This is a genomic window from Streptomyces sp. NPDC029296 (assembly GCF_055569255.1).
In genome coordinates this window covers 1-55,462 of record NZ_JBVHXT010000029.1, presented here as the reverse complement: position 1 = coordinate 55,462, position 55,462 = coordinate 1, and the positions used below count along the sequence as shown (strand labels likewise).

At 73.8% G+C, this 55,462-nt stretch carries 52 protein-coding genes (1 of these 52 cut by a window edge); 18 read left to right on the top strand and 34 right to left on the bottom strand.

The features are described 5' to 3' along the window. Positions 1 to 115, bottom strand: the beginning of a protein-coding gene (locus tag ACZ4W9_RS24680) for a TetR/AcrR family transcriptional regulator (protein ID WP_467939320.1). The gene continues 605 nt to the left of window position 1, outside the view; only the first 115 of its 720 coding nucleotides appear in the window; the start codon lies at positions 113 to 115; its stop codon lies off the left edge, out of view. A gap of 63 nt (positions 116 to 178) precedes the next feature. On the opposite strand from ACZ4W9_RS24680, the gene ACZ4W9_RS24675 reads away from it, so the two are divergent. From ACZ4W9_RS24675 to ACZ4W9_RS24665, 3 genes are read left to right on the top strand one after another with little or no spacing between them, the layout of a single operon-like run. Further along, positions 179 to 1,135, top strand: coding sequence for an ATP-binding cassette domain-containing protein (locus ACZ4W9_RS24675; RefSeq protein WP_467939318.1), 957 nt, complete (start codon positions 179 to 181; stop codon positions 1,133 to 1,135). Then, the gene (locus ACZ4W9_RS24670) at positions 1,132 to 1,911 is read left to right on the top strand and encodes an ABC transporter permease (protein WP_467939316.1); all 780 of its coding nucleotides are present in this window, start codon (positions 1,132 to 1,134) and stop codon (positions 1,909 to 1,911) included. The genes ACZ4W9_RS24675 and ACZ4W9_RS24670 overlap by 4 nt, the downstream gene beginning before the upstream one ends. Positions 1,912 to 1,958: 47 nt before the next feature. Beyond that, positions 1,959 to 3,155: a CaiB/BaiF CoA transferase family protein gene (locus tag ACZ4W9_RS24665; protein ID WP_467939314.1), complete on the top strand. Its 1,197-nt coding sequence runs from the start codon at positions 1,959 to 1,961 to the stop codon at positions 3,153 to 3,155. 41 nt (positions 3,156 to 3,196) lie between these two features. On the opposite strand, the gene ACZ4W9_RS24660 is transcribed toward ACZ4W9_RS24665, so the two are convergent. Beyond that, on the bottom strand, positions 3,197 to 3,466 hold the full coding sequence (locus tag ACZ4W9_RS24660; RefSeq protein WP_318204341.1) for a hypothetical protein: 270 nt from the start codon (positions 3,464 to 3,466) through the stop codon (positions 3,197 to 3,199). Positions 3,467 to 4,114: 648 nt separating this feature from the next. On the opposite strand from ACZ4W9_RS24660, the gene ACZ4W9_RS24655 reads away from it, so the two are divergent. Continuing rightward, the gene (locus ACZ4W9_RS24655; RefSeq protein WP_467939312.1) at positions 4,115 to 5,743 is read left to right on the top strand and encodes a serine/threonine-protein kinase; all 1,629 of its coding nucleotides are present in this window, start codon (positions 4,115 to 4,117) and stop codon (positions 5,741 to 5,743) included. A gap of 73 nt (positions 5,744 to 5,816) precedes the next feature. Here ACZ4W9_RS24655 and ACZ4W9_RS24650 read toward each other — a convergent pair whose 3' ends face one another. Beyond that, a complete protein-coding gene (locus ACZ4W9_RS24650) occupies positions 5,817 to 6,623 on the bottom strand; it encodes an SGNH/GDSL hydrolase family protein (RefSeq protein WP_467939310.1) in 807 nt (268 codons plus the stop codon). 294 nt (positions 6,624 to 6,917) lie between these two features. Here ACZ4W9_RS24650 and ACZ4W9_RS24645 point away from each other — a divergent pair, with 294 nt between their 5' ends. From ACZ4W9_RS24645 to ACZ4W9_RS24635, 3 genes are all read left to right on the top strand, one after another. Next, the gene (locus ACZ4W9_RS24645) at positions 6,918 to 7,349 is read left to right on the top strand and encodes a hypothetical protein (protein ID WP_467939308.1); all 432 of its coding nucleotides are present in this window, start codon (positions 6,918 to 6,920) and stop codon (positions 7,347 to 7,349) included. A gap of 141 nt (positions 7,350 to 7,490) precedes the next feature. Next, positions 7,491 to 8,585, top strand: coding sequence for a DUF5925 domain-containing protein (locus ACZ4W9_RS24640; RefSeq protein ID WP_467939306.1), 1,095 nt, complete (start codon positions 7,491 to 7,493; stop codon positions 8,583 to 8,585). A 46-nt stretch (positions 8,586 to 8,631) separates the two neighbouring features. Next, complete coding sequence (locus tag ACZ4W9_RS24635) at positions 8,632 to 9,402, top strand: DUF72 domain-containing protein (RefSeq protein WP_467939304.1); 771 nt, start codon at positions 8,632 to 8,634, stop codon at positions 9,400 to 9,402. A gap of 27 nt (positions 9,403 to 9,429) precedes the next feature. On the opposite strand, the gene ACZ4W9_RS24630 is transcribed toward ACZ4W9_RS24635, so the two are convergent. Further along, positions 9,430 to 9,798: a GntR family transcriptional regulator gene (locus ACZ4W9_RS24630; RefSeq protein WP_467939302.1), complete on the bottom strand. Its 369-nt coding sequence runs from the start codon at positions 9,796 to 9,798 to the stop codon at positions 9,430 to 9,432. A 72-nt stretch (positions 9,799 to 9,870) separates the two neighbouring features. Here ACZ4W9_RS24630 and ACZ4W9_RS24625 point away from each other — a divergent pair, with 72 nt between their 5' ends. The 3 genes from ACZ4W9_RS24625 (at position 9,871) to ACZ4W9_RS24615 (ending at position 11,758) form a co-directional block, all read left to right on the top strand. Then, on the top strand, positions 9,871 to 10,800 hold the full coding sequence (locus tag ACZ4W9_RS24625; protein ID WP_467939300.1) for a GNAT family N-acetyltransferase: 930 nt from the start codon (positions 9,871 to 9,873) through the stop codon (positions 10,798 to 10,800). Beyond that, positions 10,781 to 11,302 carry a ribonuclease FAU-1 family protein gene (locus tag ACZ4W9_RS24620; RefSeq protein WP_467939298.1) on the top strand — a complete coding sequence of 174 codons (522 nt, stop codon included), beginning with the start codon at positions 10,781 to 10,783 and terminating at the stop codon, positions 11,300 to 11,302. Before ACZ4W9_RS24625 ends, ACZ4W9_RS24620 begins: the two co-directional genes overlap by 20 nt. A gap of 318 nt (positions 11,303 to 11,620) precedes the next feature. After that, the gene (locus ACZ4W9_RS24615) at positions 11,621 to 11,758 is read left to right on the top strand and encodes a hypothetical protein (protein WP_467939296.1); all 138 of its coding nucleotides are present in this window, start codon (positions 11,621 to 11,623) and stop codon (positions 11,756 to 11,758) included. Positions 11,759 to 11,771: 13 nt separating this feature from the next. Here ACZ4W9_RS24615 and ACZ4W9_RS24610 read toward each other — a convergent pair whose 3' ends face one another. The 11 genes from ACZ4W9_RS24610 to ACZ4W9_RS24560 all read right to left on the bottom strand — a co-directional run bounded on the left by ACZ4W9_RS24610 (position 11,772) and on the right by ACZ4W9_RS24560 (position 26,058). Further along, positions 11,772 to 12,239 (bottom strand): GNAT family N-acetyltransferase, encoded by a 468-nt coding sequence (locus tag ACZ4W9_RS24610; protein ID WP_467939294.1) that lies wholly within the window; start codon positions 12,237 to 12,239, stop codon positions 11,772 to 11,774. Positions 12,240 to 12,427: 188 nt separating this feature from the next. Next, on the bottom strand, positions 12,428 to 13,294 hold the full coding sequence (locus ACZ4W9_RS24605) for an esterase/lipase family protein (RefSeq protein WP_467939292.1): 867 nt from the start codon (positions 13,292 to 13,294) through the stop codon (positions 12,428 to 12,430). 163 nt (positions 13,295 to 13,457) lie between these two features. After that, positions 13,458 to 14,426: a DNA polymerase Y family protein gene (locus ACZ4W9_RS24600; RefSeq protein ID WP_467939290.1), complete on the bottom strand. Its 969-nt coding sequence runs from the start codon at positions 14,424 to 14,426 to the stop codon at positions 13,458 to 13,460. Beyond that, positions 14,423 to 17,932 carry a DNA polymerase III subunit alpha gene (locus ACZ4W9_RS24595; RefSeq protein WP_467939288.1) on the bottom strand — a complete coding sequence of 1,170 codons (3,510 nt, stop codon included), beginning with the start codon at positions 17,930 to 17,932 and terminating at the stop codon, positions 14,423 to 14,425. Before ACZ4W9_RS24595 ends, ACZ4W9_RS24600 begins: the two co-directional genes overlap by 4 nt. Positions 17,933 to 18,133: 201 nt before the next feature. Then, positions 18,134 to 19,036 carry a S1 family peptidase gene (locus ACZ4W9_RS24590; protein WP_467939286.1) on the bottom strand — a complete coding sequence of 301 codons (903 nt, stop codon included), beginning with the start codon at positions 19,034 to 19,036 and terminating at the stop codon, positions 18,134 to 18,136. Positions 19,037 to 19,280: 244 nt separating this feature from the next. Further along, entirely contained in the window at positions 19,281 to 20,063 is a 783-nt protein-coding gene (locus ACZ4W9_RS24585; protein ID WP_467939284.1) for a DUF1684 domain-containing protein, read from the bottom strand. Between the two features lie 21 nt (positions 20,064 to 20,084). After that, a complete protein-coding gene (locus ACZ4W9_RS24580) occupies positions 20,085 to 21,368 on the bottom strand; it encodes an NtaA/DmoA family FMN-dependent monooxygenase (protein WP_467939282.1) in 1,284 nt (427 codons plus the stop codon). Further along, complete coding sequence (locus ACZ4W9_RS24575; RefSeq protein ID WP_467939280.1) at positions 21,365 to 22,486, bottom strand: LLM class flavin-dependent oxidoreductase; 1,122 nt, start codon at positions 22,484 to 22,486, stop codon at positions 21,365 to 21,367. The genes ACZ4W9_RS24580 and ACZ4W9_RS24575 overlap by 4 nt, the downstream gene beginning before the upstream one ends. A gap of 166 nt (positions 22,487 to 22,652) precedes the next feature. Continuing rightward, the gene (locus tag ACZ4W9_RS24570; protein ID WP_467939278.1) at positions 22,653 to 23,414 is read right to left on the bottom strand and encodes an amino acid ABC transporter ATP-binding protein; all 762 of its coding nucleotides are present in this window, start codon (positions 23,412 to 23,414) and stop codon (positions 22,653 to 22,655) included. Continuing rightward, a complete protein-coding gene (locus ACZ4W9_RS24565) occupies positions 23,411 to 25,204 on the bottom strand; it encodes an FAD/NAD(P)-binding protein (RefSeq protein ID WP_467939276.1) in 1,794 nt (597 codons plus the stop codon). Before ACZ4W9_RS24565 ends, ACZ4W9_RS24570 begins: the two co-directional genes overlap by 4 nt. After that, a complete protein-coding gene (locus ACZ4W9_RS24560; RefSeq protein WP_467939274.1) occupies positions 25,201 to 26,058 on the bottom strand; it encodes an amino acid ABC transporter permease in 858 nt (285 codons plus the stop codon). Before ACZ4W9_RS24560 ends, ACZ4W9_RS24565 begins: the two co-directional genes overlap by 4 nt. Before the next feature lie 409 nt (positions 26,059 to 26,467). On the opposite strand from ACZ4W9_RS24560, the gene ACZ4W9_RS24555 reads away from it, so the two are divergent. After that, complete coding sequence (locus tag ACZ4W9_RS24555) at positions 26,468 to 27,415, top strand: ABC transporter substrate-binding protein (protein WP_467939272.1); 948 nt, start codon at positions 26,468 to 26,470, stop codon at positions 27,413 to 27,415. Between the two features lie 287 nt (positions 27,416 to 27,702). Next, positions 27,703 to 28,140 carry a cell division protein SepF gene (locus tag ACZ4W9_RS24550; protein WP_467939270.1) on the top strand — a complete coding sequence of 146 codons (438 nt, stop codon included), beginning with the start codon at positions 27,703 to 27,705 and terminating at the stop codon, positions 28,138 to 28,140. Positions 28,141 to 28,176: 36 nt separating this feature from the next. Here the strand turns inward: ACZ4W9_RS24550 and ACZ4W9_RS24545 are convergent, their stop codons facing one another. Next, entirely contained in the window at positions 28,177 to 29,367 is a 1,191-nt protein-coding gene (locus ACZ4W9_RS24545) for an acyl-CoA dehydrogenase family protein (protein ID WP_467939268.1), read from the bottom strand. Between the two features lie 513 nt (positions 29,368 to 29,880). After that, positions 29,881 to 31,506, bottom strand: coding sequence for an MFS transporter (locus tag ACZ4W9_RS24540; protein ID WP_467939266.1), 1,626 nt, complete (start codon positions 31,504 to 31,506; stop codon positions 29,881 to 29,883). A 590-nt stretch (positions 31,507 to 32,096) separates the two neighbouring features. Between ACZ4W9_RS24540 and ACZ4W9_RS24535 the strand changes: the two genes are divergently transcribed. Next, positions 32,097 to 33,113 (top strand): phosphatase PAP2 family protein, encoded by a 1,017-nt coding sequence (locus ACZ4W9_RS24535; protein ID WP_467939264.1) that lies wholly within the window; start codon positions 32,097 to 32,099, stop codon positions 33,111 to 33,113. Between the two features lie 104 nt (positions 33,114 to 33,217). Here the strand turns inward: ACZ4W9_RS24535 and ACZ4W9_RS24530 are convergent, their stop codons facing one another. Next, complete coding sequence (locus ACZ4W9_RS24530; protein ID WP_467939262.1) at positions 33,218 to 33,433, bottom strand: I78 family peptidase inhibitor; 216 nt, start codon at positions 33,431 to 33,433, stop codon at positions 33,218 to 33,220. A 426-nt stretch (positions 33,434 to 33,859) separates the two neighbouring features. Here ACZ4W9_RS24530 and ctaD point away from each other — a divergent pair, with 426 nt between their 5' ends. Then, positions 33,860 to 35,545, top strand: coding sequence for an aa3-type cytochrome oxidase subunit I (gene ctaD / locus ACZ4W9_RS24525; RefSeq protein WP_467939260.1), 1,686 nt, complete (start codon positions 33,860 to 33,862; stop codon positions 35,543 to 35,545). Positions 35,546 to 35,632: 87 nt separating this feature from the next. Here ctaD and ACZ4W9_RS24520 read toward each other — a convergent pair whose 3' ends face one another. Beyond that, positions 35,633 to 36,316 (bottom strand): LysM peptidoglycan-binding domain-containing protein, encoded by a 684-nt coding sequence (locus ACZ4W9_RS24520; protein WP_467939258.1) that lies wholly within the window; start codon positions 36,314 to 36,316, stop codon positions 35,633 to 35,635. Between the two features lie 543 nt (positions 36,317 to 36,859). Between ACZ4W9_RS24520 and ACZ4W9_RS24515 the strand changes: the two genes are divergently transcribed. Beyond that, positions 36,860 to 37,651: a hypothetical protein gene (locus ACZ4W9_RS24515; protein ID WP_467939256.1), complete on the top strand. Its 792-nt coding sequence runs from the start codon at positions 36,860 to 36,862 to the stop codon at positions 37,649 to 37,651. Between the two features lie 77 nt (positions 37,652 to 37,728). Continuing rightward, positions 37,729 to 38,127: a hypothetical protein gene (locus tag ACZ4W9_RS24510; RefSeq protein WP_467939254.1), complete on the top strand. Its 399-nt coding sequence runs from the start codon at positions 37,729 to 37,731 to the stop codon at positions 38,125 to 38,127. 63 nt (positions 38,128 to 38,190) lie between these two features. On the opposite strand, the gene der is transcribed toward ACZ4W9_RS24510, so the two are convergent. From der to aroH, 5 genes are all read right to left on the bottom strand, one after another. Continuing rightward, positions 38,191 to 39,672: a ribosome biogenesis GTPase Der gene (gene der, locus ACZ4W9_RS24505; protein ID WP_467939252.1), complete on the bottom strand. Its 1,482-nt coding sequence runs from the start codon at positions 39,670 to 39,672 to the stop codon at positions 38,191 to 38,193. A gap of 77 nt (positions 39,673 to 39,749) precedes the next feature. Then, positions 39,750 to 40,442 carry a lysophospholipid acyltransferase family protein gene (locus ACZ4W9_RS24500; protein ID WP_467939250.1) on the bottom strand — a complete coding sequence of 231 codons (693 nt, stop codon included), beginning with the start codon at positions 40,440 to 40,442 and terminating at the stop codon, positions 39,750 to 39,752. Further along, on the bottom strand, positions 40,400 to 41,095 hold the full coding sequence (cmk, locus tag ACZ4W9_RS24495; RefSeq protein WP_467939248.1) for a (d)CMP kinase: 696 nt from the start codon (positions 41,093 to 41,095) through the stop codon (positions 40,400 to 40,402). Before cmk ends, ACZ4W9_RS24500 begins: the two co-directional genes overlap by 43 nt. A 140-nt stretch (positions 41,096 to 41,235) precedes the next feature. Continuing rightward, positions 41,236 to 42,321 (bottom strand): prephenate dehydrogenase, encoded by a 1,086-nt coding sequence (locus ACZ4W9_RS24490; protein ID WP_467939246.1) that lies wholly within the window; start codon positions 42,319 to 42,321, stop codon positions 41,236 to 41,238. Then, positions 42,318 to 42,680 (bottom strand): chorismate mutase, encoded by a 363-nt coding sequence (gene aroH / locus ACZ4W9_RS24485; RefSeq protein WP_467939244.1) that lies wholly within the window; start codon positions 42,678 to 42,680, stop codon positions 42,318 to 42,320. Before aroH ends, ACZ4W9_RS24490 begins: the two co-directional genes overlap by 4 nt. Before the next feature lie 147 nt (positions 42,681 to 42,827). Here aroH and ACZ4W9_RS24480 point away from each other — a divergent pair, with 147 nt between their 5' ends. Next, positions 42,828 to 43,310 (top strand): Rieske (2Fe-2S) protein, encoded by a 483-nt coding sequence (locus tag ACZ4W9_RS24480; protein ID WP_467939242.1) that lies wholly within the window; start codon positions 42,828 to 42,830, stop codon positions 43,308 to 43,310. Positions 43,311 to 43,332: 22 nt separating this feature from the next. Beyond that, the gene (locus tag ACZ4W9_RS24475; RefSeq protein ID WP_467939240.1) at positions 43,333 to 44,076 is read left to right on the top strand and encodes a nucleotidyltransferase domain-containing protein; all 744 of its coding nucleotides are present in this window, start codon (positions 43,333 to 43,335) and stop codon (positions 44,074 to 44,076) included. A gap of 302 nt (positions 44,077 to 44,378) precedes the next feature. Here ACZ4W9_RS24475 and ACZ4W9_RS24470 read toward each other — a convergent pair whose 3' ends face one another. The 10 genes from ACZ4W9_RS24470 to ACZ4W9_RS24425 all read right to left on the bottom strand — a co-directional run bounded on the left by ACZ4W9_RS24470 (position 44,379) and on the right by ACZ4W9_RS24425 (position 55,265). Beyond that, a complete protein-coding gene (locus ACZ4W9_RS24470; protein WP_467939238.1) occupies positions 44,379 to 45,128 on the bottom strand; it encodes a nucleotidyltransferase domain-containing protein in 750 nt (249 codons plus the stop codon). A 4-nt stretch (positions 45,129 to 45,132) separates the two neighbouring features. Further along, complete coding sequence (locus tag ACZ4W9_RS24465) at positions 45,133 to 46,140, bottom strand: ADP-ribosylglycohydrolase family protein (protein ID WP_467939236.1); 1,008 nt, start codon at positions 46,138 to 46,140, stop codon at positions 45,133 to 45,135. A gap of 80 nt (positions 46,141 to 46,220) precedes the next feature. Further along, the gene (locus ACZ4W9_RS24460) at positions 46,221 to 47,282 is read right to left on the bottom strand and encodes a pseudouridine synthase (protein ID WP_467939234.1); all 1,062 of its coding nucleotides are present in this window, start codon (positions 47,280 to 47,282) and stop codon (positions 46,221 to 46,223) included. A 13-nt stretch (positions 47,283 to 47,295) separates the two neighbouring features. Beyond that, positions 47,296 to 47,946 (bottom strand): SMC-Scp complex subunit ScpB, encoded by a 651-nt coding sequence (scpB, locus tag ACZ4W9_RS24455; RefSeq protein WP_467939232.1) that lies wholly within the window; start codon positions 47,944 to 47,946, stop codon positions 47,296 to 47,298. After that, positions 47,943 to 49,031, bottom strand: a complete 1,089-nt coding sequence (locus tag ACZ4W9_RS24450) for a segregation and condensation protein A (RefSeq protein ID WP_467939230.1) — start codon at positions 49,029 to 49,031, stop codon at positions 47,943 to 47,945. The genes scpB and ACZ4W9_RS24450 overlap by 4 nt, the downstream gene beginning before the upstream one ends. Positions 49,032 to 49,049: 18 nt before the next feature. Beyond that, complete coding sequence (locus ACZ4W9_RS24445) at positions 49,050 to 49,595, bottom strand: hypothetical protein (RefSeq protein ID WP_467939228.1); 546 nt, start codon at positions 49,593 to 49,595, stop codon at positions 49,050 to 49,052. Then, the gene (locus tag ACZ4W9_RS24440) at positions 49,580 to 50,713 is read right to left on the bottom strand and encodes a ParA family protein (RefSeq protein WP_467939226.1); all 1,134 of its coding nucleotides are present in this window, start codon (positions 50,711 to 50,713) and stop codon (positions 49,580 to 49,582) included. Before ACZ4W9_RS24440 ends, ACZ4W9_RS24445 begins: the two co-directional genes overlap by 16 nt. Positions 50,714 to 51,139: 426 nt before the next feature. After that, the gene (gene ald, locus ACZ4W9_RS24435; protein ID WP_467939224.1) at positions 51,140 to 52,264 is read right to left on the bottom strand and encodes an alanine dehydrogenase; all 1,125 of its coding nucleotides are present in this window, start codon (positions 52,262 to 52,264) and stop codon (positions 51,140 to 51,142) included. A 135-nt stretch (positions 52,265 to 52,399) separates the two neighbouring features. After that, positions 52,400 to 54,475 carry a tetratricopeptide repeat protein gene (locus ACZ4W9_RS24430; protein WP_467939222.1) on the bottom strand — a complete coding sequence of 692 codons (2,076 nt, stop codon included), beginning with the start codon at positions 54,473 to 54,475 and terminating at the stop codon, positions 52,400 to 52,402. Between the two features lie 163 nt (positions 54,476 to 54,638). Then, the gene (locus tag ACZ4W9_RS24425) at positions 54,639 to 55,265 is read right to left on the bottom strand and encodes an NUDIX domain-containing protein (protein ID WP_467939220.1); all 627 of its coding nucleotides are present in this window, start codon (positions 55,263 to 55,265) and stop codon (positions 54,639 to 54,641) included. Between the last annotated feature and the right edge of the window lie 197 nt (positions 55,266 to 55,462).

Sequence of the window (55,462 nt, the reverse complement as noted above, 5' to 3'; positions counted from 1 at the left end):
CGATCCGGACGGCGGCGGCGGCGATGTCCTCGCGCGTGTACGCCGGTTTCGGGCCCCGGCCGGCACGCTCGGGGCGCGACCAGATCACCTCGGGTACGGCCCGTCGGACTGCCATCGATCGATCACCTCGACACCATCCTAGTTACGTACGGCGTACGTAGTGCGATAGGGTCCCGGCATGAATACTACGTACGCCGTACTTAGTGAAGGTCTGGAGAAGCGCTTCGGCGCGGTGCCGGCCCTGCGCGGGCTGGACCTGGCCGTCGCCGAGGGCACGGTCTGCGGGCTGCTCGGCCCGAACGGGGCCGGCAAGACGACGGCGGTGCGGCTGCTGACCACGCTGCTGCGCCCGGACGGCGGCTCGGCCCGGATCGCCGGGCACGACCTGGTGCGGGAGGCGGCGGCCGTACGGCAACGGATCGGGGTCACCGGGCAGTACGCCTCGGTCGACGGCGACCTCACCGGACGGGAGAACCTGCGGCTGTTCGCCCGGCTGCACCGGGTGCGCGGGCCGGCCGCCCGCGCCGACGACCTGCTGGAGCGCTTCGGCCTGACCGAGGCTGCGGACCGGAAGGCATCCGCCTACTCCGGGGGCATGCGGCGCCGGCTGGACCTCGCCGCGAGCCTGGTCCGCCGTCCCGCCGTGCTCTTCCTGGACGAGCCCAGCACCGGGCTGGACCCGGCCAGCCGCGCCCGGATCTGGCAGGCCGTGCGCGAGCTGAAGGCGGACGGCACGACCGTGCTGCTGACCACGCAGTACCTGGAGGAGGCCGACCGGCTCGCCGACGACATCGCCCTGATGGACCGGGGCCGGGTCGCCCACACCGGCTCGCCCGCCGCACTGAAGGCGGTTGTCGGGTCGCACGCGGAGGCGGTGGTCGCCGATGCCGAGGCGCTCCCCCGGGCCGCGGCCGTGCTCGACCGGCTGACCGGCCGGGAGCCCGTGCTCGACCGGGAACGCAACGCGGTCGGCGCGGTCACCACCGACCCGACGCTGACCCTGCCCCGGCTGGTGCGCGCCCTGGACGCGGCCGGGGTGCCGTTGCTGGACGCGGGCATCCGGCCGCCCACCCTCGACGACGTCTTCCTGCGGCTCACCGGGGAGTCCGCCCGCGACGAGGAGGCCGCCGCGTGAGCGCGCTCGCGCACGACGGGCTGGCGATGGCGGGCCGGCAGCTGCGCCGGGTCCGCAACAACCCGGGGCTGGCGGTCCTGACCCAGCTGATGCCGGTCAACATGCTGCTGTTCTTCGGCTACGTGTTCGGCAGCGCCCTGGCCGTGCCCGGCCGGGAGTACCGCTCCTTCCTGGTGCCCGGGCTGCTCGCCGCGACCGCCGCCGGCGGGCTGATGACCGGCATGTTCCAGGCGGCCCAGGACACCCACCGGGGCGTGGCGGACCGGCTGCGCACGATGCCGGTGAGCCGGGCCGCCGTCCCCCTCGGGCAGGCGGTCGCCGACCTGGCCGTCACGACGCTCGGGACGGTGCCGCTGCTGCTGACCGGGCTCGCGGTGGGCTGGCGGATCGAGGGGTCGGCGGCCGGCGCGGCCGGCGCCGTGGGGCTGCTGCTGCTCTTCCGGTTCGCCTGCACCTGCGCCGGGATCCTGCTGGGCCTCATGACCCGCAGCGAGGAGGCGGCCGGCCAGCTCGGCGCGTCCTCCTTCGTGCTGCCGCTGCTGTCCGACGCGTACATCCCGACCGGCGGCCTGCCGCCCTGGCTGCGCACGCTCGCCGAGTGGAACCCGATCAGCGCGGTGACCACGGCCCTGCGGGACCTCTTCGGCAACGCGCCCGTCCCCGAGGGCGCCGCCTGGCCGGTGGCCCACCCGGTGGCCGGCTCGCTCGCCTGGTGCCTTCTCCTCACCGCCGTGTTCCTGCCGCTCGCCGTGGCCCGGTACGCGCGGACCGGGTGACTCCGCACTGCTGACAAAGCCGCCGGCCGGGGGAGATCATCCACCCCATGGATCAGCTCCCGCTGCCCCTTGAGGGCATCACCGTCGTCGCCGTCGAACAGGCCGTGTCGGCGCCCTTCGCGACCCGGCAGCTCGCCGACCTGGGCGCCCGGGTCATCAAGGTGGAGCGGATCGACGGCGGCGACTTCGCGCGCGGCTACGACACGGCGGCCGGCGGTCTCGCCTCGCACTTCGTGTGGTGCAACCGCGGCAAGGAGTCCATCGCGCTGGACCTGAAGGACCCGCGCGGCCTGGAGGTCGTCCGGCGGCTGGTCGCGGACGCGGACGTGTTCGTGCAGAACCTCGCGCACGGCGCGGCGGCCCGGCTCGGCCTGGACGCGGCCACGCTGTGCGCCGCCCACCCGCGCCTGATCGCCGTGGACATCTCCGGCTACGGCGGCTCGGGGCCGTACGCGGACAAGCGGGCCTACGACATGCTGGTGCAGTGCGAGGCGGGCCTGGTGTCGGTGACCGGGACGCCGGAGCGGCCGGTGAAGGCGGGCGTCCCGGCGGCGGACATCGCGGCGGCCATGTACGCGTTCTCCGGTGTGCTGGCCGCGCTGGTGCGGCGCGGCACGACCGGGCGGGGCGGGCCGGTGGAGGTGTCGATGCTGGAGGCGCTCGCCGAGTGGCTGGGGCATCCGCTGCACCACACGATGCACGGCGGCGAGCCGCCCGCCCGCACCGGGCTGGCGCACGCCGTGATCGCGCCGTACGACGCCTATCCGACGGCGGACGGCGGGCGGGTGCTGCTGTCGGTGCAGAACGACCGGGAGTGGCGGCGGCTGGCCGAACAGGTCCTCGGCCGCCCGGAACTGGGCACGGACCCGGCGTACGCGACGAACGCGGCCAGGGTGGCGCACCGGGAACGGACCGACGCGCTGGTGGCGGGGGCGCTGCGGGTGCTGGACGCCGGGGAGGCGCTGGCCCGGCTGGAGCGGGCGGGCATCGCCTGCGCCCGGCTGCGGGACGTGCGGGAACTGGCGGAGCATCCGCAGCTGGCGGCCCGGCGGCGGTGGCGTCGGGTGGGAACGCCGGCCGGGCCGCTGAAGGCGCTGCTGCCGCCCATCACACTGCCGGGCGGGGACGAGGCACGGATGGGTGACGTGCCCGCGCTCGGGCAGCACACCGGAGCGCTGCTGCGTGCCGTGGGGATGACGGACGACGAGGTCGCAGCGCTGCGCCGGGACGGTGTGGCGGCCTGAGCGCGGTGCCCCCGCACGAAGGCCGGGGCCCTGCGGTGCGGTCAGTGACCGCCGAACAGCGAACGGCGCAGCCGGCGCAGCGGCGCGAAGAGCGAGACGCGGCTGACCCGCGCGCCCCGGTCGCTGCGCGTGTGCACGGAGTCGCGTGCCGTCAGCTCACGCATCAGCGACGTCGCCTCGACCGTCTCCCGCTGCGGTATGGCGGGTCCCGCCAGCACCGACAGATGGCGGTCCAGGCGCGAACTGGTCGCGCTGCTCCCGCAGGTGATCGCAGGGACCCTCGCCCTGCTGCGCACTGTTATCTGTTCCATGTCACTCCCCACCCGTACGAGTCACCCGGCCCGGGCAGGCTAACCCTATCGCCCCACTGAGGCACCCGGGTATCTCGCCCACAGGATTCACCTTCCCCACAAGGGGGTTGACCATCCCTCGTTGACTACTCTCCGAATCCGACCGATTTCAGGGTGAGTTGGACAAGAGGGCGCCGGGTGGGGCGCCCTGATCGGCCGTCGGGCCCGGCGGTCACGGCGAGTGACACCGGGCGGGATCGAGTCTTCCGTGATCAAGGGCGTGTCGCCCGTCGGGAGCCCGGGGCGCGGGAGCCGGAGCCGGCGGACACGCGCGCCGAGGGTGACGGCGGCCTCCCGCGCGGAGGCGGAGGCGATCGCTCCGGTGCCGCGGCGCCGGCCGGCCGCGCCGGTCGCCGCGCGGGCGTCCGGGGCGGACGGAACGTGGGCGATCTCACGCGCCCGCACCGCGAAGAGGGGGCGATGAACAGGGCCGCGGCGGCGGCCGGCGGGAGCGGGAGCTCGTCCGCCTTCGGGGAGTCGCGGTGTTCACCCGGTATGCCCGGTGGTATCGGCGCCCAGGCCGGGAAGGGTGTGCCCGAGGGGGGCCGCACGCGTGGTCCGCCGGGCTACGTTGGTGGGAAGTCACGCGAGAGGCCGTGGGGGGCGCCCGTGTCCGCAGAGCCGGGACAGGAACGTGTGATCGCGGGCCGCTACCGCCTGCTGTCCACGCTGGGCGAGGGTGGCATGGGCACGGTGTGGCGGGCCCGGGACGAGGTGCTGCGCCGCGAGGTGGCCGTCAAGGAGGTGCGGGCGCCCGGGACGCTGCCCGGCCCCGACCTGGAGCGGATGTACGCGCGGCTGGAGCGCGAGGCGTGGGCGGCGGCCCGGGTCGCGCACCGGGGCGTGGTCACGGTGTACGACGTGGCGCTGGAGGGCGGCCGGCCGTGGATCGTGATGGAACTGGTGCGCGGGCTGTCCCTCGCCGACCGGCTGGCGGCGGACGGTCCGCTGCCGCCGCGGGAGGCCGCGCGCGTCGGCGCCGAGCTGCTGTCGGCGCTGCGCGCCGCGCACGCCGTCGGGGTGCTGCACCGGGATGTGAAGCCGGCCAACGTGCTGCTGTCCAACGACGGCCGGGTGGTCCTGACCGACTTCGGGATCGCCTCGCTGGAGGGCAGCTCGGCGCTGACGATGACCGGAGAGGTGATCGGCTCGCCCGAATACCTCTCACCGGAGCGGGCGCTCGGGCGCACACCGGGGCCGGAGGCGGATCTCTGGTCGCTGGGGGTGCTGCTGTACACGGCGGTCGAGGGCGTCTCGCCGTTCCGTCAGGAGACCGCGCTGAGCACCCTGCGGGCCGTGGTGGACGAGGAGGTGCCGCCGCCGCACCGGGCCGGACCGCTGGCGCCGGTCGTCGAGGGGCTGCTGCGCAAGGACCCCGCGGAGCGCCTGGACGCGGGGCGGGCGGAGCGGGAGTTGCGGATCGTCGCCGCGGGCGGGTCCGCCGGGGCGCCCGCCCGGCCCGTGCCGCCGTACACCGATGCGACGCCCGTGGCCGGACCCGGTGAGGAGGAGCCGCCTCCGGCGCCGGGTCCGTCCCCCGCCCCGCGGCCGTCCGCCCCGGCGGAGCGGAGCGGGCGGGCGGGCGCGGTCCTGGTGGCGGGCGCGCTGGTGGTGGTGCTGGCGCTGGCGGGGCTGGCGTACGTGCTGACGCAGCGCGACGGGGACGGCGGCCGGGGGAGCCGGGGTGCCCCGCCGGGCGGCGCGGCCACCCCGACCGCGCACGGCGGGGGCACCTCCTCGGCCACGGCGCCGAGCACGTCCGCCGGAGGCCGCCCGGAGCAGTCGGTGGGGGTCACGGTGGCCGGGGAGGGCACGGAGTACTCCGGGTCCTGTCCGCCGCCGGGCGGGCGGGCGCCCGCCTTCACGGCGACGTTCACGGTGGAGCGGCTGCCCGCGCGGGTGGAGTACCGGTGGGTGACGACACGCGGTTCGGTGTCGGAGCCGGGGTGGCGCACGCTGTCGTTCCCGGCGGGCGGTGAGAGGACGCGGCGGGTCCGGGTGACGCTCATGGTGTACAGGGGCGGCGCGTCGGCCGGGGACCGGGTCGGGGTGAAGGTGCGCGAGCCGGTGAAGGCCTCCTCGGACACGGTCCCGTTCTCGGTGGACTGCGCGCGGACGGCGACGGAGACTCCCTCGCACGGGACCTCCGCCTCCGCCTCGGCCTCCGCCTCGGCCTCCGCCTCGGCGTCAGGGCCGGGGTCGGGGTCGGCGCCGGGATCGGCTACGGGCTCGCCCTGAGCAACTCCCGGCAGCGGTCCGGAGGTTCATTCCGCGGGGCGAGCCCGTTCGGGTGACGCGTGGACGGGGAACGTTACGCGTTGTTCGTGAACACCGGCAGGTAGCCGCCGGAGTGGCCGGCCGCCGTGGGGTGGTACGACTGGCCGATGTCGAGCCAGTCGACGCTGTGCAGCCAGGAGGAGCCGGAGCAGATCTCGTGGCCGGAGAAGGTGGTGCGGACGTCGCCGAAGACGAAGTTGTGGGCGGTGGCACGGGCCTTGATGGTGGTGTCGAGGTAGTCGGCCGCGTCGTTGACGGCGGCCCGCTTGGTCTCGGAGAGGCCGAGGCAGGACTGGCCGAGCAGGTAGAAGCGGGGGTAGCCGATGACGACCACCCGGGCGGCCGGGGCCTTGGCCCTGATCGCGTTGTAGAGGGTGTCCAGCTTGCCGGGGAGCGTGTTCGCGACGTACGCCTTGGCGGTGTTGATCCGGGACAGGCAGGAGCTGTCGGACTGGAGCACACAGGTCGTCATGACGTCGGCGAAGCCCGCGTCGTTGCCGCCTGCCGTGAGGGACACCAGCGAGGTGGCGGAGTCGAGCGAGCCGAGCTGGTTCGCGAGCACGTCGTCCGTCGTGGCGCCCGAGCAGGCGTTGAAGGCGAACGAGGAGGGGCTGTGGGCGGCGTTCCAGAGGTAGGGGTACGCCTTGGTGCTGCGGTCGCAGTCGCCGCTGGAGCCGATGTAGCTGCCGGCGCCCACTCCGGAGGAGTAGGAGTCGCCGAGGGCCACGTAGCCGCCGGCCGCGGCGGACGAGGTGGCCTGCGCCGATGCGGCCCCGGTGACACCCAGGCCGAAGGCGAGGAGGAGCGAGGTAACGAGTCCGGTAAGTCGGGAACGTCTCATGGAACCTCCCTTTAGCAGGATCTCTGCCTCAACGTTGGTAGCAGCTACGCGTGTTGACAGGAAGTGTTCATGCCAAAACTTTCCCGGTCTCGACGAGATCGACCCGAGACATTCACCGTTCACATATTGCATGTTCATGTCAAATATGTCGTCGCATCGCCAACTCCCTCGCGCGGCACGGCGGACGCGCCGCGACGGGAACGCCCGTTCGCCCCGGCCGCCGTCTTGACGCCCCGTCGGCGGCTGCGCCACATTGAAGCCCGGCATCAGGCGCGTCGGGGGGCAAAGTCGCCAATGCGGACCATACCTGTCGGGACACCTTCTTCTGACGGCACCGAGACGGACACCGACGGCACGCGACCGGGACCGGGGAGGGGCCCGGTACCGCTGCTCGCCGGGGCCGCGACCGCCGTGGCGGCGGCCGGCGCGCTGCTCGTGCTGATCGACTCCGGATCACCCCTGCGTGCCCCGTGCACGCTGTTCTTCCTGCTCGCCGCGCCGGCCGGGGCGATCGCGGCGGCGCGGCGCGGGCCGGACCCGCTCGGCCGGGCGGTCACCGCCCTCGCGGGCGCGATCGTCGTGGACCTGCTGGTCGCCCAGGGCATGCTGGCCGCGCACCGCTGGTCGGCCGGGGGCGGGGTGGTCGTGGTGACCGGGTTCAGCCTGCTGGTCCTGCTGGTCGCGCTGCTCAGGGGCCACGCGCGGGGAAGGGACCCGCACGGCTGACCACGGCCCCTCGGGGCGATGGCCTTCACAGCGGCATCGGCCTCACCGGGGCATTGCCCTCACCGGAGCGTTGGGCCTCCACCGGAGCGTTGGGCCGGAAATACCGTGCGGGCGGGGCATCCGTGCCGGATCATGGCGGACATGTCCGCGAACCCACACGACGCCCTGCCGATCCGGCTCCACGTCGACGATTCCGACTCGCCCTCCGACGTCGTCGACGCGCTGTTCCTCGGCCGCTTCGCTACGGGCGAGCAGCCGTACTCGCACGCCGTGAACATCGACCGCGTCCGCTCGGGAGCGACCCTGCTGCCGGAGGGCGCCCGGGTGCTGCGGGTGGCCCGCGACGACGACCGCAGCGCGACCCTCGCCGACGGGGACGGCTGGACCCTGCTGGTCTCCCGCTGGAACCGGGGCGCGGACGTGACGGTCACCGCGACCAGCGCGGAACTGGCCAAGCGGGTCCTCGACCAGGCCACGGACGGCGCGGCCGACGAGCCCGAACCGCAGCCGGAGAACGTGACGATGGGGTTCTGGTACGTCTCCCCGCGGCGCGGCCCGCACCGCACCACCCGGCAGATCTCCGCGGGCACCTGGGAGGAGGTCCGGGCCAACTACACCGCGCCGGTGGCGGACGCCATGGACCGGCTGATGCGGACGACGCCCGACGACATCGCCGGCCGGCTGCTGCTGCTCCACGGCCCGCCGGGCACCGGCAAGACGTCCGCGCTGCGCACCCTCGCCCGTTCCTGGCGGGACTGGTGCCAGGTCGACTGCGTCCTGGACCCCGAGCGGCTCTTCTCCGACGTCGGCTATCTGATGGACATCGCGATCGGCGAGGACGACGGCGCGGGCAAGGGCCGCTGGCGCCTGCTGCTGCTGGAGGACTGCGACGAGCTGATCCGGGGCGAGGCCCGGCACATGGCGGGCCAGGCCCTGTCCCGGCTGCTGAACCTCACCGACGGGCTGCTCGGCCAGGGCCGCAACGTCCTGGTCGGCGTCACCACCAACGAGGACCTGGAGCGGCTGCACCCGGCCGTGGTCCGCCCCGGCCGCTGTCTGGCCCGGATCGAGGTGGGCCCGCTGACCCGCCGGGAGGCGGTGGACTGGCTCGGCACCGAGCAGGGCATCGGCCGGGAGGGCGCGACCCTGGCCGAGCTGTACGCGCTGCGCCGGGGCATCGCGCCGGCGTCGGTGCCGGGGGCCCGGGAGGGAGCGGACGCGGGGCTGTACCTGTGAGCACCCTTCGGGTGAACGCCGTCACGGCGAGTGCTTTCATGGGTGTATGACCCTGTATGTCGGCACGTCGGGGTGGCAGTACAAGGACTGGCGGGACCTCGTCTATCCTGCCGGGGTGCCGGCGCGGCTGTGGCTGGAGGAGTACACCCGGCTGTTCGCGACCGTGGAGCTCAACAACGCGTTCTACCGGCTGCCCTCGTACGACACCTTCGCCGGCTGGCGGCAGCGGGTGCCGCCGGACTTCGTGGTCGCGGTCAAGGCCAGCCGGTTCCTGACCCACGTCAAGCGGCTGAAGGACCCCGGGGAGCCGGTGCACCGGCTGCTGACCCACGCGGCGGGTCTCGGCGACCGCCTGGGCCCGGTCCTGCTCCAGCTCCCGCCGACCCTGCGCGCCGACCCGGCCCTGCTGGACGCCTGCCTGGCCCGCTTCCCGCCCGGTACGCGGGTGGCGGTCGAACCCCGGCACGCGTCCTGGTGGACGGCCGAGGTCCGCGAGGTGCTGGTGTCCCGTGGCGCGGCCCTGTGCTGGGCCGACGTCCTGGCCCGCCCGGTGGCCCCGCTGTGGCGCACCGCCGGCTGGGGCTACGTCCGCTTCCACCAGGGCCGCGCCCGGCCGTGGCCGCGCTACGGCCGCCGCAGCCTGGAGACCTGGGTCGACCGCGTCGCGACGACCTGGTCCGACGGTGAGGACGTGTACGCGTACTTCAACAACGACCCCGGCGGCGCGGCCGTCCGGGACGCGGCGGCGTTCGCGCGAGCGGCGCGCGGGGCGGGTCTGACGGTGACGCGCACCCCGGAGCCGGCGAAGCTCGCCTGATCCTTCCCGCCGCCACTCCCCCGGCCCCTAATCCCCGTAAGCCGCCCGCAGGGCGTCCCGTACGGCGGCCAGTGCCTCGCCCTCGCCCAGCCCCAGCCGCCGCACCCGCTCGGCGTAGGACTGCGCGGCGAGGGATGCCTGCCGCTCGGCGGCCGAGCCCGCGGCGGCCACGAAGGTGCCGTTGCGCCCCCGCGTCTCGATCACCCCGTCGTTCTCCAGTGCCCGGTACGCCTTGGCGACCGTGTTCACCGCGAGCCCGAGGGACTCGGCCAGCCCCCGCACGGTCGGCAGCCGGTACCCCACCGGGAGCACCCCGGACCGCGCCTGTTCGGAGATCTGCGCCCGCACCTGCTCGTACGGGGGCGCGCTGTCATCGATGCGGATCTTCAGGCTCACGGGGCCGATTGTCCCGCACCCGCCGGAAAATGGGAGGCAGCCCGGCACCGGGTGCTCGTACGGTGCGTTCCCATGACAGTCCTCGTGCGTGACCTGCGCCCCGACGCCCCCGCCGACGCGGAGGGCTTCGCCCGTGTGCGCCGCCTCGCGCTGCCGTACATCCTGTCCACCCCGGACTCGGTGCGGCACACGGCCGCCCATGTCCGCCCCGAGGCCCGCTTCCGGCCGCTCGTCGCCGAGGAGGACGGCGAGATCATCGGCACCGCGCAGGTCCACCTGGTCCACGACAGCCCCGAACCGGGCCAGGGCGTCCTGAACATCTACGTCCGCCCGGACCGGACCGGGCGCGGGGCCGGCCGGCTGCTGGCGCGGGCCGCCGAGGAGTACCTGGCGGACCTGGGCGCGACCCGGCTGCTGGCCTGGGCCCTGGACGAGTCGGCCAGCCACGCCTTCGCCGAGCGGCGCGGCTACCGGCGGAGCCGCAGCGCCCACTTCCTCCGGCTCGACCTGGCGCACGGCACCCTGCCGCCGCTCCCCCGGGCCCCGGCCGGCGTCGAGCTGCGGACGGCCGCCGACTTCGCGGCCGATCCCCGGCCGCTGTTCGAGCTGGACGCGGAGACGGTGCGTGACGAACCGGGCGACGTGGACACGGAGTTCTCGGACTACGACGCGTGGCTGGCGGAGGTCTGGCGCCACCCGCTGCTGAACCGGGAGCTGACCGTGGCGGCCTGCGTCGACGGCCGGCCGGTCGCCTTCAGCGTGGCCTACACCGACGGCGGCACCCGCTACTCCACGGCGATGACCGGCACCGTCCGCTCCCAGCGCGGCCGCGGCCTGGCCAAGCTCGTCAAGGCCCACTCGCTGCACCGGGCCCGGGCCGCCGGTCTCACCGAGGCGTTCACGGGCAACGACACCGGCAACGGCCCCATGCTCGCGATCAACACGTGGCTCGGGTACGAGAGGTGCGCGCGGGAGGTGCGCTATGTCCGCGAACTCGGCTGAGGGCACGGCCCGGTTGGAGGTCGTCCTGGTCAAGGCGGGGCGCACGAAGATCCGTTATCCGGCTCGGCTGCTGCGGGACGGCGGCGAGCGGATCGTCGTCCGCGCCCGCTGGGCGGGCTCGGGGGTGCGGGACTTCGGGTTCGTGCGGTTCGAGCCGGGTGACGTGTTCACCGAGTACTACTGGCGCGACCGGTGGTACGCGGTGAAGGAGGTCCGGGCGGCGGACGGCTCCGTCAAGGGCTGGTACTGCGACATCACGCGCCCGGCGGTGCTCTCGGACACGGGGATCCCCGGCGGGGCGGAGCTGGTCGTGGAGGATCTCGACCTGGACCTGTGGCGCTCCGCGGACGGGCGGGAGGTGCGGCGGCTGGACGAGGACGAGTTCGCCGCGAGCGGGCTCGCCGGGACGGACCCGGGGGCCGCGTCCGCCGCGGTGGCCGCCCTGGACGAACTGGAGGCGCTGGCGCTCCGCCCCGGCGGCTTCGCGGAGTTGCTGGCCTGAGCCGGCCCGGCCCCCGGCGGGTCGGCCCGGCACGAACCGGCGGCCTCCGGGCCGCGGCGGCCCCGTCGGTGGCGGAGCCCGCCGGCGGGACCGGCGCGTCCCCGCGCGGGATCCCGCGGCCGGCGCATCCCGGCCCACTTCCGGGGCACCAGCACCGCTGTGCGTGTTCTCGCTCGTCAGGCTCGGAGAGTGACACGCGCCACTGACGGTACGGACGTGACAGCCACCACTGACAAACCGGCACGGACAAGGAACTCTCGCCCGAAACGCCTATCTCCGTCATCACGCGGAACCCGGTAGGCACCGAAGGAGGCCGCGATGCGCCGCATGACCGTGCAGAAGAAGCCCCTGAAGAGGACGGACAGCCGCCGGATACGCGAGGAGGCGGAGGAGACCCCGGCGGGACGGCCCGAGGTGCGCGAGGACATCGCGCGCACCTGGTGGCCCGACAACTGACCCGGAGGGCGTCTCAGCCCAGCCGCTTGCGGTAGTGGATCCGGTCGTAGGGGCCGTCGACCCGGCGGTCCACGACCTCGTAGCCGTAGCGCGGATAGATCTTCTGGTTCTCCCACATCATCGCGTTCGTGTAGAGCCGGATCTCGTCCAGCCCCAGTTCCCGCGCGTGTGCGTCGACGAAGCGCAGCAGCCGGCGTCCGACGCCCGTGCCGTGGGCGGCGGGGTGGACGGCGATGCTGTCCAGGAAGAGATGGCCGGCGAACGCCTCGACCACCACCAGTCCGACGACCGGTTCCCCGGTGACGAACACCTTTCCGGCGGCCACGTCCGCCGCGTGGTCGGCCTCCATGGGCTGGGGCACGACTCCGATGCGCTCGATGTAGGGGTGGTAGGCCGCGTCCGTCACCGCCCGCACGGCGGGTACGTCTGGTGCGCCGGCCGGCCGGACCGGTTCCGCGGCGCTGTCATCCTTGTCGATCATGGACGCACGCTAATCCACCCGAGCGGTGTCCGAGCACTCCCTCAAGCGCACCATAAGGATCTCCTCCCACGGCTCCCGCCGGGCGGTCCGGCGCCGTTCCGGGGCTGGTTCCGGAACGTCCACGACGCGTCCGGGCGGGGCTCCGGGGCCTGTCCGGCGGCTCAGGCCGGGCAGGCCCCGGCGGCGGTTCAGCTCAGGGCCGAGGCGCAGGTGGTGGCGGTGGCGTGGGCCGGGTCGAGGGCGTTGGCCACCTCGTGGAAGGCGATCCGGTCGGACAGGCCGATCGCGAGGTGCTCGGACAGGTCGAGCGGGCAGAGGTCCTGGAGCAGGACGTTGCGGACGTCGGAGCCGCTCAGGTACTGGGTGCGCCAGGGGGTGACCACCTCGTCGTACCGGGTGGCGATGACGGTGTAGCGCACGCCGGGGACGGTGTCGCCGCCCGCGTTGAGCTTGGTGAGGAAGCCGGAGCCGGCGATCTGGTCGGCGAGGCCGGGGGTGGCGGCGTCGAGCAGGTCCTCGGCGCCGGGGAAGTACGGCAGCAGGTGGGTGAGGCCGACGAGGTCGGTGCCGTGGTTGTCGGGGGCGATGCCGACGAGGGCGCGCACCTTGACCGCTCCGCCGAGGAACTTCAGGTAGTAGCGGGGCATCATGCCGCCCTGGGAGTGGCCGACCAGGTCGGCCTCGGCGGCTCCGGTCGCGGCGAGCACCTTGTCGACGAAGGCGGACAGCTCCCCGGCCGACTTGTCGATGGGGCCGAGGCCGTGGAAGAGGGGGACGCCGGGAAGCCGGCCGTAGTCCAGGGAGTAGACGCAGTACCCGCGGCTCGTGAGGTACGGGGCGAGACCGAGCCAGTTGTCGACCGAGTTGCCGAAGGTTCCGTGGACGAGGACGACGGGCCGGGGGTGCGCGGCGGAGGGCTTGCACGTGTAGTCGTTCCACCCGCCGGCGGGGGCGCCGGCGTCGGAGGCGCTCGCGGTGGCGGCCGGTACGGCGGCGACGGCGGCGGCGAGCAGGAGCGCGGCGAGCGGTCTGAGCACTCGCTTCCAGGGCAGCATCGTGTGATCTCCTTGCGGCTCAAGGGGAGGTGCACGGCCTGTCCCTGTGATCCGGATCACGGGATGCTGTTCACTCGTCAAGTTACGGTCGGGTAGTCCGGCTGTGAAGTTACGCGTCAGTAAAAACTTGCAGTGCTAACCAGGGTGCGCGCGGCGGGCGGGGTCACGCCGCCAGGGTGCCCGGGACGACCGCGCGGGGGCCGAACCTCGCCCGGACCCGGTCCGCCGCCTCCTCGACGCGGCGGACCTTCTCGTCCACGGGGTCGAAGGTGAGCTGGTGGGCGGCCTGGTCGGCGGGGGCCAGGTCCTCGGCGCGCAGGGCGAGCGCGCGGACCCGGGCGCGTTGCAGGCCCAGCGCCTCGTACATGCCGTAGGCCGTCCTCGTCAGGGCCGCCGAATGCGCGGTCGGCTCCTTCAGGACGCGGCTGCGCGTGGTGGCGGACCTGTCGGCGTAGCGCACGGTGAGGGTCAGGGTGCGGCAGACCTTCTCCACCGCGCGCAGCCGGGCGCCGATCTCCTCGGCGGCCGACAGCAGCGCCCTGCGGTGCCGGTCGGGGTCCAGTTCGTCGAGGGAGAAGGCCCGCTCCGTCATCAGCGAGCGCGAGACGGCGTTCGGGACGACCCGGCCGCGGTCGATGCCGCCCGCCCTCTCCCGCAGTTCCCGGCCCGCCCGCGCCCCGATCAGCCGCTGGAGCGTGGACAGCGGCGCGGCGGCGACCCGGCCCAGGGTGTCCAGGCCGTACTCGCCCAGGGTGCGGGCGGTCGCCGCGCCGACGCCGGGCAGCGCGGCGACGGGCCGGTCCGCGAGGAACTCGGCGACGGCGTCCGCCGGCACCGCGCGGGTCACCCCGGGCCGGGCCTCGCGCAGCGCCATCCGGGCCAGCATCGGGCCCGGCCCGGCGCCGATCGCGCAGTCGACGCCGTACCGGGCGAGGGCCCGTACCCGGATCACCGAGGCCAGTTCCACCGCGTCGCGCCCGAAGTACCGCTCGGCACCGCGCAGATCGGCCAGCGCCCCGTCCGGCGGCAGCGCCTCCACGACCGGGGTGAACTCCTCCAGCAGCCCGAGCAGCCCCGGCAGGGCCGCCTCGTACATCGGCGGCAGCTGGAAACGTACGCAGAGGATGGTCATCCCGCACTCCCCGGACTCTGGTGCCACAACTTCCGTATCGCCGCCGGCCCTTGCGCGGCGCCCTCGCCCGCGGGCCGCAGATCGGCCCAGGGGTGCATCTCGTACCCCGTGGGCATGCGGATCGTCCGGTCCGCCATCGGGTCCGGGGCCGCGGAGCCGGCCGGCGCGGGCGGCCCCTCGGACCCCGCGACCCGGGCCCGGAACGGACCGCCGCCGCCCCGCGCCGGGGACCCGTCCGCGCCGGACGGGCCGGCCAGCCGGGCCGCGACGCCGTCGAGCCCCTCCGCGCGCCGCACCTCCACCAGGTCGGCGAGGTTCCAGGCGGCGGAGCCGACCACGCTGAGGCTGCGCGGGCCGCGCCGCTGCACCACCCCGCGCACCAGCAGCAGCCAGGAGTGGAAGACGGTGTGGGCGCAGGCGTCGTGGGAGTCGTCGAAGAAGGCGAGGTCCACCAGTCCCGTGCCGTCGTCCAGGGTGGAGAAGATGACCCGCTTGCCGGAGCGCACGGGCGGGGTCTGGGTGGCCGCCTTGGCCCCCGCGACCAGCACGGTCTCCCCGTGCCGGGCCGCGCGCAGCCGGCGCGCGGAGAGCACGCCCAGCTCCGCCAGGAACTCCCGGTGGTCGTCCATGAGATTGCGCGAGGCGTCCATGGACAGCACGCCCAGCTCGGCGCTGAGCCTCTCCGCCGAGGTCAGGTCCGGCAGCCCGGCCGGCGCGGTCTTCCGGCCGCCGGCCAGCGGGAGCTGGCCACCGCCGCCGCTCCGGGCGCCCCGGTGCAGCTCGGACAGGTGCAGTTGCAGATCGCGCCGGTTGGCGCCGAAGGCGTCCAGCGCGCCGACCTGGGCGAGCCGCTGGGCCAGCGGCCGGCTCGGCCGGGCCCGCTCCCAGAAGTCGACCAGCGAGGAGTACGGCTGCCCGTCCGCGATCCGCCGCGCCTCGGCCTCGCCGATGCCGTGGACGTCGCACAGCGCGAGCCGCAGCCCCCACACCACCGGCGACCCGGACACCAGTTCGATTCGATGGGCGGTGCCCGACACGTTCACGTCCAGCGGCAGGATCGGCACCCCGCGCCGCCGGGCGTCGGCCAGCAGCAGCCGCTTCGGGTACATCCCGGGGTCGTGGGTGAGCAGCCCGGCGTAGAAGGCGGCCGGGTGATGGGCCTTCAGCCACGCCGACTGGTAGGTGGGCACGGCGAAGGCGACGGCGTGCGCCTTGCAGAAGCCGTACGACCCGAAGGCCTCCACGATCTCCCAGGTCCGCCGGATCGTCTCCGCGTCGTACCCCCGGGCCGCCGCCCGCTGGGCGAACCACACCCGGATCCGGCCCTGCGTCCCGGGGTCGGACAGCCCGCGCCGCACCCGGTCGGCCTCGCCCCGGCCGCAGCCGGTCAGGATGGCGACGATGTCGATGACCTGCTCGTGGAAGACGACGACCCCGTACGTCCCCTTCAGCGGCTCCGCCAGGTCCGGGTGCGGGTAGCGCACGGGCGCCCGTCCGTGCCGCGCCTCGATGAAGGGCCGCACCATGTCGGCGGCGACGGGACCGGGCCGGAACAGCGAGATGTCGACGACCAGGTCGTGGAAGGTGCTCGGCTGGAGCCGCCCCACCAGGTCCCGCTGGCCGGGCGACTCGATCTGGAAGCAGCCCAGCGTCTCGGCGGACCGGATCAGCCGGTAGGTCTCCGGGTCGCCCGGCTCCACCGCGTCCAGGTCGATCCGCTCCCCGCTCGCCCGCTCCACCTCGGCGACCGCGTGCGCCATCGCCGACTGCATCCGCACGCCCAGGACGTCCAGCTTGAGCAGCCCGAGGTCCTCCACGTCCTCCTTGTCGAACTGGGCCATGGGCAGCCCCTCGCCGCTGGTGGGCACCACCGGCGTACGGGCGAGCAGGGAGGCGTCGGACAGCAGCACCCCGCACGGGTGCATGGCGACCCCGCGCGGCAGCGCGTCCAGCGCCTCGACCAGCTCCCACAGCCTGCCGTACTTCTCCTTCTCCCCCGCGAGCCGCCGCAGTTCGGGCAGTTCGGCCAGGGCCGCGCGGGCGTCGCGCGCCCGGATGTGCGGGAAGGACTTGGCGATCCGGTCGATCTCGGCCGGGTCCATGGACAGCGCGGCGCCCACGTCCCGGATGGCGTGCCGGACCCGGTAGGTCTCCGGCATGGCGACGGTCGCCACCCGCTCGCCGCCGAACCGGCCGATGATCGCCCGGTAGACCTCCAGCCGCCGCGCGGACTCCACGTCGATGTCGATGTCCGGCAGCACCACCCGCTCCTTGGACAGGAAGCGTTCCATCAGCAGCCCGTGCTCGACCGGGTCGGCGTGCGCGATGCCGAGGAGGTGGTTGACGAGCGACCCGGCCCCGGAGCCGCGGGCGGCCACCCGGATGCCCATCGCCCGGACGTCGTCGACCACCTGGGCGACCGTCAGGAAGTAGGAGGCGAAGCCGTGGTGGGCGATGATGTCCAGCTCGTGGTGCATCCGCTCCCAGTACGCGCGCCGCCCGCCGTGGCCGAGCCGCAGCATGCCCGCCGCGGCCCGGGAGGCGAGGGCCCGCTGGGCGGTGCGCCGGCCGGCGCCGACGAGGTGCGGCTCGGGAAAGTGCACGCTGCCCATGCCCAGGTCGTCCTCGGGGTCGACCCGGCACTCGGCGGCGGTGGCCAGGGTCTGCTCCAGCAGCCGGTGGGCGGCCTGCCGCCGGTATCCGGCCGCCTCCACGATCCGTTCGGCGGCGTCCAGCATGGCCGGCCCGTCCTTCAGCCAGGCCTCACCGGAGTCCAGCTCCCCACGGGGGTCGACGGGCACCAGGCGGCGGGCGGCGTCCAGCACGTCGGCCACCGGTCCCTGCCCGGGGTCGGCGTACCGGACGGCGTTGCCGAGCACCGGCCGCACCCCCTGCTCGGCGGCGAACCCGACGGTACGGGCCGCCAGCCGCAGCGAGCCGGGGCCGGTGCCGGTACGGCCGTGCCAGACGGCCTCCAGCCGCAGCGCGTCGCCGTAGACCTCGCGCCACGGGACCAGCAGGGCCGCCGCCCGGTCGGGCCGGCCGGCGGCGAGCGCCCGGCCCACGTCCGAGTCCGGCCCGAGCAGCACCACCAGCGCGTCGCCCCGGTGGCCGGCCCACGGCAGCAGTGGATTCCCCCCGCCCGCGTGCGCCGCGGTGACGAGCCGGCACAGGTCGGCCCAGCCCCGGGCGCCGTCCCGGGCGAGGAAGGTCACCCGGGGGTCCGACTCGTCCACGAAGGCGCCGCCGCGCACCGGGCTGCGCCGCTTGTCACGGCGTACGGTCTCCCGCGCCGCCACCGCCAGGTTCACCCCGAACAGCGGGCGGACGCCCGCCCCGGCGCAGGCCTTGGCGAAGCGCACGGTTCCGGCGAGGGTGTCGCGGTCGGTCAGGGCGAGGGCGTCCATGCCCCGCTCCGCGGCGCGCTCGGCCAGCCGCTCCGGGTGGGACGCCCCGTACCTCAGGGAGAACCCGGAGACGGTGTGCAGATGCGCGAAGCCCGGCACACCCACCTCCCGCACACGTGAGCCCCGAACGACTCTTCGAACATCAGTTCCCTACTGCCCTCCCCACCATACCTCCATTCCCGAACATGTGTACGACAGCCGTTCGAGCGCCTCCGACCTGCGCAAACACCCGCCGCGACCGCACGGCGAGGCCCCCGCACACCGGAGCGTGCGGGGGCCGGGGCCGATGGGGGGAGGGCGTCAGAAGACGTGCACCCCGTAGGCGCTCAGCGCCTCGGTGACCGGCTGGAAGAACGTCGTACCACCGGAGGAGCAGTCGCCGCTGCCGCCCGAGGTCAGGCCGTAGGCCGTGGTGCCGCCGTACAGCGGGCCGCCGGAGTCGCCGGGCTCGGCGCACACGGTGGTCTGGATCAGGCCGGAGACGATGTCGCCGCCGCCGTAGTTGACCGTCGCGTTGAGCGCGGTGACCCGGCCGCTGTGCGTACCGGTCGTGGACCCGCGGCGGTAGACGGTCGTGCCCACCGACGGCGTGGCCGCGCTGGTGATGTCCTGGCTGCCCACGGCACCCGACTTGGTCACCGAGCTGTTGGTGTAGCGCACGAGACCGTAGTCGTTGCCGGGGAAGCTGGAGCCGGCCGTGGTGCCGAGCGTGGTGGTGTGGGAGGAGTTCGACCACCAGGTGGTCGCGCCGTCGGTGCAGTGCCCGGCGGTCAGGAAGTAGTAGTTGCCGCTGGAGTCCTGGACGTTGAACCCCAGCGAGCAGCGCCAGCCGCTCGCGTAGATGGCGTCGCCGCCGGAGATCAGCTTGTTGAACTTGCCCGGCGTGTGCTTGATCACCAGGGCGTCCGCGTCGCCCCCGGCCTGCTTCTCGATCTTGGCGATCTCGGCCTGGGACACCGTGCTGTCGACGGTGACGACGACGCGGTTGGTCTTGGCGTCCACCGCCCAGGCCGTGCCGGGGACGTCGGCCCGGCGGACGGAGTCGCTCGCCTTGGTGAGCTGGGTGGCACTGAAGGTGTGGGCGTCACTGGCGTTCGCGGTGGGGGCGGCGAACGCCGCCGCGGCGAGGAAACCCGTGGCCACGGCCGTCAGCCGGACCCGTCTCGCGGTGCCGCCGCGGGGAGTGGTGCGCTTGATCCTCACTTGTCGTTCCCCTCCAAGGGAAGTCGGGGGCCCGCGTGGGGTCGGGGCCCGTGAGGCGCAGCCAGGAGCCCGACCGGATGCGATGTACATGCCCCTGACAAGCGCTGGGGTGGAGTATTCGGCCGAACGGCCGGTCGGCACAAGGGTGCCTTTCGGCCGTCGGCCCACAACCACCCCAACGCACCACAGGACGGCACCGGGCCGGCCCGGACGCCCGGGCGGCGCCGGGCCGGCGCACCGGGGCTCAGCTCAGCCGGCGCTCCCCCGCCTCGACCGCCACGTCCAGCGTGTTGCCGGGGGCCGGCAGCGGGCAGATGAAGTGGCCGGCGAAGGCGCACGGCGGGAGCTGTGCGCGGTTGAAGTCGACGGTCACGCGCCCCTCGGCGTCCGGCGCCGCCGGGAAGAGGAAGCGGAACCGGAAGCTGGTGTCACCGCTGGTGGCGTCGGCGAACACCGCCCACAGGCCGCCGTCCGCCCGCTGCGCGACCTTCAGCGTCCGCTCCCGGCCGGCCAGCGGGAAGGCCAGCTCACCGGCGAGGTCGAAGCCGCGCTCGCGGCCGTCGGCGTTGCCGAGCCGGATGGTGCGCGTGCCGTCGTACGGGGTGAACCGGCCCGGCACCGACCAGCGCGGGTCGTAGGGGCCGGCCTCGATGCCCCGGAAGGCCCGCCGGGCGGCGGAGTCCGGGTCGAACACCCGCACCCCCCACACGCCCTCGCGCACGAGGACGACCAGCCGCTTCTCCCCCAGCGCGACCCGCGCCCCGGCCTCCGGGCCGCTGTCGGCGGCCAGGGTGGTCTCGCCGGCGAACGGCCGGCCGGCCACGGTCAGGCCGTCGGCCTCGGTGGCGGTGAGCACGACCCCGTCCTCCCGCGCCACCCACTTTCCGGGAATGTCCGGAAGTCGACCATCCGGATAGTCCTCGACCCAGTGCGTCCCGGTCAGCGCGAGCGGGCCGTAGGGCGCCGAAACGCTCTCCACCCGGTCCTCGTGCCACTGCTTCCAGGCGTCGGACGCGTCCGTCGTCATCTCAGGTTCCTTTCCTCTGTCTCATGTCTCATCCGTCGTCCCTCCCGGCACCCCGAGATGGGAGCGGAGCGTGCGGCCCCGGTATTCCGTGCGGAAGGCGGAGCGCTCCTGGAGCAGCGGCACCACCCGGTCCACGAACTCCTCCAGGCCGCCGGCCGGGAGCTGCGGGACCAGGAGGAAGCCGTCGGCGGCCCCCTCCTCGGCGTACCGGTGCAGGTCGGCGGCGACCGTGCCGGGCGTGCCGACGAAGGACTGCCGGCCGCTCGCCTCGATCACGGTCTCCCGCAGGGAGAGCCCCTTCTCCTCGGCCAGCGCCCGCCAGCGCGCGGCGAGCGCGCGTGTACGGCGGTCCCGGGCGCGGGGCTCGGCCCGGGGCAACGGGCCGTCGGGGTCGTATCCGGACAGGTCCGTCCCCCAGATCCGCTCCACCGCGTACAGCGCGTGGCGCGGGCCGATCAGCTGCCGCCGGATCCCGGCGGCCCGCTCCTGCGCCCCGGCCGCGGTGTCGCCGAGCACGACGGTGATCCGGGACATCACCTTCAGGTCCCCGGGGCCGCGGCCGTACGCCGCGAGCCGCCGTTTGACGTCGGCGTAGCGGGCGCGGGCCGGTCCCGGCGGGGCGTGCCGGACGAGGAGCACGTCGGCCGAGGCCGCGGCCAGTTCCCGGGCCCGCTCGGACTCCCCGGACCGGATCACCACGGGGTGGCCCTGGGGCGAGCGGGGCAGCCCGAACTCGCCCGCGATGTCGAAGTGCCGGCCCCGGTGGGCGAACGGCCGGGGCACCCCGTCGGGGCTCCATGAATCCCACAACCGCCGGGCGGCCAGGAGGAGTTCGGCGGCCCGGCCGCAGGGGTCGGGACGGCCGGCGGAGCGGTGGCCCGCCGCGGTCCCCACCCGCCAGCCCGCCCGGCCCGCACTGAGGTGGTCCAGGGTGGCCAGCCTGCGGGCGAGGTCGTACGGCTCCGCCCAGGCGGCGTTCACCGTGGCGGCGAGGCCGAGCCGGGTGGTGACCCCGGCGAGCGCGGCGAGCACGGCGACCGGTTCCGGCCCGCCCACCGGGTCCAGTTCGTGCGGCCGCCCCCGGTACTCGGGCAGCGGCGGCTCCTCGTCCAGCAGGAGGAAGTCGAACAGGCCGCGCTCGGCGGCGCCGGCGAGCCGTTCGAAGGAGGCGAACGCGACCCGCGAGCCCGCGCCCGCCCCGGTCCACAGGGCGCCGGTCCCCACACCGGCCGGGTCGCCGGCGCCCGGGGCGGCCGGGTCGGCGCCCGGTGGCACGGCAGCCAGGTGCAGCTGTCCCGCGGTCATGACGCTCCCCGGGCCTCGGCCGACGCCCGGGACGCGGCGTACCGGTTGGCGGGCCGGGTCAGGCCCAGGTGCTCGCGCAGGGTGCTGCCCGGGTAGAAGGTGCGGAACAGCCCGCGGTGCTGGAGCAGCGCCACCGTGCCGTTGACCAGCCGTTCCAGATCGCGGCGCGGTTCGACCGGGACGAAGTGGAAGCCGTCGGCGACGCCCTCGGCGTGCCAGGCGGCCACCAGCTCCGCGAGGTCCACCGGGCCGCCCCGGTACAGCGGGCCGCGCGCGGTCGGGTGCGGCCCGCCACCCCATCCGCCGAGTTCCCGGCTCCGTTCGAACAGGGGGGATCCCCATCCCGGCTCGGCCGCGTACTCGCCCTCGCCGAGGTCCACCAGCAGGCTCACCAGCACTCTCAGCGTGTCCGGGTCCCGCCCGAACGTGCCCGCCTGGTCCCGCAGCCGGTCCCGTAAGTGGGCGGCCTGGGCGGGGGAGGACGCCCGGACCAGGACCACGTCGGCGTGGCGGGCGGCGACCGTGCGGGCGTCGCCCTCGGTGGCGTCGACCACGCGGACGGGGTGGCCCTGCGGCGGCCGGGGCACGGTCGAGGGGCCCCGGACCGAGAAGGCGGTGCCGGTGAAGTCGACGCGGTGCACCCGGTCCCCGTCGAGGAAGCGGCCGGTGGCCACGTCCCGGATCTCGGCTCCGTCCTCCCAGCTGTCCCACAGCCGTGCGGCCGCGTCGGCGGTCTCACCCGCCTCCCGCCACAGGGCGTCGGCGGACGCCGCGGGCCGGCGGCCGAACAGCCGGGCCTCGCCCTCGGTGGCGGACACGTCGATCCGCCAGCCGGCCCGGCCCCGGCTGATCCAGTCCAGGGTGGCCACGGCGGCCTGCACCCGGAAGGGGTCGGTGTGCGTGGTGGTGACCGTCGGCACCAGACCGATCCGCCGGGTCGCGGCCGCCACCCGGCACAGCACGCCGAGCGCGTCGGGGCCGGGCCGGGCGAAGGAGTCGTCCAGCGTCACGAAGTCCAGCCCCCCGCGCTCGGCGAGCCGCGCCGGCCCGGTGAACGCCCCGCCGTCGAACACCCCCGGCTGATCGAGCGCGGCGGCGAGGTGCAACAGCCCCCTCATGCCCGCTCCTTCCCCACCACGTGCCGCGCCCGCGCCGTCCGGGCCCGCCACGGTCCGCGTTCTCGTCCCCACCGCGACGGCGCGCGGCCACGGCGGCGCGGCCCGGCGCTGCCGGACCCGCCGCACGCCCTGCCGCGACCGCGTCGCGTCCCCTCGGCACCCACCCTCACAGCACCTTCGCCAGGAACGTCCGGGTCCGCTCCTCGCGCGGCGCGCCCAGCACCTGCTCCGGGGTTCCCTGCTCCACGATCCGTCCGTCGGCCATGAACACCACCGTGTCGGCGACCTCCCGGGCGAACGCGATCTCGTGGGTGACGACGATCATCGTGGTGCCCTGTGCCGCCAGGTCCCGGATGACGTCCAGCACCTCTCCCACCAGCTCGGGATCGAGCGCGGACGTCGGCTCGTCGAACAGCAGCAGCCTCGGCTCCAGCGCGAGTGCCCGCGCGATGGCCACCCGCTGCTGCTGCCCGCCGGACAGCTGACGCGGATAGGCGTCCGCCTTGTCCCCGAGCCCGACCCGCTCCAGCAGCCGGCGTGCGCTCTCCACGGCCTCCTTCCGGGGCCGCTTCAGCGCGGACACCGGCGCCTCGATGACGTTCTCCAGGACGGTGAGGTGGGGAAAGAGGTTGAAGTTCTGGAAGACGAACCCGATCCGGGTGCGCTGCCGCAGCACCTCGCGCTCGGGCAGCTCGTGCAGCTTGTTCCCGGCCCGCCGGTAGCCCATCAGCGCGCCGTCCACGCTGATCTCGCCCCGGTCCACCTTCTCCAGGTGGTTGATGGTGCGCAGCAGGGTGGACTTGCCGGAGCCGGAGGGGCCGAGCACGACGGTGACCTCGCCGGCGCGCACCTGGAGGTCGATGCCCTTGAGCACGTCGAGCGAGCCGAAGCTCTTGTACACCGACCGGATGTCGACCATGACGCTCATCGCGTGAGCTCCTTCGCTGGTGCGGGGGCGTCCGGGACCGCGTCCGGGGCCGCCTGTGAGGTGAGGAAGAACAGCGCCGCCCGGGCGGTCGCGTCGTTCTGCCGGAACGCGGGGCCGCCGGTGCGCGGCCGGGTGAACGCGCCGGGGGTGCGGGAGTCGGTGTACGGGCCGAGCGCGAACCGCCGGGGGTGCGGGCGTCCGGCGGTGTCCAGGATCCGGCCGTCGCCGGGGTCGACCCGGAGCAGCCCTTCGGGGGACTCGGCGGCGCCGTCGGCGCGCAGTTCGCGCAGCAGGCCGTCCCGGGTGCGGCCGAGGGCCGGTTCGGGCAGCCGGGCCTCCACCAGCGCCCGGGCGTCGACGGAGAAGCCCGGCACGGTGGGGCTGGCGGCCCGGAACACCCCGTCCTCGGCGGTGACGGTCATGCCGGCCCCGACGAACCGGAGCAGTCCGGCCCGGGACAGTGCGAGCATCTGCCGCAGCCGCGGTCCGGGCGGCCCGGACGCCAGGTAGCTGAAGAACCCGTGCCACCACGGCCCGAGGTCGCCGAGCCGGATGAGTTGCCCGTAGACGGAGAGCAGCCCGAGGAAGACGGCCAGGTCGGGGCTGTGGGCGGGGTCGTGACGGCGGCGCAGGTCCGCCTCGATGTACTCCCGCATCCCGTCCTGGAAGGCGTCGTGCGAGGCGTGGCGGACCCCGTCCAGCGGGCGGTCCAGCGCGGTGAGGTCGAGCCGGTCGGCCGGGTCGGGCACGGCGGCGGCGACCAGCGCCCGGCGCTCGGCGGGGGCGTCGGCCGCCGCGTACCTCGCCTCGAAGTCCGGCCAGGCCATCGCCGTACGCCCGGGGTGGGCGGTGAACAGCCGGTGGTAGTGGGCGAAGCCCAGCTCCTTCTCGACCAGCGGCCACACATCGCGCCGGAAGTCCGGGCCGCCGGGGCGGGCCAGCAGGGCGTCCACCTCGGCGGGGCCGAAGAAGCGGGGCAGCGGCGGCCGGTCGCCGGTGAGGTCGTAGCCGATCTTCGAGTGGTACGGCACTCCGCGCCGGGAGCCGACGTAGAGCACCGGCTCCCGCCCCGAGGGCAGGTACCGGTCGCCCTCGTGGCGTCCGCCGCGGCCCTCGGTGAGCAGGACCATCAGGTCCACGAAGGCCAGGCCGAAGCCGCGGACGAGGACGGGTTCGCCGGGCTCCAGCGCGGACAGGTCGCTGTCGGCGGTGAAGTCGGGCGGCAGGTGCACCAGGCCGTGGTCCCGGGCGTAGGCGGCCAATGCGGCCTGCTCGCCGTCGAGTTCGGCGTCCAGGTGCCCCAGGGCGAGGATCACCAGGTCGGCGAGGAGCGGGCGCGGGTCCCCCGCGAGCCACACGCGCTGCCGGCCCTCGCGGGGCCCGCTGATCCTGAGGGCGCGCCGGGGGTGGTGGTGGACGGTGACGTGCGGGGGCAGGGCGGCCCGGGCCCGGTCGTACACCCAGCGCAGATAGCGGCCCTGGAGCCGCCGGTCGGGGAAGACCCGGCCGTCCAGCCCGGCCCACTCGTGCAGGGTGGGGCCCGGGCGTACCGGGCCGTCCATGGCCACCGTGTCGTCGGTGAACATGGTGACGTCCTCGGCGTGCGAGTTCATCCACAGCAGCGGGGACTGCTCCTCGCGCCATATGCGTCCGCCGCCCGGCGGATGGGGGTCGACGAGGTGGATGTCCAGGCCCGGACCCGTGTACAGCGCGGACGCGTTGGCGGCGAGGCGCTCGAGGATGCCGGTCCCCCGCGGCCCGGCCCCGACGATCACCAGCTGCTGCCTCATCGGGTCTTCTCCGTGCCGCGGGCGTAGCGCTTCTCGACGTAGTACTGGCCGACGCCGAGCAGCGAGGTGACCACGGCGTACCAGAGGGTGGCGACCATCAGCAGCGGGATCACCTGGTAGGTGCGGTGGTACACCAACTGGGCGGAGAACAGCAGGTCGTTGACGGCGATGATGCTGACGATCGAGGTGCCCTTGAGGGTGCCGATCAGCATGTTGGCGGCGGGCGGCACGATCGAGCGCATCGCCTGTGGCAGAACGATTCGCCACCAGCGCCGCCCGCGGCCGAGGCCGAGCGCCTGGGCGGCCTCGATCTGCCCGCGGTCGACGGAGAGGATGCCGCCGCGGACGACCTCGGCGGCGTAGGCGGCCTCGTGCAGGGTGAGGCCGACGACGGCGACGGCGACCGGGCTGAGCAGGTTGACGGTCTTCACGCCCAGCACCTGCGGGTACAGCGCCCCGATGTTGAACCACAGCAGCAGCTGCACCAGGATCGGGATGGACCTGAACAGCCAGACGTAGCCCCAGCTGACCGCGCGCAGCACGGGGTTGGCGGACAGCCGGAACGCGGCGAGCAGGGTGCCGAGGGCGAAGCCGAGGGCCATCACCACGGCGGTCAGCCACAGCGTGAGCCACAGCCCGCGCAGGATGGCGTCCGAGGTGAAGTACTCGGCGACGACGTCCCACTGGAACGCCTTGTTGCGCAGGACGGAGTTGACGGCGAGCCCGAGCAGTACGAGGACGGCGACGGCCGCCGTCCACTGGCCGTAGCGGCGCTGCGGGACGATCCGCGGGGCGTCGGCGGGCTCGGGGGTCTGGGAGGGGGCGGGGACTTTGGCGAGGGTGTCGGATGACATGCGAAGGCTCCGTGACGCGTGAATCGTCGGAACGAAGGTGATGCCTTCACACGGGCGCGCCGCGCGACGCGGATACGGCCGAGCCCCTCAGCAGGGCCGTATGCCGAGAGTACGGGGGCGTTTCGGTCCGCTGTCAAGGCTGTCCATACTGTGAGCCGTACATCTCAAGTCAGTTGACGCGGAACCGGATGCCTGTTCCACTTGGCCCATGCATCCACAGCAGTGGCTGGTCACCCGCTCCCACATCGACTTCGGTCGCGTGTGGTCCTCTTCCTGTTGAGCTGACCCCCTGCGCGCCCGCCGTCCCGGCGGGCCTCCTCGCGTTCTCTTGCTTTCACCCCGCCTTCACACGCGCTCCCCTCCCCTCGCGCTTCCGCACACCCGCCTGCTCTCAGGAGACCGCTGACCGATGCGTACGCCCATTTTTCGGCATGTCATACCCTTTACCGCCATTACCTCGGCCGCCCTCCTGCTCACCGCCTGCGGTTCCGGCTCCGGTGACACGGACGGTGCGGGTGCCTCCGGAGTGGCCGCCAAGAACGCCGGGATTCCCACCACGGACGTCGTCTCCGCCATCCGGGAGGATCCTGCGGCGGCGAAGCTGCTGCCCGCCGGCACCACCGGCCTCACCGTCGCGGTCAGCGTCGGCGGCACCCCGCCCGGCACCGCCTACCTCGGCGACGGCAAGACCCTGACCGGCCAGGACGTCGACTTCACCCGGGCGGTGGCCCGGGTGCTCGGCATCAAGCTGAAGGTGGAGCAGGCGAGCTTCGACGCGATCCTGCCCGCCCTGGACAGCGGCAAGTACGACTTCGGCGCGAGCAACTTCGGCGTCACCGACGAGCGCCGCAAGACCATCGACTTCGTCACCTACATCAACGACGGCCAGGGCTTCGCCACCCGCAAGGACAGCAAGCTGACGAAGATCACCGACCTGAAGCAGCTGTGCGGCCTGAACGTGGCGACGGGCGCCGGCACCACCTTCGAGGCCACGCTGGAGCGGAGCAAGCACGTGTGCTCCGACGCGGGCGAGAAGGCGTACCAGGTGCAGACCTACAGCGAGCAGAGCGCGCTGTGGTCCTCGCTCCAGCAGGGCCGCAGCGATGTGGTGATGTCCACGATCAACGGCCTGCGCTACGCCGTCGCCCATCAGGATGGTCTGAAGTTCCTCAACGAGTACCACCGCCTGGACGTCGGCTTCGCCTTCAAGAAGGGATCCGAGCTGGCGCCGGCCTTCCAGGCGGCCGTCAACAAGCTGCTCTCCGACGGCTCCTACGAGCGGATTCTCAAGAAGTGGGGGACGACCGGCTCGGCGATCGAGGAGTCCCGCATCAGCCCGCCGGAACAGAAGAACTGACGGCTATGACGGGCCCCGGCGACCGGCCGGGGCCCGTCTGAGCGCCCGTCAGGATCACCCGGACGCACCTCCTCTCACCCGTCCGCCGGGAACAATCATATTTCACTCTCAGTCAGCAGCGGTATGACCCGCGACCCTTGGGGCACAAGGACTCTCGACGGAACGGCTGTGCACCAGTACCGTCACAAACCCCCCGCGCGGCGTCTATCCACTTGGCGCACCGTCCGCATCATGGATGACCATAGGGATGCGGAAAGCAAGAAGGACCGCTGTGAGAGGAGGCGTCCATGGGATCGGTACGCAAGGCGAGTGCATGGCTCGGCCTCGTCGACGACAACGATGACGAGCGCTATTACGACGACGACTACTCCGAGGGCACCGCGTCCGGGGACGCCTGGGTCACCGACCCGCGCGTGCGGGTGGCCACGGACACCGCCGAGGAGAAGGGCCGCCGGATCGGCACGGTGACCCCGGACAGCTTCCGGGACGCCCGCGCCATCGGCGAGCTGTTCCGGGACGGGATCCCGGTCATCATGAACCTCACCAACATGGAGCCCGGCGACGCCAAGCGGGTCGTGGACTTCGCGGCCGGGCTCATCTTCGGGCTGCGCGGCTCGATCGACCGCGTCTCCAACCGGGTGTTCCTGCTCACCCCGGCCGACACGGAGATCATCAGCGGCGAGGCGTCCGCGCACCGCTCCGACGGCTTCTTCAACCAGAGCTGAGGCAGGGCCGCTCACGGCCCCGCCCTGCCAGGGGGCTCACCGGAAGGCGTCCAGCCCGGTGAGCGCCTTGCCCAGCACGAGCTGGTGCATCTCGACGGTGCCCTCGTAGGTGAGCACCGATTCCAGATTGGTCGCGTGCCGCATCACCGGGTACTCCAGGGAGATCCCGTTGGCACCGAGGATCGTCCGCGCCGTACGGCAGATCTCGATGGCCTCGCGGACGTTGTTGAGCTTTCCGAAGCTGATCTGTTCCGGCCGCAGCCGGCCGGCGTCCATCCGCCGCCCCAGGTGGTGGGCGAGCAGGATCCCCTTGTGCAGCTCCACCGCCATGTCGGCGAGCTTGGCCTGGGTGAGCTGGAAGCCGCCGATGGGCCGCCCGAACTGCTCCCGCGTCCGCGCGTAGTCCAGGGCCGCCTCGAAGCTGCTGCGCGCGGCGCCCATCGCACCCCAGACGATGCCGTAGCGGGCGTGCGAGAGACAGCCGAGCGGTCCGCGCAGCCCGGTGACCTCCGGCAGCACGGCGGTGCCGGGCAGCCGTACGTCGTCCAGGACCAGTTCGCTGGTGACCGAGGCGCGCAGGGACCACTTGTGCTTGATCTCCGGTGCCGAGAAGCCGGGGCTGTCGGTGGGCACGACGAAGCCGCGGATGCCCTCCTCGGTCTGTGCCCAGACCACGGCCACCCCGGCGACCGAGCCGTTGGTGATCCACATCTTGCGGCCGCTGAGGACCCAGTCGTCGCCGTCGCGCTTGGCGTGGGTGCGCATCGAGGCGGGGTCGGAGCCGTGGTCGGGCTCGGTCAGCCCGAAGCAGCCGATCACCTCGCCGGCCGCCATGCGCGGCAGCCACTGCCGCTTCTGCTCCTCGCTGCCGAACCGGTGGATGGCGTACATCGCGAGGGAGCCCTGCACGGAGACCAGCGACCGGATGCCCGAGTCGGCCGCCTCCAGCTCCAGGCAGGCCAGGCCGTACTGCACGGCGCTCGCGCCCGCGCAGCCGTATCCGGTGAGCGACATGCCGAGCGCGCCGAGGGAGCCGAGTTCGCGGGCGAGGTCCCGGATGCCGGGCAGCTCGCCCTTCTCGTACCAGTCGGCGACGTACGGCAGGACGCGGTCGGCCGCCCAGCCGCGGACCGTGTCCCGGATCGCCAGGTCCTCCGGCTCCAGCAGATCGTCGATGCCGAGCGGATCGGCGGCATCGAACGGGGGCAGCTTCGCGGACGCGGACATGAGACATCCTCCGGGACGGAACGCGACAAAACTAGCAGCGCTAGTTACGGCTTCTCCGGCCGACGTTACGACGCGGATTCCCGCACGTCCAGACCGGACCGGCACGCGCCTCGCGCGCGTCGGGAACGGGACCGGCACGGGCACCCCGCGCGTCCGCGACCGGACCGGTACAGGGGCCCCGCCATGCGGACCGGCACAGGGGCCCGCGCGTCCGGAGCCGGAACGGTACGGGGTCATGGCGTCCGGAGCCAGGCTGGTACGCGGGCCCGCCCGCCCACGCCGGCACAGGCGCCCCGAGCGTCCCAAGCGGACCGGCACGGGCGCCCCGAGCGTCCCAAGCGGACCGGCACGGGCACCCCGAGCGTCCCAAGCGGACCGGCACGGGCACCCCGCCCACCCGCGACCGGACCGATGCGGGGGCCCCGCCATGCGGACCGGCACAGGGGCCCGCGCGTCCGGAGCCGGGCCGGTGCGGGCGGTCCGCGTGGCCGGGGCGGGTCGTCCGGGGCCGGGTCAGGCGGTGACCCGCGGCTTGCCGGGGGCCGGCTCGGCCTCCCGGGGTGCCGGCAGCCCCACCTCGCCGTCGGCCGGTTCCCCACCGCACTGCACGGCCCGCGGCAGCCGCAGCGCCAGCAGCGCGCCCAGCAGCAACAGACCCGCGCTCACCAGCAGGGTCACGTGCAGCCCGTGCACGAAGGAGTCCCGCGCCGCCCGGCGCAGCGCGGCCCCGGCGGCCCCGCCGAGCCGGCCGGCCACCTCGTAGGCCTCGCCGAGGGAATGGCCCGCCGCGTCCGAGGCGCCCCGCGGCACACCCGGTACCCCGCGCAGCCCCGGGGCGTAGGCCGCGTTCATCACGCTGCCCAGCAGCGCGATGCCGATGCCCGCGCCGAGCTGGTACGCCGTCTCGCCGATCGCCGCCGCGCCGCCCGCCCGGCCGGCCGGGGCCTCGCTCAGCATCGACTCGTACGCGCCGAAGAGGGTGGTCTCCAGGCCGAAGCCCAGCAGCACGAACCCGGCCAGCAGCAGCGGCGGGTCGTCGGTGCCGCCCATCGCGGTCAGGGTCAGCACCGCGGCGGCCGTCAGGCAGAACCCGGCGCACACCATCCGCCGTGGCCCGAAGCGGCGCAGCACGCGTGCGCCGGCCAGGCCCGCCGCCATGGCCGCGACGGTCAGCGGCAGCAGCCGGAGGCCGGTCCGCAGCGGGGACAGGCCGAGCACCAGTTGCAGGTACTGGGCGGCGACCAGCTCCAGGCCGACCAGCGCGAGCATGGCCAGGACGATGCAGCCCACCGAGGTGCCGAACGCGGGCCGGGCGAACATCCGCAGTTCCACCAGCGGATGCGGGTGCCGCCGCTGGCGCCGTACGAAGAGGAAGAGGAGGGCCGCACCGGCCAGCAGGGGCAGCAGGGTGGCCGGACTCGCCGGCGCCTGGCCTCCGCCGAGCCGCTTCACCCCGAGGACGGCGCCGAAGAGCCCGCCCGCCGCGAACAGCGCGCCGGTCACGTCCCAGGACCCGTCGGCCGTGCCCCGGGACTCCGGCAGCAGCATCCGGCCCACCGGAAGGCTGATCAGCATCAGCGGGATGTTGACCAGGAAGACCGAGCCCCACCAGAAGTGCTCCAGCAGGAACCCGCCGAGCAGCGGCCCGACCGCCGCGCCGACCGCGGCCACCGCGCTCCAGACGCCGATGGCGAGGGCGCGCTCGCGCCGGTCGGGGAAGACCTGGCGGAGGATCGACAGCGTGGCCGGCATGATCATCGCACCGCCGACGCCGAGCAGCGCGCGGGCGAGGATCAGCATCGGCGCGCTCCAGGCGAACGCGGCCACGGCGGAGGCGACGCCGAAGAGGCCGTAGCCGAGCAGCAGCACCCGTCTGCGGCCGACCCGGTCGCCCAGGGTGCCGAAGAGGATCAGCAGCGAGGCGCAGACCAGCGGATAGACGTCGACGATCCACAGCAGTTCCACGGCGCCCGGCCGGAGGTCCTCGGTGACGGCGGGGACCGCCACGTGCAGCACGGTGGCGTCGAGCGCGACGAGCAGCAGGCTGGCGCACAGGACGACGAGGACGACCCACCGGTCGGCACCGGCCCCGGCCGCCCGACGCCGCTGCGGCGCGGCAGCCGTGGTCGTCCCGGACATGTACGTACCTCCCAGATGATCCCTCACGTGGGGCGGAGACGGGGTGGGGACTCCCTGTCGGACGGCCGGGACGAGCGGTGTCCACGGCCCGCGCGGAGCCACGCGAGTGACTCGTCAGCGTACGCGAGTCGGCCACGGGGTCACGTGGCGCACCTCTCACCCGTGCGGGGCGACCCGTGTGGCGTACAGCACGCCCTCTTCCCCGTGACCGGCCGGTCCCGGCACCCGCGCGCCTTCGGCCGTGGCCCCGTTCGGGCGAGAGCGGGGCGCGAAGCACGCGCCGGGCGCGCGTCTCGGCGTACACGCCCCTGGTCAGGGGCGGGTCCGGCCGGACGGTCCCGGGCCACCATGATCGACAGCGGCGGACCGATGACGTCCGGGAGAATTCCACACCAGGTCCGGGTTAACGCATTCATAAGCGCCATATAAACAACACCCGGCATGATCAAAGGAATTGACCCGATCGCTCTCTCCGGATTGCGGAATCCCGGGAATTCTGGGCGCCCTTGAGAGGTTTGCCACATCACATCGTCATCACAAAGCCGCTGTTTCGTCCGGGAACACCGCTCACTCGCTGTAACGTCGATTGGGTGCGTACCGAACGAAACCTCACCCGGCGTCTGGACCGGGTGTTCGCCAGACTGGACCGGGAGCCGGAACGACCGGCCCACATCGATATGCCGCGGATGAGCCGGCACCGGGTCGTGCTGTTCTCCGCGACCCTGGCCTTCTACCTGGCGATCGTGTGGGCCGTCGTGACCACCTCCTGGCTCGTCCGGCTGGACTGGCAGGTCATGTTCTTCCGGCCGTACCAGCAGTGGCCGCAGATCCACGCGTTCCTCGACTACTACGTGGTGCTGGGCCAGCGCGGCCCCACCGCCGTGATGGTCGCGGCCTGGCTCGGCTGGCGCTCGTGGCGGCAGCACACCCTGCGCCCGCTGCTCACCCTCGCCACCACCCTGCTGCTGCTGAACGCCACCGTCGGCGCCGCGAAGATCGGCATGGGACGGCTCGGCCCGCACTACGCCACCGTGATCGGCTCGAACGAGATGGGCCTGGGCGGCGATATATTTCCCAGCGGCCACACCGCCAACGCGGTCGTGACCTGGGGCATCCTCGCCTATCTGGCCTCCACCCCGAGAGCGCGCCGCTGGCTGTCGGCCCTCTCCGCGGTCACCTCGCTCGGCGTCGGCCTCACCACCGTCTACCTCGGTACGCACTGGCTGAGCGACGTGCTGCTGGGCTGGGCCGCCGGCCTGCTGATCCTGCTCGCCCTGCCCTGGTTCGAGCCGCTGATCGCCAAGGCCGAACTGACGCTGTTCGACCTGCGCGACCGCTGGCGCGACCGCCGCGGCCGCCCCGCGCCGGAGCCGGTCGCGCCCGTCGTGCTCAGGCCGCTCGGCGCCCCGGCGGAGCAGCCGGCTCCGGCCCGCGAGCCGGTCTCCCCGACCCGCGCCTCCCGGGGCGTCGCGCACCTGGCGCCCGGGCCGCACACGGCCCGTTCGGAACGCGCCCCGGTCACCCCGGCGGGCAGCCGCCGCCCGCCGCACGCCGACCGCCTCCCCCGCGGCACGACCCAGCCGGCCCGTCCCCTGACCGGCGGCTGACGGCGGACCCGGGCGCCGGGGCCGGTACGCACGACCTCCCCGCGCCGACGGCGAAGGCCCCGCTCCTGTTCCCGGAGCGGGGCCTTCGCCGTACCGGCGCCGGGTCACCCCTTCCAGGCCCGGCTCACCCGGCCGTCCCGTACCTCGAAGTTCAGCCGGCCGGAGCGGTACTCCATGGTGATGATCGCGCCGGGCGGCAGCGACCGCACGGTCGGCCAGCCGCGCTGCCGGGCGAGCCGCTCGGCGTGCGCGGCCTCCAGGCCGACGTAGGCGTCCGGACTGTCCTGGGGCTCCGCCGGCGGAGTGGGAATCGGTGCCATACGGCCACGCTAGCCGTACCCCGCCGGGCAGGAGAAGCGACCCGTCCGGTCACACCTGTGTCACGGTTTCCGGACTCGCGTTTTGTCCGAAGTCCGTCACCCGTAAGGGGGTTTCTGTTCGGCTTTTCGGGGTAACCGAGCAGAATTCACGCGTGTCGGACGGCGCCTTCGAATTCCCCGGCGGAAAGTGCCGCCGTGGGGATCGGGGCGGACCCGGGGCGCGATTCCCCGCGCAATCCGGTGCGGTGCCACGGCGGCTGACGCCGCATAGGAAATTCACGGATCCAGCACAGAACCGCCGGACGCGCTCCGTCGCGGCGCACGGCCCGGCGGGCTTCCGGACGGCCGCTCGCGGGTGCGCGTCCGCGCGCCGGGGCGAGCCGGCGGGCGGTCCCGGGCGCGACGATGCGAAGGGGCGAGCGAGCGATGGGGACCGAGACCGCGGCGGTGACGGCACGTCCGGCGGAACGGCACCGGGCCGGCCGGGTGGTGGTGGACTGGCTCTCCACCACCGACCACAAGAAGATCGGTCATCTGTATCTGATCACGGCGTTCGGGTTCTTCCTGGCCGGCGGGGTCATGGCGCTGCTGATGCGCACGGAACTGGCCCGGCCGGGACTCCAGCTGATGGACAACAACCAGTTCAACCAGCTGTTCACGCTGCACGGCACGATCATGCTGCTGCTGTTCGCGACCCCGAGCTTCGCGGGCTTCGCCAACGAGCTGATGCCGTTGCAGATCGGTGCCCCGGACGTGGCCTTCCCCCGGCTGAACATGCTGTCGTACTGGCTGTTCGCCTTCGGCGGCCTGATCGTGCTGGGCTCGCTGCTGGTGCCGGACGGGCCGGCCGCCTTCGGCTGGTTCGCCTACGCGCCGCTCAACGACACCCGGCACTCCCCCGGCGTCGGCCCGGACCTGTGGATCATGGGCCTGGCACTGTCCGGGTTCGGGACCATCCTGGGCGCGGTCAACTTCCTCGCCACGATCATCGGGATGCGCGCACCGGGCATGACGATGTTCCGGATGCCGATCTTCACCTGGAACACGCTGTTCACGTCGATCCTGATCCTGATGGCGTTCCCGGTGCTCGCGGCGGCGCTGCTGGTGCTGGAGTCGGACCGGCGGTTCGGCTCGCAGGTGTTCCAGGCGGCGAACGGCGGGGCGCTGCTGTGGCAGCACCTGTTCTGGTTCTTCGGGCATCCCGAGGTCTACATCATCGCGCTGCCGTTCTTCGGGATCATCACCGAGATCATCCCGGTGTTCAGCCGCAAGCCGGTCTTCGGCTATCTGACGCTGGTCGGCGCCACGATGGCGATCACCGGGCTGTCGATGGTGGTGTGGGCGCACCACATGTTCGCCACCGGCGCGGTGATGCTGCCGTTCTTCTCGCTGATGTCGTTCCTGATCGCGGTGCCGACGGGGGTGAAGTTCTTCAACTGGACCGGCACGATGATCAAGGGCTCGCTGTCCTTCGAGACGCCGATGCTGTGGGCGATGGGCTTCCTGGTGACGTTCCTGTTCGGCGGTCTGACGGGGGTGATCCTGGCCTCGCCGCCGCTGGACTTCCACGTCACGGACTCCTACTTCGTCGTCGCCCACTTCCATTACGTGGTCTTCGGCACGGTCGTCTTCGCGGTGTTCGGCGGCTTCTCCTTCTGGTGGCCGAAGTTCACCGGCAGGATGCTGGACGAGCGGCTGGGGAAGATCCAGTTCTGGACGCTCTTCGCCGGCTTCCACACCACCTTCCTGGTGCAGCACTGGCTGGGCGCCGAGGGGATGCCCCGCCGCTACGCCGACTACCTGGCGTCCGACGGCTTCACCGCGCTGAACACGGTCTCCTCGATCGGCTCCTTCCTGCTCGGCCTGTCCACGCTGCCGTTCCTCTACAACGTCTGGAAGACCGCCGTGTACGGCGAGAAGGTCGAGGCCGACGACCCCTGGGGCTACGGCCGTTCGCTGGAGTGGGCGACCTCCTGCCCGCCGCCCCGGCACAACTTCGTCACCCTGCCCCGGATCCGCAGCGAGTCCCCGGCCTTCGACCTGCACCACCCGGAGTACGCCGGCCAGGCTCCGCAGCCCGAGCCGAAGGGACATCAGGCGGGAGCGCCGTGACGCAGGACGCAGCACGCAGCACGCAGCACGCGGACGGCCGCCGTCCCCGGCGGGACCGGCGGCCGTCCGTCACCCCGTGTCCGGCGCTCAGAGCGCGAGGCGCTGGCCGGGCACGATCACGTCGGGGTCGTCGCCGATGACGGCCCGGTTCGCGGCGTAGACGCGCTGCCAGGTGGTGCCGTGCCGGGCGGCGATGGTGCTCAGCGTGTCGCCCTCGCGGACCGTGTAGTCGCCGCGGGAGGCGCCGGCCGCCGGGTGCCGGGGCGCCTCGGCCGGGGCGGAGTTCACGGGGGCGGACCGTACGGGGGCGGACTTCGTCGTCGCGCCGCTCTTGTGGGGCGTCGTACCGGAGGAGCCGGTGCGGGCGGCCGCCGGGGCCGTGCCGGAGGCTCCGGCCCGGGCGGAGCAGACCGGCCAGGCTCCCCAGCCCTGGGCCTGCTGGACCCGGGTGGCGACGGCGATCTGCGCGCTCCTGGAGGCCTGGTCGGCCGTCGCGGCGTAGGCGGTGCCGCCGTACGCGCGCCAGGTGCCGGCGGAGAACTGGAGCCCGCCGTAGTAGCCGTTGCCGGTGTTGATGTGCCAGTTGCCGCCGCTCTCGCACTGTGCGATGCGGTCCCACACCCCGTTGTCCGCCGCGGCGGCGTTGCCGGTCGCGGCCAGCAGGCCCAGGGGGGCCAGCAGGGCGGCTCCCGCGAGGGTGGCCGTGGTGCGGCCTCTGCGGGTGCCCTCGGAACGGGCGGGGTTGCGGGTGGTATCGGCACACTCGGACATATGGTTCCCTCTCCACGAACCCGGGCTCCCCCGGGCGGAACGCGCCGGACCCCGCACGACCGGGGTTCCTCGCGCCCGCCCCGTCCGCCATGACCGGTGCCGGCGATCGTGCCCTGCCTGACTCCGGCCCGCGGACGTACCCGAGCGGTGCTCGTTGCACACGGCCGAGGAATCTAGGGAGGTGGGGCGGCGGGAATCAACCAACGCACCGTCGTGCCAGGCCAGTTACCCGTTACCGGAGGTAGCGGTGATTTCCGGCCACCCACTACATGCGTTGATTTCCGGATTTTCCCACCAGAGGCCGGAGTGATTTGTGACTCACCTCACCTCTTCAAATCACTGCATCCTGCACGGAGTTGACGGTGTGTGGCCCGATCCGCACCCGCGGTGACCGCGTGCGGGGCGCGGTGCGAACCGGTCCGTTCTAAGGCGTGACTCCCACCACAGCGCGCCCGTTGTCTTCTTCATGAGCCCGCAACCCCGGGGCTCATCGGCCGGGAGCCACCCGGCCGACACCAGCACCGCATCCCGAGGGAGCCACCCGTGCCGCGCATGCTCGACGTCAGTGACGCCGTACGCGCCGAGATCGGCGACGAAGAAGCCGAACGGCTGCTCGCCGGAGAGAACGCCCCGGGCAGTTACGACTGCACGTCCTGCCGCACCCCGGGCGACTCCGAGCAGGAGCGCACCAGCACCGTTCTGTTCGTCGGCGACGAGACCGCCGTCCTCGCCTTCGCCCACGCCGGCTGCCTGCCCTCACAGGTCGTCCAGGTCACGGAGGAGCAGTTGCGGGGCGCCGTCCGGTCCATCGGGGCCGTCGACGGCGACCCGGCCGGCGACGCGCCCCCGAAGGCCGTGCCCGAGCAGGCGGTGCTCGGCGTGACCAGCGGACTGGTCCTGGTCGACGGCGAGTTGCACCCCGCGCTCGTCGTCGAGCCCACCTCCGCGATCGTCCGGCCGGGCACGGACGGGACCGGCGACGACTTCCTCCCGCTGCTCGTCGAGCAGGGCTTCACGCCGGTGACCGAGCTGACCTCCGTCCCGGCGGTGCTGCACGGCTGGTCCGTCCTGCTGGCCGCGGGCCGGCTGCACGCGGTGCTCCAGCCGGGCCCCGGCGGCGGGCAGCCGGTGGCCTGGTGGCAGGCGCACCAGCCGCTCCAGGTGACCGACGGCTGGCGGGCCGCCGCCAACAAGCACCAGCAGGTGCTGATGTTCGCGGCGCCGGTCGGCTCCATCGGGCGCCAGCCCCGGGAGGACCTGCTGCGGGAGGCGCTGGACCGGGCCGCCGCGCAGGGGCGGCTGGTCGCCGCGGCGCTTCCGCTCGCCGGTACGTGAGGGGCGCGGCTCGGCCCCGCGCCCCCGCGGAACTCGTACGACCGCATCCCTTTGGGACCCCGGTCGTTTGGACATACGTGCACGCATACGACACACCGCCCCGTCGGTCCTTCTCCTCCGTGCCGTCCGCCCGGACGGCGCAGGAACCCTCCGGTGGACCGTCGGCCACGCCGATCTACGACACGCTCTACGCCGAGTGGGTCAAGACCTTCCGCACGCTGCCGGGCGACCGCAGCGGTGAGGAGGAGCTGAGGTTCAGCGCCTTCGGGGACTTCCCGGACGGCACCAGCGGCTACGGCGGCCACCGGGCGGGGACGTTCAGCAGTTCCTACAGCGCCTACAGCGCGGGGGCCTACAGCGCCCGGCAGCAGTCGCAGTGGCAGCGGGTCGGCACGCTCGGCCGGCCGCAGGACTCCGCCCGGGCCCCGTACGTCCCGGCCGCCGCCCTGCCCCCGGGACCGCGCCGCGGCGCGTGACGGCACGCACACGAAACGGGCGGTCCCTGGAGTGCCAGGGGCCGCCCGTCCTGTCGTACCGCTCTACTTCTTCTTCGCGCCGCGCTTCTCGCGCACCCGCACCGAGATGTGGATCGGGGTGCCCTCGAAGCCGAACTCCTCGCGCAGCCGGCGTTCGATGAAGCGCCGGTAGCCCGCCTCGATGAAGCCGGAGGCGAAGAGCACGAACCGCGGCGGCTTGGTGCCGGCCTGGGTGCCGAAGAGGATGCGCGGCTGCTTGCCGCCCCGGATCGGGTGCGGGTGGGCCGAGACCAGCTCGCCGAGGAAGGCGTTCAGGCGGCCCGTGGGGACCCGGGTCTCCCAGCCGGCGAGGGCGGTCTCGATCGCCGGGACCAGCTTCTCCATGTGGCGGCCGGTGCGCGCCGAGACGTTCACCCGGGGCGCCCAGGCGACCTGGCCCAGCTCGGTCTCGATCTCCCGCTCCAGGTAGTAGCGGCGCTCCTCGTCGAGGGTGTCCCACTTGTTGAAGGCGACGACGATCGCGCGGCCCGCCTCGACCGCCATGGTGACGATCCGCTGGTCCTGCACGGAGATGTTCTCGGAGGCGTCGATCAGGATGACCGCCACCTCGGCCTTCTCCACGGCCGCCGCCGTGCGCAGGGAGGCGTAGTAGTCGGCGCCCTGCTGCAGGTGGACCCGCTTGCGGATGCCGGCGGTGTCCACGAACTTCCAGGTCGTGCCGCCGAGTTCGATGATCTCGTCCACCGGGTCGCGGGTGGTGCCCGCCAGCTCGTTGACGACGACGCGCTCCTCGCCGGCGACCTTGTTCAGCAGCGAGGACTTGCCGACGTTCGGGCGGCCGATCAGGGCGATCCGGCGGGGGCCGCCGACCGCGGTGCCGAAGGACTGCTCGGGCGCGTCGGGCAGCACCTCCAGGACGGCGTCGAGCATGTCGCCGGTGCCGCGGCCGTGCAGCGCCGAGACCGGGTGGGGCTCGCCGAGGCCGAGGTTCCACAGATAGGACGCGTCGGCCTCGCCGCTCGGGCCGTCGACCTTGTTGGCGCACAGCACGACCGGCTTGCCGGCCTTGCGCAGCAGCCGGACGACCGCCTCGTCGGTGTCGGTCGCGCCGACCTTGGCGTCCACGACGAACACGACCGCGTCGGCCGCCTCGATGGCGTACTCGGCCTGGGCCGCCACGGAGGCGTCGATGCCGAGGACGTCCTGCTCCCAGCCGCCGGTGTCGACGACCTTGAAGCGGCGGCCGGCCCACTCGGCCTCGTAGGTGACACGGTCGCGGGTGACGCCCGGCCGGTCCTCCACGACCGCCTCGCGGCGGCCGATCATCCGGTTGACCAGGGTCGACTTGCCGACATTGGGGCGGCCGACGACGGCGAGCACGGGCAGCGGACCGTGGCCCGCCGCCTCGATGGCGCCCTCGACGTCCTCGATGTCGAAACCCTCTACCGCGGCGAGCTCCATGAACTGCGCGTACTCGGCGTCGCCGAGAGCCCCGTGCTCGTACTCGTGCTCGGCCGAGCCGTCGGGCTGGATGTCGTCGTTCATGAAGTCCGTACCTCGTCGTTCATTGGTGGTGATCGGTGGACCGGCCCCCTGGGGCTGATCCACTACTCAAGTGTCGCCTAGCGCCCGGTCAGGCGCCTGGCGTTTTCCAGGTGGCTGGTGAGCTGTTTCCGGATCCGCTCGGTCGCCGCGTCCAGTGCCGCCCGCGTCCGCCGTCCGCTGCCGTCCCCCGCCGCGAAGGGGTCGCCGAAGACGACGTCGACGCGGGAGCGCAGCGGGGGCAGCGCCTTGACCAGCCGGCCGGGCCGCTCGGAGCTTCCCAGGACGGCCACGGGGACGATCGGCGCCCCGCTGCGGACCGCGAAGTAGGCGAGCCCGGCGCGCAGCGAGGCGAAGTCGCCCTCGCCCCGGGTGCCCTCCGGGAAGATGCCCAGCACTCCCCCGGCCGCCAGCACGCCGAGGGCCTGGGTGATCGCGCCCCGGTCGGCCGTGGTGCGGTCCACCTTCAGCTGGCCGATGCCGGTCAGGAAGGGGTCCAGCGGGCCGACGAAGGCCTCCCTCTTGATCAGGAAATGCGTGGGCCGGGGCGCCACGCCCATCACCATCGGTCCGTCGACGTTGTGGGAGTGGTTCACGGCGAGGATCACCGGGCCGGTGGCCGGCACCTTCCAGGCGCCGAGCACCCGCGGCCGCCACAGGCCGTACATCAGCCCGACGCCGATGCGCCGGCCGATCTCCGCGCCCCGCTCCGAGGGCACCGGCGCGAGCGTCACTTCCCGGCCCGCTTCTCCTCGACCAGGGTGACGACGCACTCGATGACCTGGTCGAGGGACAGCTCGGTGGTGTCCACCTCGACGGCGTCGTCGGCCTTGGCGAGCGGCGAGGTCTTGCGGCTGGAGTCGGCCGCGTCCCGCTTGATCAGGGCCTCGCGGGTGGCGTGGACGTCGGCGCCCTTCAGCTCGCCGCTGCGGCGGGCCGCGCGGGCCTCCGGGGAGGCGGTGAGGAAGATCTTCAGGTCGGCGTCCGGGAGGACGGTCGTGCCGATGTCCCGGCCCTCGACGACGATGCCCCGCTCCGCGGCGGCGGCCAGGGAGCGCTGGAGCTCGGTGATCCGGGTGCGCACCTCGGGCACCGCGCTGACCGCGCTGACCTTGGAGGTGACCTCCTGGGTGCGGATCGGACCGGACACGTCCACGCCGTCGACCGTGATGGCCGGGGCGGCCGGGTCGGTGCCGGAGACGATCTCCGGCTTGCCGGCGACGGCGGCGATGGCGGTCGGGTCCTCCAGGTCGATGCCGTTGGTCACCATCCACCAGGTGATCGCCCGGTACTGGGCGCCGGTGTCCAGGTAGCTGAGACCGAGCTGGGCGGCGACGGCCTTCGACGTGCTCGACTTGCCGGTGCCGGAGGGACCGTCGATCGCGACGATCACGGGCCTGGCGGTCGGGGCGGCGCCGTTTTCCACGGGGGGACACCTTCCTGGTGCGGTGCGGGCGGGGTGCGGGGAGCGAGAGCGCCCCGCACAAGGTTACTGGGTGCGGGTCACTCGTCCGGACGTACGCGGGCCGGGCGGCCCGGAGGCGGGCGAGCCGTGGCCCGCGGGCGTTACTGGCGCAGCGCCCAGCCCCGCTCCCGCAGTGCCTCCTTCAGCGCCGTCGTCGCCTTCGGCTCGACCATGAGCTGCACCAGACCGGCCTGCTGCCCGGTGGCGTGCTCGATGCGGACGTCCTCGATGTTGACCCCGGCGCGGCCGGCGTCCGCGAAGATCCGGGCGAGCTGGCCGGGCTGGTCGTCGATGAGGACGACCACGGTCTCGTAGGTCCGCGGCGCGGACCCGTGCTTGCCGGGTACCCGCACCTGGCCGGCGTTCCCCCGGCGCAGCAGGTCCTCGATGCCCGCGCCGCCCTCGCCGCGCCTCGCCTCGTCGGCGGACTCGAGGTCGCGCAGCGCCCGGACCGTCTCCGTCAGGTCGGCGGCGACGTCGGAGAGCAGGTCGGCGACCGGGCCCGGGTTGGCGGACAGGATGTCGATCCACATGCGCGGGTCGGAGGCGGCGATCCGGGTCACGTCCCGGATGCCCTGCCCGCACAGCCGTACGGCGGACTCGTCGGCGTGCTCCAGGCGCGCGGCGACCATGCTGGACACCAGGTGGGGCATGTGGGAGACGAGGGCCACGGCGCGGTCGTGGGCGTCGGCGTCCATGACGACCGGCAGGGCCCGGCAGTGCGAGACCAGCTCCAGGGCGAGGTTCAGCACCTCGGTGTCGGTGTCCCGGGTGGGGGTGAGCACCCAGGGGCGGCCCTCGAAGAGGTCGGCGGTGGCGGCCAGCGGACCGGACTTCTCCCGGCCGGACATCGGGTGGGTGCCGATGTAGGAGGTGAGGTCCAGGCCGAGTTCCTCCAGCTCGCGGCGCGGGCCGCCCTTGACGCTGGCGACGTCCAGATAGCCGCGGGCCAGGCCGCGGCGCATGGCGTCGGCGAGCACCTTGGCCACGTGGGCGGGCGGGGCGGCGACGATCGCCAGGTCGACCGGGCCGTCGGGCGCCTCGTCGGTGCCGGCGCCCAGCGCGGCGGCCGTGCGGGCCTGCCCGGGGTCGTGGTCGGCGAGGTGGACGACGACGCCGCGCCGGGCCAGGGCCAGGGCGGCGGAGGTGCCGATCAGTCCGGTTCCGATGACGAGTGCGGTTCTCACTGGGCGATGTCCTTGCGCAGGGCCGCGGCGGCGCCGAGGTAGACGTGGGCGATGTCGGCGCGGGGCTTGTCCGACTCGATGTGGGCGAGGATCCGTACGACCCGGGGCATGGCGCCCGCGATGTCGAGTTCCCGGGCGCAGATGAGGGGCACGTCGGTGATGCCGAGCCGGCGGGCGGCGACGGCCGGGAAGTCGCTGTGCAGGTCGGGGGTGGCCGTGAACCAGATGCTGATCAGGTCGTCGGCGGTCAGCCCGTTCCGCTCGAGGACGGCGGTGAGCAGCGCGCCGACCTGCTCCGCCATGTGACCGGCGTCGTCCCGTTCCAGTTGGACGGCTCCCCGGACCGCTCGTACCGCCACGGCGCTGCTCCTCGCTGACATGCGTGTTTCGTTCTTGGTCCGTCCAGCGTAGTCAGCCCGCGCGGTACGGGCGTGCGCCGCCCGCGCGCTGAGACGATGCGGAACGTCCGTTATCCAGTAGTTTGTACGTCTGTACGGAGGTCTGACATGACCCAGCCAGCGACACGGCGCACGGTTCTCACCACGGGCGCCGGGGCGCTCGCCCTGGGCTGCGTGGGGTGCGGCGGCGAAAGCGGCGGCTCCACCGCGCCGCAGCCGCCCACGGCACCGGCGTCGTCGGCGCCCGCCGCCGAGGGCTCCGCCGGGGAGACGTCCCCCGCCGCGCGGGAGGCTGCCCCCGCCGGGGAACTGCTGGCCCCGGCCGGAGACGTCCCCGAGGGCGGCGGCAAGATCTTCGAGGACCGCAAGATCGTGGTCACCCAGCCGGAGAAGGGCCGCTTCAAGGCGTTCTCGGCGGTCTGCACCCACCAGGGCTGCACGGTGAGCCAGGTCGCGGACGGCACCATCCTGTGCCCCTGCCACGGCAGCCGGTTCCGCATCTCCGACGGTTCGGTGGCCGTGGGCCCGGCGACCCGGCCGCTGCCCGAGGAGCCGGTCACGGTGCGGGGAAATTCCGTCTACCTGGCCTGAGCCGCCCGCGTACGCTCCGGGGATGCAGCCGCAGGACCTCGTACGCGACCACACCGTCTACGCCTGTGTCGTGGGCTCCCGCGCCTTCGGGCTGGCGACGGACGCCAGCGACACCGACCGGCGCGGGGTGTTCCTCGCCCCGACCCCGCTGTTCTGGCGGTTCGAGAAGCCGCCGGCGCATGTGGAGGGGCCGGGCGAGGAGCGCTTCTCCTGGGAGCTGGAGCGGTTCTGCGAGCTGGCGCTGCGCGGCAACCCGAACATCCTGGAGTGCCTGCACTCGCCGCTCGTGGAGCACGTGGACGACACCGGCCGCGAGCTGCTGTCCCTGCGCGGCGCCTTCCTGTCCCGCCGCGCCCACGACACGTTCACCCGGTACGCCCTCGGCCAGCGGAAGAAGATCGACGCCGACGTGCGCGCCACGGGCGCCCCGCGCTGGAAGCACGCGATGCACCTGCTGCGCCTGCTGACCACCGCCCGGGACCTGCTGCGCACCGGCGAGCTGCGGATCGACGTCGGCGCGTCGCGCGAGCCCCTGCTGGCGGTCCGGCGCGGCGAGGTGCCGTGGGCGCGGGTGGAGGCGTGGATGGTCCGGCTGGCGGGCGAGGCGGAGGAGGCCCTGCGGGGCAGCCCCCTGCCGGCCGAGCCGGACCACGCGCGCGTGGCGGCCTTCCTGCACCGGGTGCGCCGGGCCTCGGCGCTCCGGGCGGAGGCGGACCACCAGGACGTGCCCGGCGCCGTGGGCGGCGGCCTCGTCGGGCGGGGCTGAACCAGGCCCGCCGGCCGCGACGGGACCACGGCCGGCACCGGCGCGTTCCCCGCTCCCGGCGGACCCCGCGGCCCCCTGTCCAGCGCGCCTTCCCGCCCCGGGCGCGCCGGATCTCAGCCCGTCAGGCGGAGGCGGACCACCAGGACCTGCCCGGCGCCGTGGGCGGCGGCCTCGTCGGGCGGGGCTGAACCAGGCCCGCCCGCCGCGACGGGACCACGGCCGGCACCGGCGCGTTCCCCGCTCCCGGCGGACCCCGCGGCCCCCTGTCCGGCGCGGCCTTCCCGCCCCGGGCGCGCCGGATCTCAGCCCGTCAGGCGGAGGCGGACCACCAGGACGTGCAGGGCGTCGTGGGCGCCGGCCGTGTCGGGCAGGGCCGAACCGGCCTGTGCCTCGTCGAGCGCGGTGTGCAGGCGCTCGACGTCGGCCGCGACCAGGTCGCGGCCGACGTCGGCGAGGGCGTTCTCCCGCTCCCGCTTGGCGGCGATCAGCTCGGGCAGGTAGCCGGGCCCGCCCACCTGCTCCAGGAGCGTGGGCAGATGCGCCTGGACCTCGCCGCTGCGCATGAGGTGGATGCCGGTGAGCAGCACCCGGAAGGTGTAGAGCAGCGGCTTGAGTTCGCCGGTCTTCTCGAACAGCCGCCACTGGGTCGCGGCGAACCCGCGGTAATGGTGGGCATGGTGGCCGGTGAGGACGCCGGGGGCGAGCGCGGTCAGCTCCCGGTGGGCCTCGGAGGTGTGCACGACCAGCGGGGAGAGCAGCTGCTCCAGCACGTAGCCGTTGCGGCGCAGCATCAGCCGGACGAACTTGCGCAGGTCGTGGGTGACGAGGTCCAGCTCGACGCCGTAGCGGACCCAGGTCCGCGAGCGGGTCTCCTCCGGCTCGCGCAGGCCGACGAGGTCGGCGGCGGGCAGCAGGTGGACGCCCCTGAGGTCCACGTCGGAGTCCTGCGAGGGGAAGCCGTACAGATGGGCTCCGGTGACGGTGGCGAACAGCAGCGGGTCGGGTTGTTCCGCGGCCACCGGAGCCAGGTCTATGTCGAGATCGTCGAGCATGGGCCTAAGCGTCCCAGAGCGTGCCCAGGGCCAACAGGTCGCCTCGGTACTCGATCCGCTCCGCCCAGTCGGCGGGCCAGGCGTCCGCGCCCAGCCAGGCGCCCGCGAAGGCGCCGGCGAGACAGGCGAGGGAGTCGGAGTCGCCGGCGGTGCAGGCGGCCCGGCGCAGGGCGGTGACGGGCTCGTCGGGGAAGAGCAGGAAGCACAGCAGCCCGGTGGCCAGGGCCTCCTCGGCGATCCAGCCCTCGCCGGTGGCCAGGCACGGGTCGGTCTCCGGGGAGACGGTCCGCGCGGCTTCCCGGAGGCGGTCGAGGATCTCCAGGCACTCGTCCCAGCCGCGTGCGATGAAGTGCTCGGGGCCGGGGTCCTGGGAGCGGGTCCACAGGTCGCCGAGCCAGGTGTGGTCGTAGTGCGTGCGGCGCCGCAGGGCGTAGGAACGCAGCCGTCCGACGAGCCCGGCCGGGTCGGCGCCCCGGGCGAGCAGGTGGACGGCGTGGGCGGTGAGGTCGGAGGCGGCCAGCGCGGTGGGGTGGCCGTGGGTGAGCGCGGCCTGCAACTGGGCGGCGCCGGCGCGCTGTTCGTCGCTCAGGCCGGGGGCGAGGCCGATCGGGGCGACCCGCATGTTGGCGCCGCAGCCCTTGGAGCCGATCCGACTGGCGTCCTGCCAGGCCCGGCGCTCGTCGGTGAGCAGCTCGCAGGCCCGCAGGCAGGTGCCGCCGGGGGCGCGGTTGTTCTCCGGCGACCGGTACCAGTCCACGAACTCCGCCCGCAGCGGCCCCTCCAGCCCCTCGGGCGTCACGTCACCGCGGTCCACGGCGGTCCGCAGGGCGCGCCCGACGGCGAGGGTCATCTGCGTGTCGTCGGAGACGAAGGCCCGCTTCGGCAGCTCCATCTCCCGCCAGGGCCCGCACTTGGCGAGGATCGACGGTACGTCGTTGAACTCGGTCGGGAAGCCGAGGGCGTCCCCGAGGGCGAGTCCGAGAAGTGCTCCGGTCGCCGGCTGCTTCGGCATGTGCGCCGTCCCCCTTTATCGTCACCGTGACAATAAAGGGGGACGGTGATCAGCGCAAGGCGCCGCGGGAACCGGCCGCTTTACAGGTCGACTTCCTTCATCAGCATGCCGACCTCGGTGTTCGACAGCCGGCGCAGCCAGCCCGACTTCTGGTCGCCGAGGGTGATCGGGCCGAAGGCGGTGCGCACCAGCCGCTCGACCGGGAAGCCGGCCTCCGCCAGCATGCGGCGCACGATGTGCTTGCGGCCCTCGTGCAGGGTCACCTCGACCAGGTAGTTCTTGCCGGTCTGCTCGACCACGCGGAAATGGTCCGCGCGGGCGTAGCCGTCCTCCAGCTGGATGCCGTCCTTCAGGCGCTTGCCCAGGTCGCGCGGGATCGGGCCGACGATGGCCGCGAGGTAGGTCTTCTTCACGCCGTAGCGCGGGTGCGTGAGGCGGTGCGCCAGCTCACCGTGGTTGGTGAGCAGGATGACGCCCTCGGTCTCGGTGTCCAGCCGGCCGACGTGGAAGAGCCGGGTCTCGCGGTTGGTGACGTAGTCGCCGAGGCACTGGCGGCCCTCCGGGTCCTCCATGGTGGAGACCACGCCGGCGGGCTTGTTCAGCGAGAAGAACTGGTAGGACTGGGTCGCCACGGTCAGGCCGTCGACCTTGACCTCGTCCTTCTCCGGGTCCACCCGCTTGCCCTGCTCGGTGACGATCTCGCCGTTCACCTCGACCCTGGCCTGCTCGATCAGCTCCTCGCAGGCCCGCCGGGAGCCGTAGCCGGCGCGCGCGAGGACCTTCTGCAGCCGCTCGCCCTCCTGCTCGGCGCCGGGGAAGGTCTTGGGCAGCTTGACGTCCTTCTTGCCCGCGTACCGCTCCCGGTTGCGCTCCTCGACCCGCGTCTCGTACTCGCGCGAGCGCGCCGGGGCCGTACGGCCGCCGGGCTGGGGCCGCTTCGGGCCGCCCTTGGCACCACCGCGCGCGGAGCCGCCGCGCCCGGACTTGGGGCCGTCCTGGGTGGCCCCGGGGCCCACGTCGTAGCGGCGCTCCTCGGGGCGGGGCTTGCGGGGACGGCCCTGCCCCTGCTTCTGGTCCCTGTCGTTGCCGGCACCGCGGTAGTTACCGCGCCCGCCGCTCTTGCCGCTGCCGCTGCTTCGCATCAAGGTTTCCGTCTTAGTCGTCTGCGTCCTGACCGCCGGACGCGTCGGGCGCGTCCGGGTCGAACGACGGGACTCCCTCCTGGGTCTCGGCCTCGATCGCCTCCGCCTCGGGGAGGAAGGGCGCGAGCTCCGGTAGCTCGTCCAGGCCGCGCAGGCCCATCCGCTCCAGGAAGTAGTTCGTCGTCCTGTACAGGATCGCACCTGTTTCGGGTTCCGTGCCCGCCTCCTCGACCAGACCGCGCTGGAGCAGGGTGCGCATGACACCGTCGCAGTTCACGCCGCGCACGGCGGAGACCCTGCTGCGGCTGACCGGCTGGCGGTAGGCGACGACCGCCAGCGTCTCCAGCGCCGCCTGCGTGAGACGGGCGGTCTGGCCGTCCAGGACGAGCCGCTCGACGGCGGGCGCGTAGGCGGCGCGGGTGTAGAAGCGCCAGCCGCCCGCGACGAACCGCAGCTCGAAGCCGCGGCCCTGTGCGGTGTACTCGTCGGCCAGCTCCCGCAGGGCGTCCGCGATCTGCCGCCGGGGCCGCTCCAGGAGCCGCGCCAGGTGCTCCTCGGTCGCGGGCTCGTCCACGACCATGAGCATCGCCTCCAGGGCGGGCTTGAGAGCGAGGCCGGCCACGGTCCGCGGTCCGGCCGTGGCCTCGGCGGTCTGCTCGTTCACGGCTGCTTCTCCTCCTCGGCCGGCGCGGGCGGGCGGTCGAACTCGTCGGTGACCAGCGGCGCCGGATCCGTCTCCCCGCCGGTCCAGCGCACGGTCAGCTCGCCGAGCGCGGTCTCCTGCTCCAGCGCGACGGCCTTCTCCCGGTACAGCTCCAGGAGCGCCAGGAACCGGGCCACGACGGTGAGCGTGTCCCCGGCGTCGGCCACCAGCACCCGGAAACCGGCCTCGCCCAGCTCCCGCAGCCGCGCCACCACGATCCCGGCCTGTTCCCGCACGCTGACCAGCGGGGCGTGGATGTGGTCGACGTACACCTGCGGCCTGGGCCTCGGCTGCATCGCCTTGACCGCGAGCCCGGCGAAGCCCTCGGGGCCGATGCTGATGACGACCTCGGGCAGCAGCTCGGCGTGGTGCGGTTCCAGGCCGACGGTACGGGGATACCGCCGGGCCTCCTCGTCGAGCCGCTCGTTGAAGAGGTCGGCGATCCGCTTGTACGCGCGGTACTGGAGCAGCCGGGCGAACAGCAGGTCGCGGGCCTCCAGCAGGGCGAGGTCGGCCTCGTCCTCCACCTCGGCGGCGGGCAGCAGCCGGGCGGCCTTGAGGTCGAGCAGCGTGGCCGCGACGACGAGGAACTCCGTGGTCTGGTCCAGGTCCCAGTCGGGTCCCATGGCCCGGATGTGCGCCATGAACTCGTCGGTGACCTTCGACAGGGCGACTTCGGTGACGTCCAGCTTGTGCTTGGAGATGAGCTGGAGCAGCAGGTCGAAGGGGCCCTCGAAGTTCGACAGCCGGACCTTGAAGACACCGTCGGCGGCCTCTTGGGGCCCCTCCGGCTCCCTGGGCTCCCGCGGGGGTTCCGGGGACTCCCGGCGCGGACCCCGGGGACCCCCGGGCTCCTGGCGGGGCTCTGCGGGCTTCTCGGGGGCTTGCGCAGGCTCCGGGGGCGCCACGGCCCGCGGGGCGCTCGCGGCGGCCTGCGGACCGGTTCCCGGGGTGCCCGGCCGGGCCGCCGCCGTGCCCGGCCCCCGCCCCAGCGCACGCCGGCGGCCGGCCGGTGCGCCGGGGGCAGGGGCTCCGTTCGAGGTCATAGCCCCCGCAGGCTATCGCTACCGTCCGCGCAGCCGGCGCACGAGGATGCTCGCGTCCCCGCGGGACTCCAGGTCGGCCAGGACCACGGCCACCGCCTCGCGGACGATCCGTCCGCGGTCCACCGCGAGCCCGTGCTCGCCGCGGAGCACCAGGCGGGCGTGCTCCAGGTCCATCAGTTCCTCGGCCGAGACGTAGACGGTGATCTTCTCGTCGTGCCGTTCGCGCCCGCTGGGCCGCCGGCTCGCCGCCCGCCCGCGCTTGCGCGGCTGTGCGGCGGCACCCTCCTGCGCCGCCTGGCGGCGCACCGGGCGGGTGCGGGACTCGCCGGTCTCGGCCGGCTCGGCGTCCGCCGCCCCGTGCTCCGCGCCCTCCGCGTCCCCGCCGCGGACGGGCACCGACGACGGTACGTCCTCGGCGGCGGCCGTCTCGTCGCTCTCCCCGGCGGGAGCCGGCACCCGGGCCTCACCGCCCGTCGCGCGCCGGGGAGTCGACGGCTGGAGCGCCGTCCCTCCTGTCGTGCGGAAGAGTTCGTCGGCCCCCGGCAGACTCACTCGGCGTGACACCGGGCGAGCACCTCCCTGGCGAGCTGGCGGTAGGCGGCGGCACCGACGGAGTTGGAGGCGTACGTGGTGATCGGCTCACCGGCGACCGTGGTCTCCGGGAAGCGGACCGTGCGCCCGATGACCGTGTGGTAGACGTGGTCGTCGAACGCCTCGACGACCCGGGCGAGCACCTCGCGGCTGTGCACGGTGCGCGAGTCGTACATGGTGGCGAGGATGCCGTCGAGCTCCAGGTCGGGGTTGAGCCGCTCCTGGACCTTCTCGATGGTCTCGGTCAGCAGGGCCACACCGCGCAGCGCGAAGAACTCGCACTCCAGCGGCACGATCACCTTGTGGGCGGCCGTCAGGGCGTTGACGGTGAGCAGGCCGAGCGAGGGCTGACAGTCGATCACGATGTAGTCGTAGTCGGGCAGCAGCGGCTTCAGGGCCCGCTGGAGCGTGGACTCGCGCGCGACCTCGGAGACCAGCTGGACCTCGGCGGCCGACAGGTCGATGTTGGAGGGCAGCAGGTCCATGTTGGGGACCGCCGTCTTCAGCAGCACCTCGTCCGCGGACATGCCCCGCTCCATGAGCAGGTTGTAGACGGTGAGGTCCAGCTCCATGGGGTTGACCCCGAGGCCCACCGACAGCGCGCCCTGCGGGTCGAAGTCCACGAGCAGCACGCGCCGCCCGTACTCCGCGAGCGCGGCACCCAGGTTGATGGTCGACGTCGTCTTGCCGACGCCGCCCTTCTGGTTGCACATCGCGATGATCTTCGCGGGGCCGTGGTCGGTCAGCGGGCCCGGGATCGGGAAGTAGGGCAGCGGGCGTCCGGTCGGGCCGACGCGCTCACGGCGCTGACGGGCCGCGTCGGGCGCGAGCGTGGCCGCGTACTCCGGATCCGGCTCGTACTCGGCGTCGGGGTCGTAGAAGTGCCCCTCGGGCAGTTCGTCGTAGTCGGCGAAGTGGTTGTGGGGCGCGCCACTTCCGTCGCCGGCCATGGCGTTCACGTGATGGCCATCCATGCTCTGGTGTGCTGTCCCGGCCGTCCGAGGACCGGAACTCTGGTGGGCTGCGAAGGTGCGCACAGCTACGGAGCCGACAGCCTCGAATCCCGCGGGGCCCTGGCCCCGGACCGGCATTCCTGGTTGACCACCCCCGGGAGAAAATGTCGACTCATTCACAAGTCGTCTTACCTCCTTGGTGACCAGGAAACTTCTAGACAAGGTCAGCGTGGCACCATGCCGACGGTTGGCGACTCTATGGCGTGTCGGCGGTCCGCAGCAACACAATCCGCCGGACCCGGCAGGATGTGTCGGCAATGAAACATGTCGCTGTCAAGGGCGTACGGCCGTCGCACGGCAGGTTTCCCGGGTGTGCGAATCGGTCGAAGCGTTACGTTCGAGGCGAGTTGACCGAGAGCCGCAAAGTGACCATACACACATCCGGCCGGACCTTGTCGGGCAAGGTCCGGCCGGGTGTGCGTGATTGACGAGCCGTGTTGACGAATCGTCTTTTGGCGGGTGGCGACTTGGCGACCCACCCGGTCGTCACCTGCGCGCGGCAGGTCAGCCGAGCAGCGAGTCCAGCTCGACGTGCGGCAGGCCGTGGGCCTCCGCGACCTCCTTGTAAACGACCTTGCCGTCATGGGTGTTGAGACCCTTGGCGAGCGCGGCGTCGCGGCGCAGCGCCTCCGCCCAGCCGTTGTTGGCCAGCGAGACGATGTACGGCAGCGTCGCGTTGGTGAGCGCGTTGGTGGAGGTGTTGGGCACGCCGCCCGGCATGTTGGCGACGCAGTAGAAGACCGAGTTGTGCACCTTGAAGGTCGGCTCGGCGTGCGTGGTGGGGCGGGAGTCCTCGAAGCAGCCGCCCTGGTCGATCGCGATGTCGACAAGGACACTTCCCGGCTTCATCCGGGACACCATCTCGTTGGTGACCAGCTTCGGGGCCTTGGCGCCCGGGATGAGGACCGCGCCGATGACGAGGTCGGCGTCGAGGACGGCCTTCTCCAGCTCGAAGGAGTTGGACATGACGGCCTTGATCTTCGTGCCGAAGATCTTGTCGGCCTCGCGCAGCTTGTTGATGTCGCGGTCGAGCAGCGTGACGTCGAAGCCCATGCCGATGGCGATCTGGGCGGCGTTCCAGCCGGAGACGCCGCCGCCGATGACGACGGCCTTGGCCGGGGTCACGCCCGGGACGCCGCCCGGCAGCACGCCGCGGCCGCCGGCCGCGCGCATCAGGTGGTAGGCGCCGACCTGCGGGGCCAGCCGGCCCGCGACCTCGGACATCGGGGCGAGCAGCGGCAGGGCGCGGTTCGGCAGCTCGACCGTCTCGTAGGCGATGGCCGTGGTGCCGGACGCCAGCAGCGCGTCGGTGCACTCCTTGGACGCGGCCAGGTGCAGGTAGGTGAAGAGGGTCTGGTCCTTGCGGAGGCGGTGGTACTCCTCAGCGATCGGCTCCTTGACCTTCAGCAGCAGGTCGGCGGCGGCCCAGACCTCGTCCGCGGTGTCCAGGATGGCGGCACCGGCGGAGACGTACTCCTCGTCCGTGATCGAGGAGCCGAGGCCGGCGCCCCGCTCGACGACGACCTGGTGGCCGTTGCGCACCAGCTCGTGCACACCGGCGGGGGTGATGGCCACCCGGAACTCGTTGTTCTTGACCTCGCGGGGGATGCCGACCTTCACGTCGATCACGGTCCTTGGCTCAGAGGGTAGGGGGGTGCAATACAGACGTACCCAGACATGCGGGGGCATACCGGGAGACGCCGCAGGAGTGTGCGGCAGAGCCAGTCTAATGAAGGTGTTCCGGCTGTCTAGCCTTTCATTGCATCAATCTTCGCTGGATGCGGTGCGGATTTCGCAGGCGTTAGCGTCGTGTTCCGGCCCTGCGACGTCCTCCGGACGCTCCTCACCCAGCATGCGTTCGGCCGCCGCCCGGTGCAGCCGGGCCGCCGCCGGGTCGCCCAGCCGGTCCAGGGTGTCGGCCAGCCGCAGCTGCACCGCGGCCTGGAGCCGGGCGTCCTCCGCGCGCCGGGCCCACTCCACCGCCTCCTGGCAGGTGCGCAGCGACTCCTCGGGCCGCCCCGCGTACTCCTGCACCCGGGCGATCTCGCTCAACGCCCGCGCGCTGGCGGCGACATCGCCGCCGCGGCGGTAGCCGGCCAGGGCGGCCCGCCAGTTCCTGAGCGCCTCGCCGTAGCGGCCCGCGTAGGTGTGGGCGGTGGCGATCCTGCCGTACAGCCGGGCGGCCTCCGGTGCCTCGCCGCGGGCCAGCCGCTCGGCCAGCGCCCGGCCGAACCAGTCGGCGGCCCGGTCGTGATCGCCCAGCTCCTGGTAGGCACCGCCTACGGATTCCATCGCGCGGCCGGTCGCGTACGGGTCGCTCGCCTCCCGTCCGGCGTCCAGCGCGGCCCGATAGCGGGCCAGCGCCTCCCGGGTGCGGCCGGTCTGCGCGTCCAGATCACCCAGGTTCAGCAGCGCCGCGGCCTTCTCCCGGGGCAGCCCGCGCCGCTCGGCGACGTCCAGGACGAGACCGTGCACCCCGTACAGGTCGGGGGCGGCGGCCTGGGTGCCGACATGCGCCGCCAGGGCCCGCACCAGCTGGGACATCAGCCGGCGGGCGAGGGTGTCCAGCTCCCCGTCGGCCACCGCCAGGCGTGCCGACGCCAGCAGCGCGGGCCGCCGGATGCGCAGCCAGTCGGCGGCGGCCCGCGGGGTCGGGAAGCGCAGCGCGGGCGGCATGCCGTTCAGCTTCTCCCGGGCCTGGGGGCTGTCCGTCTCGGTGATCGCCCGGCAGGACTGGAGCAGCCGGACCGTCCGCTCCAGCATCCGGGCCCGGGCCAGCTGGAGCTCGGCGGCCCGTTCCTGGCTCTCGGCCAGGGCGCGCAGCAGCGGGTACAGCCGGCCCGGGACCTCGTACTGGGGCAGCGGGGAGTCCACCGCGCGCAGCAGGCCGAGGACGGCGAGGTCGTCCAGGGTGGCGCGGGCGGCGTCGACCGAGCAGCCGGCCAGCGCGGAGGCGGTGTGCGGGTCGGCGAGGCCGGCCGGGGCGAGGCACAGCAGCCGCAGCATCCGGGCGGCCGGGCCGGGCAGCTGGTCGTAGACGAGCCGGAAGACGCGGGCCAGCGGGGTCGCCTCGGCGCCCTCCGCGCCGTCCTCGGCGGTCGCGTGCAGCCGCTTGGCGAGGTCGGAGACGGCGGCCTTGGGGCGGGCGGCGAGCCAGCCGCCGGCCAGCACCAGCGCGCCCGGGTGGCCCTGGCACGCCTCCACCAGGCCCTCCGCGGAGCGCGGGTCGACGGTGACGCGGACCGCGCCCGCGTAGCCGGTGAGCAGGTCCACCGCGGACTTGGTGTCGAGGCCGCCGAGCGTGCAGGGGCGGACGTCGGCGATTCCGGTGAGCGGGCCCCGGGAGACGGCGACCACCAGGCAGCCGGGGTCCTCCGGCAGCAGCGCGTCGACCTGGTCGGCGCCGGCCGCGTCGTCCAGCAGCAGCACCGCCCGCCGGCCCGCGAGGGCCGCCCGCAGGGCCGCGGCGAGGTCGTCCTCGGCGGCACCGGCGGGGGCGGGCAGTTCCAGTGCCTCCAGCAGCCGGCGGGCCACCCGCTCGACGGGCACCGGGGTGCCGTCGGGCTCGCCGAGCCGGGCCCGCAGCACCCCGCCGGGGTAGCGGTCGGCGAGCCGGCGGACGAGTTCCTCGGCGAGGCTGGTGCGGCCGGAGCCGGGGCGGCCGGCGATGAGCAGGACGCGTGCGCGGGGGGCCTTGCGGCCGGAGAGGGTGTCCAGGCCGGCGCGCTCGATGTCGGCGCACAGCTCCTTCAACTCCCGGCCACGGCCCAGGAAACGATCCTTCGGGGCCGGGTGCGCGGACAGCTCCGCACCGTCTGTGTCCACCGCCTGATCCGTCACGGGCCACACTCCCGTCCCACCGCACGCGCAAGCCCGCCGGGTCTTCCGGGACGGGCGTTTCCAGAGCCTAGTTCACGCTCTGCGACGTACCCGGAGGAGCGCGGCGAACGCATCGCCCGATCGGATCAGGCGATGGTCACACGGATGGTCCGGACGGGTCCGGTCAGCTCTCGAAGGGGCGCGCGGGCCAGGGCGCGTCGGCCGGGCGCAGCGCGTCCAGCCCGTCCCCGCCGCGGGCCGCGACCAGGGAGAGCACGCCGACCACGAGGCAGTTGTTGTGCACGTCGCCGGCCAGGATCCGGCGCACGAGTTCGTCGACCGGCACGCGCGCGTGCTCCATGTCGGTCTCCTCGTGCTCCGCCGCGAAGCGCTCCCCGTCGGCCTCGGCCAGACCGCGGGCGAGGAAGATCCGCACGGCCTCGTCGCAGCCGCCGGGGGTGGTGTAGACATCGGTCAGCACCCGCCAGTCCTCGGCCTTGACGTGCGCCTCCTCGTACAGCTCCCGCTGGGCGGCGTGCAGCGGGTTCTCGCCGGGCACGTCCAGCAGGCCGGCCGGGATCTCCCACAGCTTGTGCCGGACCGGGTGGCGGTACTGGTTGATCAGCAGCACCCGGTCCTCCTCGTCCAGGGCGAGGACGGCGACCGAGCCGGGGTGGACCTGGTAGTCCCGGCGGACCACCGAGCCGTCGGGCATGACCACGTCGTCCGTGCGGACGGCGGTCTTGTTGCCCGTGAAGGGGGTCTCCGTGGCCCGGATCTCCCACTCCGCGGGGGTGTCCTTGATCGTCATGCCCTGTCCTTCCACGCGCACACAGTGAAACCGGGGTGCCCGCCCGCGAAGGCACGCACCCCGGCCACCGTACAACCGGCGTGTTACTTGGCGGTCTTCCGCTCGACCGCGGCCTTGACCAGGCCGGCGAAGAGCGGGTGCGGGCGGGTCGGCCGGGACCGCAGTTCGGGGTGGGCCTGGGTGGCGACCAGATACGG

Excerpts from the sequence above, each read along its gene's own strand:
- der (WP_467939252.1), bottom strand. The coding sequence starts at position 39,672 with ATGAACGACGACATCCAGCCCGACGGCTCGGCCGAGCACGAGTACGAG.
- ACZ4W9_RS24530 (WP_467939262.1), bottom strand. The coding sequence starts at position 33,433 with ATGGCACCGATTCCCACTCCGCCGGCGGAGCCCCAGGACAGTCCGGAC.
- ACZ4W9_RS24470 (WP_467939238.1), bottom strand. The coding sequence starts at position 45,128 with ATGCTCGACGATCTCGACATAGACCTGGCTCCGGTGGCCGCGGAACAA.
- ACZ4W9_RS24565 (WP_467939276.1), bottom strand. The coding sequence starts at position 25,204 with ATGAGGCAGCAGCTGGTGATCGTCGGGGCCGGGCCGCGGGGGACCGGC.
- ACZ4W9_RS24660 (WP_318204341.1), bottom strand. The coding sequence starts at position 3,466 with ATGGAACAGATAACAGTGCGCAGCAGGGCGAGGGTCCCTGCGATCACC.
- ACZ4W9_RS24585 (WP_467939284.1), bottom strand. The coding sequence starts at position 20,063 with ATGACGACGGACGCGTCCGACGCCTGGAAGCAGTGGCACGAGGACCGG.
- ACZ4W9_RS24600 (WP_467939290.1), bottom strand. The coding sequence starts at position 14,426 with ATGACCATCCTCTGCGTACGTTTCCAGCTGCCGCCGATGTACGAGGCG.
- ACZ4W9_RS24580 (WP_467939282.1), bottom strand. The coding sequence starts at position 21,368 with ATGACCGCGGGACAGCTGCACCTGGCTGCCGTGCCACCGGGCGCCGAC.
- ACZ4W9_RS24540 (WP_467939266.1), bottom strand. The coding sequence starts at position 31,506 with ATGTCCGGGACGACCACGGCTGCCGCGCCGCAGCGGCGTCGGGCGGCC.
- ACZ4W9_RS24560 (WP_467939274.1), bottom strand. The coding sequence starts at position 26,058 with ATGTCATCCGACACCCTCGCCAAAGTCCCCGCCCCCTCCCAGACCCCC.
- ACZ4W9_RS24550 (WP_467939270.1), top strand. The coding sequence starts at position 27,703 with ATGGGATCGGTACGCAAGGCGAGTGCATGGCTCGGCCTCGTCGACGAC.
- ACZ4W9_RS24610 (WP_467939294.1), bottom strand. The coding sequence starts at position 12,239 with ATGATCGACAAGGATGACAGCGCCGCGGAACCGGTCCGGCCGGCCGGC.
- ACZ4W9_RS24635 (WP_467939304.1), top strand. The coding sequence starts at position 8,632 with ATGACCCTGTATGTCGGCACGTCGGGGTGGCAGTACAAGGACTGGCGG.
- ACZ4W9_RS24545 (WP_467939268.1), bottom strand. The coding sequence starts at position 29,367 with ATGTCCGCGTCCGCGAAGCTGCCCCCGTTCGATGCCGCCGATCCGCTC.
- ACZ4W9_RS24615 (WP_467939296.1), top strand. The coding sequence starts at position 11,621 with ATGCGCCGCATGACCGTGCAGAAGAAGCCCCTGAAGAGGACGGACAGC.
- ACZ4W9_RS24480 (WP_467939242.1), top strand. The coding sequence starts at position 42,828 with ATGACCCAGCCAGCGACACGGCGCACGGTTCTCACCACGGGCGCCGGG.
- ACZ4W9_RS24440 (WP_467939226.1), bottom strand. The coding sequence starts at position 50,713 with ATGCCGGTCCGGGGCCAGGGCCCCGCGGGATTCGAGGCTGTCGGCTCC.
- ctaD (WP_467939260.1), top strand. The coding sequence starts at position 33,860 with ATGGGGACCGAGACCGCGGCGGTGACGGCACGTCCGGCGGAACGGCAC.
- ACZ4W9_RS24575 (WP_467939280.1), bottom strand. The coding sequence starts at position 22,486 with ATGAGGGGGCTGTTGCACCTCGCCGCCGCGCTCGATCAGCCGGGGGTG.
- ACZ4W9_RS24570 (WP_467939278.1), bottom strand. The coding sequence starts at position 23,414 with ATGAGCGTCATGGTCGACATCCGGTCGGTGTACAAGAGCTTCGGCTCG.
- ACZ4W9_RS24465 (WP_467939236.1), bottom strand. The coding sequence starts at position 46,140 with ATGCCGAAGCAGCCGGCGACCGGAGCACTTCTCGGACTCGCCCTCGGG.
- ACZ4W9_RS24555 (WP_467939272.1), top strand. The coding sequence starts at position 26,468 with ATGCGTACGCCCATTTTTCGGCATGTCATACCCTTTACCGCCATTACC.
- ACZ4W9_RS24460 (WP_467939234.1), bottom strand. The coding sequence starts at position 47,282 with ATGCGAAGCAGCGGCAGCGGCAAGAGCGGCGGGCGCGGTAACTACCGC.
- ACZ4W9_RS24475 (WP_467939240.1), top strand. The coding sequence starts at position 43,333 with ATGCAGCCGCAGGACCTCGTACGCGACCACACCGTCTACGCCTGTGTC.
- ACZ4W9_RS24450 (WP_467939230.1), bottom strand. The coding sequence starts at position 49,031 with ATGACCTCGAACGGAGCCCCTGCCCCCGGCGCACCGGCCGGCCGCCGG.
- ACZ4W9_RS24640 (WP_467939306.1), top strand. The coding sequence starts at position 7,491 with ATGTCCGCGAACCCACACGACGCCCTGCCGATCCGGCTCCACGTCGAC.
- ACZ4W9_RS24425 (WP_467939220.1), bottom strand. The coding sequence starts at position 55,265 with ATGACGATCAAGGACACCCCCGCGGAGTGGGAGATCCGGGCCACGGAG.
- ACZ4W9_RS24650 (WP_467939310.1), bottom strand. The coding sequence starts at position 6,623 with ATGAGACGTTCCCGACTTACCGGACTCGTTACCTCGCTCCTCCTCGCC.
- ACZ4W9_RS24625 (WP_467939300.1), top strand. The coding sequence starts at position 9,871 with ATGACAGTCCTCGTGCGTGACCTGCGCCCCGACGCCCCCGCCGACGCG.
- ACZ4W9_RS24675 (WP_467939318.1), top strand. The coding sequence starts at position 179 with ATGAATACTACGTACGCCGTACTTAGTGAAGGTCTGGAGAAGCGCTTC.
- ACZ4W9_RS24645 (WP_467939308.1), top strand. The coding sequence starts at position 6,918 with ATGCGGACCATACCTGTCGGGACACCTTCTTCTGACGGCACCGAGACG.
- ACZ4W9_RS24665 (WP_467939314.1), top strand. The coding sequence starts at position 1,959 with ATGGATCAGCTCCCGCTGCCCCTTGAGGGCATCACCGTCGTCGCCGTC.
- ACZ4W9_RS24520 (WP_467939258.1), bottom strand. The coding sequence starts at position 36,316 with ATGTCCGAGTGTGCCGATACCACCCGCAACCCCGCCCGTTCCGAGGGC.
- ACZ4W9_RS24605 (WP_467939292.1), bottom strand. The coding sequence starts at position 13,294 with ATGCTGCCCTGGAAGCGAGTGCTCAGACCGCTCGCCGCGCTCCTGCTC.
- ACZ4W9_RS24620 (WP_467939298.1), top strand. The coding sequence starts at position 10,781 with ATGTCCGCGAACTCGGCTGAGGGCACGGCCCGGTTGGAGGTCGTCCTG.